We start from the raw sequence: 57,671 nt of genomic DNA on the forward strand, positions 1-57,671 counted from the left end.
CGCTCTTAGCTCAGCTGGATAGAGTACCTGGCTACGAACCAGGCGGTCGGAGGTTCGAATCCTCCAGAGCGCGCCACATTATTAGAAAAAGCCTCGTTTATACGAGGCTTTTTTTATGTCTGCTGTAAATTTGTTGCGACAATGTTAAATTTGTTTATTGTTTAACTTGTTGTATTTAAAGTAGTTCTTGATTGCTTCTTTGTTATTCCACCTTTCTCATATCAATTCCCAGAAAAGCCCCGTTTAAGTCACAGTTTAAATATCTAAAAATGACGTATTTGACAGATTTATGTGATCTGATAGGCGAATAATTAACCTTATGTGTGCGTTATCCGTAACAGAACCTTAAACAAAATTGACAAACTTTTACCAATCGAGATAATCCATGGGTCGGGATCACTATTCGCTGAAATCCTGTACGTATGTCAGGATGACGAAGAAAGGAAGCAACATGACTAATATTGGAAGCCTGCTAGGAGATGCGGCGACTCTAATGATAACGGGGATGTCCGTTGTCTTTATTTTCCTAACTATTCTAGTTTACCTCGTTCGGTTGATGTCAAAACTGGTACCAGAAGAAGTACCAGAGCCGATCGCAGCACCTAAAAAAATTCAAAAATCACAATCAAACCCTTCAGCTGTTAGTCCACAGGTAGTGGCAGCAATTTCGGCCGCGGTTCATCAATACCGTGCGTCTACTGCTAAGTAGCATTTAAAGGATTAAAAAGGAGTTTATGAGCATGTCTAAACCACTAGCTATCACAGATGTGGTACTTCGTGACGCGCACCAGTCACTATTTGCTACTCGTATGCGTATCGAAGATATGCTGCCAATTGCGGCAGAACTGGATAAAGTCGGTTACTGGTCACTTGAGACTTGGGGCGGCGCGACGTTTGATTCGTGTATCCGTTTTCTTGGCGAGGATCCATGGGAGCGTTTGCGTGAGCTGAAAAAAGCGATGCCAAACACACCAATGCAGATGCTACTGCGTGGTCAAAACCTATTGGGCTACCGTCACTACGCGGATGATGTAGTAGAAAAATTTGTTGAACGTGCCCATAAAAACGGCATGGACGTATTCCGTATTTTTGATGCGATGAATGACGTACGTAACTTTGAAAAAGCAGTGAAAGCAACGATCGACGTTGGTGGTCACGCTCAAGGTACGTTGTCTTACACAACCAGTCCGGTTCACAACTCAGATACTTGGGTTGATTTGGCTAAGCGCCTAGAGGACCTAGGTTGTCACTCACTATGTATCAAAGATATGTCAGGTTTATTAAAGCCGTATGAAGCAGAAGAGCTGATTACACGTATCAAAGCATCGTGTGACGTTCCTCTAGCACTGCATAGCCACGCGACAACTGGTCTATCGACTGCAACAGCGGTTAAAGCCGTTGAAGCGGGTATCGACATTCTAGATACCGCTATCTCTTCAATGAGCTGTACTTACGGTCATACGCCAACCGAAACGGTTGTTGCGATGTTAGAAGGTACAGAGCGCGACACGAATCTTAAACTAGACCAAATCGAACCAATCGCAGCTTACTTCCGTGATGTACGTAAAAAGTACGCGAAATGGGAAGGTCAGCTGAAAGGTGTCGATTCTCGTATCCTGATCGCTCAAGTTCCTGGCGGCATGTTAACTAACATGGAAGGCCAGCTTAAAGAGCAAGGCGCAGCCGATCGCATGGATGAAGTGCTAGAAGAGATCCCACGCGTACGTAAAGAGCTTGGTTACATTCCTTTAGTAACACCAACTTCTCAGATTGTCGGTACTCAAGCGGTTATTAACGTCTTAACGGGTGAACGCTATAAGAGCATCACGAAAGAGACTGCTGGCCTACTGAAAGGTGAATACGGTCAAGCACCTGCTGAAGTGGATGCTGAACTGCAAGCGAAAGTTCTGGACGGCGCAGAGCCGATTACTTGTCGTCCTGCTGATTTACTTAAGTCTGAAATGGATACGTTAACGACGGAGCTGTTAGAGAAAGCGAAATCAGAGGGTATCTCTCTAGCTGAAGATACGGTTGATGATGTACTGACTTACGCGCTCTTCCCACAAGTAGGTCTTAAGTTCCTTAAGAACCGTCGTAACCCTGAAGCATTTGAACCTGCACCAACGTTAGAAGTTGCGGCTCCAGTTGCAGCAGGTCCTGTACAAGCTTCTGGTGGTATTGAAAGCTACAGCGTGAAGGTTGATGGCCAGGTTTATGATGTTGAAGTTGGCCCACAAGGTGAACTGACATCGGTAGCGCCATCTGCAAAACCTGCTCAAGCGGCTCAGGCTGCGCCAGTAGCAGCTTCTGACGCTGAAGCGGTTCCAGCTCCATTGGCGGGTAACATCTTTAAAGTAAACGTTCAGGCGGGTGCTGAGGTTGCTGAAGGCGACGTTCTGCTAATCCTAGAAGCGATGAAGATGGAAACGGAAGTTCGTGCTGCTCGTGGTGGTATCGTTCAAGAATTGAATGTTAAAGAAGGCGATGCAGTTACTGTAGGCGCTCCACTACTAAGTTTAGCGTAAGGGAGTACCATGGAAGGATTGATGACCTTATGGTCTGAAACAGGGATTGCGAACTTTGAGTTCGGCCAGATCTGTATGATGCTGGTTGGCTGCTTACTGTTGTTTTTGGCAATTCGCAAAGGATTTGAACCGTTACTTCTACTACCTATTGGTTTTGGTGCTGTATTAGCAAACATTCCAAATGCTGGATTTACTGATCCAGGTGGTTTGCTCTACTACGTATACTACATTGGTATTGAGACAGGTATTTTCCCACTGCTGATCTTTATGGGTGTTGGTGCGATGACGGACTTCGGTGCGTTGATTGCGAACCCTAAAACGTTGTGGCTGGGGGCTGCGGCTCAGTTTGGTATCTTCGCGACGCTATTTGGCGCGATCTTGCTGAACTACGTTCCAGGAATGGAGTTCTCGATGGCTGATGCTTCGTCAATTGCGATCATTGGTGGTGCCGATGGCCCAACAGCGATCTTCTTGGCGAGTAAGCTATCTCCGGATCTTTTAGGTGCCATTGCTGTGGCGGCATACAGCTACATGGCTTTGGTTCCGATCATTCAGCCACCAATCATGAAAGCGTTAACGTCTCCTGAAGAGCGCAAAATTAAGATGGCTCAGCTTCGTCACGTTAGTAAAGCAGAGAAGATTCTTTTCCCGCTTGCTGTACTACTGATGACGATTTTGTTCCTACCTTCAGCAACACCTTTAGTTGGTATGTTCTGTTTGGGTAACTTAATGCGTGAAGCGGGCGTGGTTGATCGCCTTTCAAAAACAGCTCAAAACGAACTGATTAACGTTGTAACTATTTTCCTAGGTCTAGGTGTTGGTTCTAAGCTTCAAGCTGATACGTTCTTGAACTTAGAAACGCTAGGTATTCTAGGTTTGGGTGCGGTCGCGTTCAGTATCGGTACGGCAGGTGGTGTATTGATGGCTAAGGTGTTGAACCGCTTCTCGAAAGAGGACATCAACCCACTGATTGGCGCAGCTGGCGTATCGGCGGTTCCAATGGCGGCACGTGTTGTGAACAAGGTTGGTCTTGAGGCAAACCCTCAGAACTTCTTGTTGATGCATGCAATGGGCCCGAACGTAGCGGGTGTACTTGGTAGTGCGGTTGCGGCGGGTATTCTATTAGCTCTCGTGGGCTAGTGGTTTTGCTGGGTCATGTATCGTTACGTTAATTGGTCGTCAATTTACGAATGAGCGGTTAACTTCGCCTTATTAAATGGTTTATAGTCAAAGGGATGCTTTCGCATCCCTTTCTTTTTATTAATTAGGGTGCTTGCTCACTAGGGCTTTTATCAATCAAGGAAATGTGGAAATGGAAAATAAACAGATTGCGATTACTCAATTCGGCGGCGTCGAAAACCTAAGTATTCAAACCAGTGCGATCCCTGAGCCTAAGGCTGGAGAAGTGGTGGTTAAAGTTTCCTTTTCAGGCATTAATCCGATTGATGTCAAAACCCGAGCGGGCCTTGGTTGGGCGGCAGCACAAAACAAAGATAACCTACCTTGGGTACCTGGCTACGATATTTCAGGGCAAATTGTCTCGCTAGGCGAACAGGCTGAACGCTTTACTGTTGGTGATAACGTGGCTGGCTTTATTGGTTTTCCACTGCAAGGTGGCGGTTACAGCCAATATGTGTGTGTTCCAGAAACAGCATTAAGTATGGTGCCTGATTCTGTCACTCTAGAAGCGGCAGCTGCATTACCACTCGCGAGTCAAACAGCGGCACAAGCGCTCAACAAAGCCGAAGTGAAAGAAGGCGACCGCGTGCTTATTTTAGCGGGCGCGGGCGGCGTTGGTCACCTTGCGGTTCAAATTGCAGTGGCAGCAAAAGCTGAGGTTTACACCACCTGCAGCGAAGCCAACCTCGATTATCTTGCGACGCTAGGTGCTCACGCGATTAACTATAAGTTTGCGCCAGCATCAGAAAGAGTATCTGATGTCGATGTGTTGATTGATTTGGTCGGTGGCGATACCGCGCTTGATGCATTGAAGTGCCTAAAAGATGGCGCGCGAGTCGTGACTGTTCCGACCCTATCTGCAGAACTGATCTGCGAAAAAGCCACACTACTAGGTTTTACCGCATCAGGCATGCTGGTTGAGCCAAACCCAGAGCAAATGGACACCATGCTTTATATGGTGAGTGTTGGATTACTTAAAACAGAAATTCAAGGTATCTACCAGTTAGACGAGGCGCAGTCGGCTCATCTGCAGGTTGAAACCGGACACACCAGAGGCAAGGTGCTACTTAAAATGCAAGAAAGTTGATAGGCAGTGTTAGAATTTTTTAACTCCCTTTTTGAAAATATCGCGCTGTGGTTCTCGGACTCGGCGCTGTGGGTACTGTTCATTAGTGGCTTCTTGAGTGCCACGTTACTACCCGGTGGTTCAGAAGCTAGCCTTGTGGCTGCATTGAGCTTAGATCAGTTTTCAACCTCTTCGATCATTCTAGTGGCGACATTAGGCAATACCTTAGGCGGCCTGACTAACTATTGGATTGGTTTGTGGTTGCCTAATCGAACTCAATCTGAAAAGCATGGTCATAAGGCTATGGCTTGGCTGAGTCGTTATGGCTACTGGACACTGTTATTTAGTTGGTTACCGATCATTGGTGACCCTTTGTGTCTAGCAGCGGGTTGGCTAAGAATGAAATTCATCCCTAGCGTTATTTTGATCGCGATTGGCAAAGCCGCTCGCTATAGCTTACTTGCTGCTATCTACTTCGGTTTTTTCTAAGGAGAACCTATGAAAAAGGTTTTACTTGGTACATTTTCTCTTATCGCCATTGCTGGCTGTTCTTACAATGTACCTAGCTCAACGCCCTTCTTTTCCTCGTTACCTGAAGGTGTCACTCTGTTAGAAGAGGTTAAGCCTTCTAAAGATAAAGTGGTGATTCCTTACACCAAGTATCAGCTTGAAAACGGCCTGACAGTTATTCTTTCCCCTGATGATTCCGATCCGTTGGTGCATGTTGATGTCACTTATCACGTCGGCTCAGCACGTGAAGAGATTGGTAAGTCGGGCTTTGCTCACTTCTTTGAGCACATGATGTTCCAGGGTTCTGAGAACGTTGGTGACCAACAGCACTTTAAGATCATTACCGAAGCGGGTGGTTCGTTAAACGGCACGACCAATCGTGACCGCACCAACTACTTTGAAACTGTTCCTTCTAACCAACTTGAAAAAATGTTGTGGTTAGAATCAGACCGAATGGGCTTCTTGTTAGATGCAGTTTCTCAGAAGAAATTTGAGGTTCAAAGAGGCACGGTCAAGAACGAGCGAGCGCAGAGCTACGAAAATCGTCCTTACGGCTTAATGTGGGAACGAATGGGCGAAGCGCTTTACCCAGAAGGTCACCCTTACTCTTGGCAACCAATCGGCTATGTTGAAGATCTTGATCGTGTTGACGTGAATGATCTTAAAGCGTTCTTCCTGCGTTGGTATGGCCCAAACAATGCCGTGTTAACGATTGGTGGTGATATCGACGTTGATGACACGCTAGAGTGGGTTAATAAGTACTTTGGTCCAATCCCTCAAGGTCCCGAAGTGAAGGCGGCAGAGAAGCAACCTGCTGTTCTGACTGAAGATAAGTACATCACCTTAGAAGACAATATTCGTCAGCCGATGGTGCTTGTGGGTTGGCCAACAACGTATCGCGGTGAAGAGACGCAAGCTTCCCTGAATGCACTGTCTAACGTGTTAGGTTCAGGTACCAACAGTTACCTATATCAAAACCTCGTAAAAACGCAGAAGGCAGTCAGCGCTGGATCTTTCCATGATTGTGCTGAGCTTGCTTGTACCATGTACGTGTATGCAATGGGCAACTCAGGTGAAAAAGGCGATTTGACGGTTCTCAATAAAGAGCTGATGGATACCCTAGAGCAATTCTCGAAAGAGGGTGTTGAACAAGAGCGGTTAGACCAGATCACAGGCATGGCAGAAGCGAATGCCGTTTTTGCATTACAAAGCGTTAAAGGTAAGGTGTCGCAACTCGCGTCCAACCAAACCTTCTATGGTCAGCCTGATCGCATTGAATCACAACTCGACCAAATCCGTGCGGTGACGCCTGAGAGCGTAAGCAAGGCATACCAAGATTTCATCGAAGGTAAGCACAAGGTTACCTTGAGTGTGGTTCCTAAGAAAAAACTCGATTTAGCGGTTCGTGAAGCGACCTTTACCACGCCACCACGTACGTTGCCGGAATACAGCAAGGTGACGGAAGACCAACTGGATTTCAGAAAGGCACCGAACACATTTGATCGCAGCGTAATGCCGGAAGTGAACTTTGGTGTTGAGGCAACCATGCCTGAGTTGTACCGCATGCACTTTGCAAATGGCACGGACTTGATTGGTACTGTGACCAGCGAAACACCGACAGTACAGCTACAGATTCAACTTCCAGCTGGCGAGCGTTATGTTCGCAAAGGGCAAGAAGGCCTAGCGAACCTAACCGCTTCTATGATGGAAGAAGGCTCAACCAAACGGACCGTTGAAGAGTTACAAGCGACCTTAGATAAACTTGGCAGCAGCGTGAGCATTAGTGCGGGCAGCTACACCACAGATATTTCAGTCTCGACGCTAGAGAAAAACTTGCCTCAAACCTTGGCGATTGTGCAAGAGGTTCTATTCGAGCCTAAGTTCGATGAGCAAGATTTCGAGCGCGTTAAGAAGCAGATGCTAGAAGGCGTTGTCTATCAGCACCAGCAGCCAAGCTGGATGGCTTCTCAAGCAACCCGTGAAGTGCTGTTTGGTGACAGTATTTTTGCTCGCGCAAGTGATGGCACTAAGGAATCTCTATCGAAATTGACCTTAGACGATGTGAAAAAATTCTATGCGCAACATTACACACCAGAAGGTGCCAATATTGTTGTTGTGGGAGACATCTCGAAGAAAGAGGTAGGGAAACAGCTACAATTCTTTGAAGAGTGGCAAGGCGATGCGGCACCATTAACACGTCCGCAGATCGTCAAAGAACTTTCTGGTCAGCACCTGTACTTAGTTGATAAACCGGGTGCGCCGCAAAGCATTGTTCGCTTGGTGCGTAAAGGCCTGCCGTTTGATGCTACGGGTGAATTGTATTTGAGTCAGCTAGCTAACTTTAATTTAGCGGGTAACTTCAATAGCCGTATCAACCAGAACCTACGTGAAGACAAAGCTTACACTTACGGTGCAAGCGGTTACTTCGCAAGTACTCGAGAAACTGGCGCAGTAGTATTTAGCGCGCAGGTAAGGGCGAATGCGACGGTTCCATCGATTCAAGAGTTTATTAATGAGCTGAACGAGTTTAGCCAAAGTGGATTAACTGACGAAGAGGTGAAATTTATGCGCCTTGCCGTCGGTCAACAAGATGCACTTAAATACGAAACGCCAAGTCAAAAGGCTGGGTTGTTGAGTAATATTGTTGCATTGAGCCTTGATGAAGATTACCTACAACAGCGTAATCAGATAGTTGAAACGGTTTCAAAAGAGACCTTAAACGAGCTATCTAAGAAATGGTTTGACCCGAATGATTATCAAATAATCGTTGTTGGTGACGCGACTTCGCTTCGCCCGCAATTAGAAAAGTTAGATATTCCAATAGAAGAGCTTGAAATCATTCGTTAGAGTACACATTAAAGGGGGAGGGAAGAGACTCTACTTTTCTCCTCCAACCTAATTTATGATAGTTCTAATCAGAACAATATAAGATAAGTGAACTGAATTTTGACTGATTTTGCTGCGCGACTAAAGCAAGTTGCAACCAACCCTAAGACCTTCTCTCAATTTGGTCGTGGTGTTGAAAGGGAAACATTACGCTACACGGAAGATGGGCACCTTGCTACTGGGCCGCACCCTGAGGCTTTGGGATCTGCGTTGATGAACGAATGGGTAACGACCGATTTCTCTGAGTCGCTACTGGAATTTATCACGCCTGTTTCTAACGACGTTCCGACGCTTTTGAATCAGTTGTCTGATATCCATCACTTCACGCAAACCAAGTTAGACGGCGAAAAACTATGGCCGCTTTCTATGCCTTGTTATGTTGGCAGTGAAGATTACATTCAGCTAGCGCAATACGGCACCTCGAATAACGGTAAGCTGAAGACCCTATATCGTGAAGGCCTAAAACGTCGTTACGGTAGCCTGATGCAGATTATCTCTGGTGTTCACTTCAACTTCTCTTTCCCTGAAAGCTTTTGGGATAGCCTGTTTGGAGAGCAAACAGAAGAAGCGCGTTGTGAATCTAAGTCAGATGCTTACTTTGGTTTGATTCGTAACTACTACCGCTTTGGTTGGTTAATCCCATACTTCTTCGGTGCTTCACCTGCGCTATGTTCTTCTTTCATCAAAGGAAGAGAGACAAGTCTGCCTTTTGAAAAGATTGGCGAAACACTGTATCTACCAAAAGCAACGGCTCTGCGCCTGAGCGACCTTGGCTACACCAACAGTGCTCAAAGCGTGTTGAAGATTGGTTTCAACAGCCTAGACCAATACCTTGAAGGTTTGAATCAAGCGATTCGCACACCATCAGAAGAATTTGCCGAGATTGGCACTAAGGTTGATGGTGAATACCGTCAATTGAATAGCAACGTACTGCAAATTGAAAATGAGCTTTACGCTCCAATCCGCCCTAAGCGTGTAGCGAAGAGTGGTGAAAAACCATCTGAAGCATTGGCACGCGGTGGTGTTGAATACATTGAGGTTCGCTCTTTAGACGTAAACCCATTCAGCTCAATTGGTATCAATGAGCAGCAGGTTCGCTTCTTAGACTTATTCCTAACGTGGAGTGTGCTAACGGACTCTGCGGAGATGGATAACTGCGAACTTGAATGCTGGCGCGATAACTGGAACAAGGTGATCCTAGAAGGTCGTCAGGTTGGTCTAGAGCTGCAAATCGGTTGTCATGGCGAGCGATTGTCTCTGCAAAATTGGGCGAAGCGTGTCTTCAAAGACCTACGCTCTATTGCCGAGATGATGGACGCTGAACAAGGTGGTCGTGCATACCAAGAAACGTGCGATACGCTTGAAGCTTGGATTGATAACCCAGAGCTGACCATTTCTGGTCAGTTGCTAGAAGAGACTAAGAAGTTAGGTGGCTTAGGTAAAGTGGGTTGTGCGTTAGGTAAAACGTACGCTCAGCAACACAAAGCACACCAATACAAAGTATATTCAGCTGAGTTGATGGAAGCAGAAGTTCAACGCTCTGTGATTGCTCAGCAACAAAGTGAAGAAGCAAGCACTCAAGATTTTGATAGCTTCTTAGCGGATTATTTTTCGTATTTAAAAGCATAGCGAGACTTTGGTGGAAAGGAAGCAAGCCTTATTAGGTCAGCCTACTCGAGTGAGTAGTAAATGGTTACCTGTAGTGACTGTTGGTGTTGTCTCTAGCCTATTGGTTGGATGTGCAACACCACCGCCAAAGCAGCAAGATAATTTGTGTAGCATCTTTCGAGAGCACCCTTCATGGTATGAAGATGCCTTGGATATGCAAGAAGAGTGGGGCACGCCGATTAACGTCGCGATGGCTTTTGTGAAACAAGAGAGTAGCTATCGTCATGATGCGCGCCCACCTAAAGATTACATTCTTGGCTTTATACCGTGGGGGCGTGTAAGCAGTGCCTACGGTTATGCACAAGCTCAAGACCCTGCTTGGGAAGACTTCCAAAAGGCGACCAATAACGGTGGCTCAAGAACCAACTTTGATGATGCATTGATGTTCATCGGTTGGTATACCAGCGAGACGCGTCGTCAGTTGGGTATCTCACTATGGGACCCATATAACCAATATCTGGCTTATCATGAAGGCCGTGGTGGTTATAAGCGCAAGTCATACAACAGCAAGCCATCGTTGATTAAGGTGGCGCGCAAAGTCGAACAGCAAGCAAAAGATTATGGATGGCAGCTAAAACAGTGCCGCAAAGAACTAGAAGACAATCGAAGCTGGTTTTTCTAAAGCCAGCCGTCATGGAGAAGAGCAATGCCTTTATTAGATAGTTTCACTGTTGATCACACACGCATGAACGCACCAGCAGTTCGTGTTGCTAAAACAATGCAAACCCCAAAAGGGGATACCATCACTGTGTTTGACCTGCGTTTTACTGCGCCAAACAAAGACATCCTATCTGAGAAAGGTATCCATACTCTAGAGCACCTATACGCTGGTTTCATGCGTAATCAATTGAATAGCTCAGATGTAGAGATCATCGATATCTCACCGATGGGCTGTCGCACGGGTTTCTACATGAGCCTGATTGGTACGCCTACAGAACAACAAGTGGCTGACGGTTGGTTGGCAGCGATGCAAGACGTACTGAAAGTTGAGAACCAGAATAAGATCCCTGAGCTGAACGAATACCAATGTGGTACCGCGGCAATGCACTCTTTGGATGAAGCGAAAGAGATCGCGAATGCGATCATTGCAGCAGGTATCTCTGTAAACAAGAATGATGAATTGGCACTGCCAGAGTCTATGCTGCAAGAGCTTAAAATCGACTAGTCATTGATAGCCACCCTAGATAGGGCGAGTTAGATACTAAAAGACCCGGTTCAATGAACCGGGTCTTTTGTATGTAAGCTTCAGTGATAATTCAGTTAGCCGTTCACGATCTGTGGGAACACGCGAACGAGCTTGATACGGTTCTCTTCGAGTTCAACAATTTCCATTGGATGACTCGCAACCTGAACACTCAGGTGACTTTCTGGAATGTCTTCAAGATGTTCCAGTATCAAACCATTCAGGGTTCTTGGGCCATCAGTAGGCAGTGCCCACTGTAAGCCTTTGTTGATGTCTCGGATATTGGCGCTGCCTTCAATCAAGAAGCTGCCATCGCTTTGCGGAGTAATCTCTTCAGATAAGCTTGGGGCGATTGAGGTGGTAAACTCACCTACGATCTCTTCTAGAATATCTTCTAATGTAACCAAGCCGTTGATGTCACCATACTCATCAACAATCAAGCCGATGCGCTGCTTATTGCGTTGAAATTTAAGCAGTTGAATATTGAGTGGTGTCGCTTCAGGAATAAAGTAGATCTCATCCGCTGCACGCAACAGGGTCTCTTTATTGAATTCGTTCTTTTCAAGCATCAGGCGGTAAGCTTCACGTAGCCTAAGCATACCAACCACTTCATCTATCTGGTCACGGTACAACACCACGCGGCCATGAGGCGAGTGGGTAAGTTGACGAACGATCGATTTCCAGTCGTCATTGATGTCGATACCAGTAATCTCATTACGCGGCACCATGATGTCGTTCACGGTGACGTGCTCTAAATCCAGAATGGACACCAACATATCTTGGTGACGTTGAGGGATTAAGCTACCGGCTTCATTTACCACGGTTCTAAGCTCTTCTGAACTCAAGTGGTCGGTTGCATCATGGCTGGCTTTAACACCTAAGATACGAATGAAGCCGTTGGTAATGAAGTTCACTAAGATCACCAATGGTGACAGCACCTTCATCAGTATCATTAAAAGGATACTACTCGCGTAAGAGACACGTTCAGGAAATAGAGAAGCGATGGTTTTTGGTGTTACCTCGGCGAATACGAGGATCACGAGAGTCAGGGTACCAGTAGCGATAGCCACACCGATATCCCCGTAGATGCGCATACCAAGAATAGTAGCGATCGCAGATGCCAGAATGTTGACGAGATTGTTGCCGATGAGAATGAGGCCAATCAATCTGTCTGGGCGGTTCAGAAGTTTTTCTACGCGTTTGGCACCTTTATGACCCGTATTGGCCAAGTGCTTTAAACGGTAGCGGTTCAGGGACATCATGCCCGTTTCAGAACCAGAGAAATAACCAGAAATTACAATGAGACACGCGAGTAGCGCAAATAAGATACCCGTTGATATGTCGTCCAAAACTATTCTTTTCCTATTTGTGTATCTTGATTAATTTATGACCGAACATGGTCGAGATGTCAATTGAATGTATTGCACTCAATATTTTAAAGGCAAGGTATGTGAGACCTTGCCTTTATTTTACAGACTAGTTCAGGATGATTTCCTGGACGAAGCGGCTACCGAAGTAGGCTAATGTGAGCATGCTGGCGCCGGCCAGTGCGAACCAAGTGACTTTCTGTCCACGCCAGCCTTTCTGATAGTGACCCCACAGAAGAATGGAGTAGATAACCCAAGCGATAAAAGACAACACAGCCTTGTGTGCCTTTCCTTGAGCAAACATATCTTGCACGAAGATGAGACCCGTCAACAAAGTACCTGTTAATAAGCCATTACCAATCAAAATGATCTTGAAAAGCTGTCTTTCCACCATCATTAAAGGAGGTAGGTTAGGGTTTATCACTAAGGCTTTTTTCTTTTTAAGTTTGTGATCTAGCCACGCAAGTTGCAGGGCGTATAGCGCACCGATAGTTAACGTTGCGTATGAGAATAGAGCCAAAGAGATGTGCACGAGCAGTTTTGGGTCATTCTCTAGATGTTTGATGAAGGTGCTTGGAAGAAAAGTGGCAGCCATCAAGTTTAGCGCAGCGAAGCTATAAACGACGGGTAAGATGAACCACAGACGGGTTTTGAGCATCGCACCGCTCATTACCACGGATATGATTAAACTGATTAATGAAGCAACGTTCAAGATACTGAGGTTTTGGCCACTGGCATTAAAAATCAAATCGCCAAGCAACCAAGCATGGAAAGCTAGAGCAAGTAATGCGCTGATAAACACCGTTTTTACACGGATTCCTGTTTGGTGCACGAGACCTGGAATGATCGTGGAAATCGCCATTGTATAAAGAAAGGCTGCTGCGATCGCAATAAGACTGTCCATGGTATCCATTTAAATGATTACTAATTGGCGAATTATACCTCGCATCGCTCTTTGGGGCTATGGCGAACCTCATTCAATTCCAAGTGAATAATGTCTCACATCACAAGCACGGATGATTAACGCTCTACAACGGGTATGACTCTAATCCGCGCTAATGTATACTCACAGTAATAGTCGCAGTTTTGAGCGAAGAGAAAACTATGTTTGATAATTTAACGGATCGTCTATCCAAAACGCTGAAGAACATCAGCGGTAAAGGTCGTCTGACCGAAGACAATATTAAAGAGACGCTGCGTGAAGTGCGTATGGCGCTACTTGAAGCCGACGTTGCACTGCCCGTTGTCCGCGATTTTGTTAAGCGCGTAAAAGAAGGCGCTGTGGGTGTTGAGGTTTCTAAATCTCTAACGCCTGGTCAAGAATTCATTAAGATCGTTCAAGCTGAACTTGAAGCGGTGATGGGTGAGTCTAACGAGGCTCTTAACCTAGCAGCGCAGCCGCCAGCCGTTATCTTAATGGCGGGTCTACAAGGTGCGGGTAAAACCACATCGGTAGGTAAGCTATCTAAGCTTCTAACTGAGCGTGACAAGAAGAAAGTCTTGGTTGTATCTGCCGACGTTTACCGTCCAGCGGCGATCAAACAGCTTGAAACATTAGCAAGCGATGTTGGCGTAGACTTCTTCCCATCTTCAGCTGATCAAAAGCCTCTTGATATTGCAAACGCTGCAATCGACCACGCGAAGAAGAAATTCTACGACGTGCTACTTGTCGATACTGCAGGTCGTTTGGCTATCGATGAAGAGATGATGGGCGAGATCAAAGAGCTTCATACTGCAATTAAACCAGTAGAGACACTGTTCGTTGTTGATGCAATGACAGGTCAAGATGCTGCGAATACTGCAAAAGCCTTTGGCGATGCGCTACCACTAACCGGTGTTATCTTGACGAAAGTTGATGGTGATGCGCGTGGTGGTGCAGCTCTGTCTGTTCGTCATATCACAGGCAAACCGATTAAGTTCTTAGGTGTTGGTGAAAAGACTGACGCACTAGAACCGTTCCACCCAGATCGTGTTGCTTCTCGTATCCTAGGTATGGGCGACGTACTGTCTCTTATTGAAGACCTACAGAAAAACGTTGATACCGAGAAAGCAGAGAAACTGGCTAAGAAGTTCAAAGAGAAGAAAGGCTTTGACCTTGAAGACTTCCGTGAACAACTTGGTCAGATGCAAAACATGGGCGGCATGATGGGCATGATGGATAAGCTTCCAGGCATGTCTCAGCTACCAGATAACGTTAAAGATAAAGTTGATGACAAGATGTTCAAGCAAATGGAAGCGATCATCAACTCTATGACCATGAAAGAGCGTCAACGCCCTGACCTAATCAAAGGCTCGCGCAAAAAGCGTATTGCCGCTGGTTCAGGTACACAGGTACAAGATGTAAACCGTATGCTTAAGCAGTTCACCCAGATGCAGAAGATGATGAAGAAAATGCAAAAAGGTGGCATGAAAGGCATGATGCGCAACATGCAAGGCATGATGGGCGGCGGTGGAGGTATGGGCGGAATGGGTGGTGGCTTTAACCCGTTTGGTCGATAATCTACAAATGTAAGCTTTAGCTACGTTACTTTTCATAGTGTTAGCCGTGTCACAGAAAGTGTACGGCAGCTATGTTGGTGAAAAAATAGCTAAAGCCCTTGCATTGCCCCGGAATAAGAGTAAAATTCCGGGGCTTTAATTTGGCACGAGACCCCAAGCTATTTACTTATACTTGGGGTTAATTATTTTATTAAGAAAGCAAAGAGGACGACATGGTAACCATTCGTTTGGCACGTCACGGTGCAAAGAAGCGCCCATTTTATCAAATCGTAGTTGCGGATAGCCGTAACGCTGCAACTGGCCGTTTCATCGAGAAAGTAGGTTTCTTTAACCCTACTGCTCAAGGTCAAGAAGAAGGTCTACGTCTAGACCTAGATCGTGTTAACCACTGGGTTGGTCAAGGCGCATCTCTATCTGATCGTGTAGCTAAGCTAGTTAAAGACGCTCAAAAAGCGGCTTAATTCTTTTTTAAAGAGAAATAGCTTATGTCGATGAAGGGTAAAGAAACTATGAGCGAGCAAAACAATAGAATTGTCATGGGTAAACTTGGGTCTACCTATGGTATTCGTGGCTGGCTTAAAGTGTTCTCCTACACAGACAATGCTGAAAGCATATTTGATTACAGCCCTTGGTATTTAAACCAAAAGGGTAAGTGGGTTGAGTACAAAGTTGAGAGCTGGAAACGTCATGGCCAAGGTTATGTATGTAAGCTAGCGGGATTAGATGTTCGTGAAGACGCGCAACTGATGACTAACTTTGAAATTGCTATTGACCCTGCTTCGTTACCTGAATTGTCAGAAGATGAATTCTACTGGCGCGAATTGTTCGGTATGCAAGTTTTTACTACTAAAGGTTACGACCTTGGTAAGGTCACTGACCTATTAGAGACTGGCTCGAACGATGTTCTAGTAATCAAAGCAAATCTTAAAGATGCTTTTGGCCAAAAGGAACGGTTAGTACCGTACCTTGAAGAGCAAGTGATCAAGAAAGTTGATCGCGAAGCTCGCCGGATCGAAGTTGACTGGGATCCTGGATTCTAACTCCAAATTACAGAGCGAGAGAACACATGTGGGTTGGCATTATTAGCCTTTTTCCTGAAATGTTCCGTTCTGTTACTGATTTTGGAGTAACAGGTCAAGCGGTTAAAAAAGGTCTTTTATCTATTGAAACATGGAATCCTCGTGATTTCACTCATGATAAACATCGCACTGTTGATGACAGACCTTACGGTGGTGGTCCTGGCATGTTAATGATGGTTCAGCCTTTGCGCGACGCTATCACAACGGCCAAGCAAGCAGCACCGGGAAAGACGAAAGTTATCTATCTTTCACCTCAAGGTCGTAAACTCGACCAGAAAGGTGTTGAAGAGCTGGCAACAAACGAGAATTTACTTCTTATTTGTGGTCGCTACGAAGGGGTAGATGAGCGCATCATTCAATCTGAAGTTGACGAAGAATGGTCGATTGGAGATTTTGTGATGACGGGTGGCGAACTGCCAGCCATGACGCTGATTGATTCAGTATCTCGGTTTGTTCCGGGTGTACTTGGAGATTTCGCTTCAGCAGAAGAAGATTCTTTTGCAAATGGTTTGCTAGATTGTCCCCATTATACGCGCCCTGAGGTGCTAGACGATAAAGATGTGCCATCGGTACTCAAGTCTGGAAACCATAAGGACATTCGTCGCTGGCGATTAAAACAATCGTTGGGCCGAACTTGGCTAAGAAGACCAGAACTCCTGGAAAACCTAGCTCTGACTGACGAACAGGAACAATTACTGGCTGAATTCATTAAAGAGCAACGCTCTTAACGAAAAGCAAGCAGTAACCTATTAAATTTAGTATCAGTTTATTCTAGGAATTTATACAAATGAGCAACATCATCAAGGCTCTTGAAGAAGAGCAACTAAAATCAGACCTTCCTAAATTCGCACCAGGTGACACTGTTGTAGTTCAGGTTAAGGTAAAAGAAGGTGACCGTGAGCGTCTACAGGCTTTCGAAGGCGTTGTAATCGCTATTCGTAACCGTGGTCTACACTCTGCATTCACAGTTCGTAAGATCTCGAACGGTGAAGGCGTAGAGCGTGCGTTCCAAACTCACTCTCCAATGGTTGATAGCATCGAAGTTAAACGCCGTGGTGCAGTACGTCGTGCCAAGTTGTACTACCTACGTGAGCGTTCTGGTAAGTCAGCTCGTATTAAAGAGAAGCTTACTAAGAAGTAATTCTTTTTGCATTCTATCGATAAAAGCGGAGCCACTTGGCTCCGCTTTTTTGTGTCTGTTATTTGGAGCTTATCAGGTAAGAGATCTCCAATTCGCTCGTACCTCACTCTTGAGGATGACGAACCAGACCGAAACTCATATTTAACCGTCATTCCCTAGACTGACGAAGGAAGGAGTAGGGAATCTCTTTCAGTAAACACCAAACTATTGGCAATAAAAAAGGATTGACGTTAAACGCCAACCCTTCAAAATTTACTCGCTACTCGCTACTCGCTACTCGCTACTCGCTACTCGCTACTCGCTACTCGCTACTCGCTACTCGCTACTCGCTTAGTATGGATCTTCCGACCAACCATCGCTATCCGACATGTCTGGTGCGCCAGCGATGCTGTTCTCTTCGTCTGCCCATTCACCGAAATCAATCATCTGACATTGCTTACTGCAAAACGGGCGGTGTGGGCTTTGTTCGCCCCATTCAACGTCGGCATTACATTGAGGGCATTTAACGATGGTGATTTTTTTCGACATAGTGATTCTTAATTAGAGGGTATTGTAAGAAAGAGTTTAGGCTCGAGTGAGGACTCAAGCCAAACTAAAAAAGGAAAATTAATTAGGTGCAGATAGCCAATTCAAATTCGATGTCTTGAGTACAGGCTTGCCCAGTCTCAAAGCTCATGAACTTAACAGCAAAGCGGTTCTTGTGACCTGAGATCATCGGGTAGGCACCGTATTGCATCGGAATAGAAAGACGAAGGATATTCGCTTCATCGGCATCGCTCTGGAAGAAGCCAGCACGAGCGATTTGCTCTTTAAAGTGACCAGTCTCTCTGGTTAGCTTCAACCACAGTGTTAGCGCTTCATACAGAGGCTGTAAGCTATCCATCCAAGCTTTAGCATCTCTCATTCTCTTATCAAGAGGAAGGTGCAGCCAGTAATGCAGTGCTGGTAAATCAAAGCAGCATGAGCCACCTGGAAGATTAAAGCGCTGGCGAATCGCACTCAGGAAGCGATCTTCCTTAAGTGACTGGCCAAAACGCTCTGCCTGCATCAGATCACGATAGATATTACCAATGTCATTAAGCAGTGATGTCAGCATCTCTTGATCGACACCTTCAACATCTAACCAGCTTTTGTAGGTTACACGTTGCTTCTCAATATCTTTTGCCAGTTCGCTCTTGAGTTGGATCTGTTCGAAGATTTCAATCAGATCAAAGATGGAACGGAAAAAGAGTTGATACTGTTGAGCATCGGAAAATGTAGAAGACAAGTGTAGCTGCCTCAAGAGTGATTCGACTCTTAAGTAGATGCGTGTTTTCTCATTTAGAGGATGTTCAAATTTATGGGTGATCATCGAGCAAACCTTCATTCAACATTGTTCTATTCTGACCCATCTACAGCACTGATTGCCAGATACTTTTGATGTAAATCTGTGATTTGAGGCAAAAGTTCTTGGTTTTTAGTATGGTTTTTAATCACGTCATCTGCAACTGCTAAGCGTTGTTCTCTTGAAGCCTGTGATTTTAAAATTGATGCAACTTGTTCCCTAGAAACATTATCACGACTCATCGTTCGTTCTATTTGCACTTCTGCTGGCACATCAACAATTAATACGCGATCGGCCATGCCTTGCATTTGGTTTTCCACCAATAATGGTGCCACTAATAAACCATACGGGGATGTGATTTTAGACAGGTCACTGTCAATTTTGTCACGGATCATGGGATGAAGAAGATCATTGAGCCACTGCTTCTCTTTAGGATCTGAGAAGATCAGCTCACGCAGCCTACTTCGGTTGAGTGTTCCATCGTCAAGCAAGATAGACTCACCAAAGTGTTTTGTTATCTGTTTTAAGCCGTCACTGCCCAGCGCAACCACTTCACGTGCCACGATATCAGCATCAACAATATCAATATTAAAATGCTCATTGAACAGGTTAGCGACCGTGGTTTTGCCACTGGCGATACCACCGCTTAATCCGATAATGATTGCCATGGTTAAATTCCTAGTACAGAAGTGAAATACCAACCCATGATGTCGTTACCCCACATCAAGCTTACCCAACCCGCAATTGCAAGGTAAGGACCAAATGGAAAGGCTTTATCGATGCCTTGCTGTTTCAGGCGAAGCTGAATCAAACCAAACACAAGGCCAACCAGCGAAGATAAAAGGATGATCATCGGTAGGTGCTGCCAACCAAGCCATGCACCAAGTGCAGCCAGGAGTTTGAAGTCACCGTAACCCATGCCTTCTTTACCTGTGAGTAGTTTGAACAACCAATACACCGACCACAGAGCTAGGTAGCCAGCCATTGCGCCAACCACAGAATCTTGCAGCGATACTGGGTTGATATTAAACAGTGCTAAAGCGATACCAGACCAAACCAAAGGCAAGGTGATTTGATCAGGCAACAACATAGTATCGAGATCGATAAAGGTCGCGGTAATCAGTGCGAAGGTGAAAAAAATCAAAGCAATGGCGTAGTAGCTGAAACCAAAGTGGCTAGCAACCATTGTGCAAAGTATTGCGGTAAGCAACTCGACCAAAGGGTAGCGAGCACTGATTGGATTAGCACAGCTATAGCACTTACCCTTTAAGAACAACCAGCTTAACACTGGAATATTGTCGATGATTCTTAATTGGATTTTGCATTTCGGGCAGGTTGAGCGAGGAATGCTGAGATTAAACTTTCCCTCTGGCGCTGGAATTTTATATTGAGAGAAATACTCCGAGCACTCTTGTTGCCATTCGCGTTCCATCATAATCGGTAAACGGTGTATGACTACGTTGAGGAAGCTGCCGATAAGAAGGCTAAAAATGAAAGCTAATACGGGGAATAGCCAAGGATAGTAGTGAAATACTTCCATAGTGTCCTTTACCACTTAATCAAGGTGAGCAGAGATTGCTGCTCATGGGTGTTTAGTTGCTTTTAACTATCCTAACACACTCATAAGATTAAAGATCGGTAAGTACATTGCGACAACAAGCCCACCAACAACAGTACCTAAAAATACGATGATCAGTGGCTCTAGAATCTTGCCCAAATTGTCGACGGTGTTGTCGACTTCAAACTCGTAAATCGAGGCTACTTTATTGAGCATATCATCAAGGTTGCCAGACTCTTCACCGATCATCACCATCTGTAATACCATTTCAGGGAAGGCGTTGGTATTGCGCATTGCGATATACATTGGCATGCCAGCAGCCGTTTCTCGGTGAACTTCAATGATGGCCGACTCATAATGCAGATTGCCTGCGGTTTTAGCTGTGGTCTTGAGGCTCATTAAAATCGGAATACCAGAACTAAAACTAGTTGATAAGGTTCGGCTGAATTTGGCAATAGAGGCTTTGGCTAATACGCCACCAAGAACAGGAAAGCGTAATCCTAGCCGACTAACAGACAGTCTGATCGAGTGGGAGCGCTGACACAGTTGGTAAATAATCAGGACAACAAGCCCGATGCCTACAGCCGTATAAAAACTGTAAGCCTGCATCCAATGGGAAAGGTAGAGTACTTGTTGGGTGAACCAAGGCAGGTCGGCGCCAAAGCCAGAAAACATCGACTCAAACTCTGGAATCACCATGGTCAGCATTAAGTAGGAAACGGTAAGGGCGACCGCTACAACCATTGCTGGGTAGATGAGAGCCTTTATAACCTTGGATTTTAGTTGCTCACTCTTTTCACGATAGGTCGCCAAGCGTTCAAATACTTGTGCAAGGTTGCCGGAGAGTTCGCCTGTGGCGACCAAATCAGTATACAGTTCATCAAAGTGACGGCTTGCGGTTCGCATCGCTTTTGAGATTGGCGTACCGGCTTCTACACCTTTGCAGATATGCGATAGAATCGATTTCATTTCAGCTTTGCGGTGATTGTCCGACACCAACTTGATGGCTTGTACGATAGGCACACCAGTAGCCAGCATGGTAGCAAGTTGCCGAGTTAAAATAGTGATGTCTTTAGCTTTGACTCTATGGGTTAAACGAGTGACGGCTGAAATACTTTTCTTTTTGATTTTCTTAATCTGAATATGCTGTTCTTTGAGCTTTTCTCGTACTTCCAATTCAGTGAGCGCTAAGGTTTGCCCAGACACTTTCTTGCCTGAGCTGTTAATGCCTTTCCAGTGATAGCTTTTTAGTTGTGATTGTTTGGACTTGCTACTCATTGGTGCTCCATGGGTTTATATGTACAGAACACGTTGCAGCTCTTGATAGCTGGTGGTGCCTTCAAGCAATTTATCTAACCCTGACTCTTGCAGAGTTCTCATGCCTTCTCGACGAGCCAAGTTTTCAATGGCTAACGCGTTCGGTTTGTCGATCAGGCTGCTTTTCAGTTGATCGCTAAACGGCATCACTTCATAGATGCCCACTCGCCCCGAATAACCCTGGTTACACTCATTGCAACCTTGAGGACTCGCTTTGTAGATGGTTTGGCTGTTAGGAATCGAGTGACGCAGAAAGATGTCTGGTGAATCGTCAGTTTCTTTGCAGTGGTTGCACAATCGTCTTGCCAGTCGCTGGGCGATAATCAAACTCAATGATGAAGCGAGGTTAAAGGGCTCTATCCCCATATGAGCGAGTCGAGTGACGGTTTCCGCGGCAGAGTTAGTGTGCAGTGTTGAAAGGACCAAGTGACCCGTTTGCGATGCTTTGATCGCGATCTCTGCGGTTTCCAAGTCTCGGATCTCTCCCACCATCACCACATCAGGATCTTGTCGTAAAAATGATCGCAGCGCTTCCGCAAACCCAAAGCCGATCTTAGGTGTCACTTGTACCTGATTGATACCACACAGGTTAATTTCCACTGGGTCTTCAGCAGTTGAGATGTTGCGTTCCGTAGTGTTAAGCACTCTAAGGCCAGTATATAGGGAGACGGTTTTTCCGCTGCCGGTTGGCCCTGTCATTAAGATCATCCCTTGTGGGCGCTTCAAGGCATTGAGGTAGAGTGCTTTTTGATCTTCGCTGTAACCTAACTTATCGATATCTAGATTGGCCGCGCTGCTATCAAGCAATCGCAGTACTATCTTTTCACCCCATAAGGTCGGCAGAGTTGATACTCGCATATCAATCGAGAGTTCGTCGTTCAAACGTAACTTAATACGACCATCTTGAGGTAAGCGACGTTCAGCGATATCAAGCTTGGCGAGGATCTTTAAACGAGCAGATAGACGACGACTTAAATGGGAAGCGGGTTGTTGTATTTCAACAAGGATGCCATCACAACGCAGTCGTACTCGGTAGTGCTCTTCATAAGGTTCGAAGTGGATATCTGATGCGCCCTTACGCACCGCATCAACCAGTATCTGATTGATAAATCGGCTGACAGGGGAATCGTCTTGGCTGAGATCTTCAATCGACGCTATCTCGTCGTCAGACACTTCAACAAGATTGGCGAGTTCGTCTTGAGTGATCTCTTTGCGTTTAGAGTCTTGCCCTGAAATAGAGCGTCCATACAGCTTGCGTATCGCACCTTCTAATTCGGAGTAGTTGGCGACAACCAATTCGATCTGCAACCCTGTCGCGAATCGAAAGTCATCTTCCGCTTGTAAATCGGTCGGGTCGGCGGAGGCGAGTGTGAGAGTCGAGCTAGAGACTGAAATCGGTACAGCACGATACTTGGTAATCAGTTCTCGAAGTCCTAATTGGTCACATAAGGTCTCATAGTCCGTATTGGCAAGTTGTACCAACGGCAAACCGAAGATGGCCTGAATGTTATGTGCGAGACTCTCGCCTGTGAAGATGTCTAGAACGAGCAAAGCTTCAGGTGTAGATACACCTGAAGCATGTATATGTTCCGCAACGGTTTGTTCTTGAGTCAGGCTAAGTAGATTAGCTTGACGTAGAACGGTTGGGAGGTTGGTTAAGAGCAAATTAATTACAGCCCTCTAAATCTACTCCAATAAGTGTTGCGTTGGCACTGCGGACACAAGCCCAGCCAGTATTAGAGCGAGTAATTGTCATCACACCGCTACTAAGAGATCCACCAGTGAAAGTAAATGTCATCGCAGCACTTGATGCTGCTGTATTCGTTATTGCGAGGTTACCTAATGAATTAGCTCCGATTACTGTACCTAAAGCCGCTAGGTCAGTTAATCCACCATCTTCTTGAATTTGAAGTTCTGCTGGAGTTAAAACTGACTTTAAAGTAGCAAGTGCGGATGAGGCCTCGCTTTTTGATACATAGTCTTTATAAGCAGGTACAGCAATCGCCGATAACACCCCAATAATCGCCACCACGATCATCAATTCAATTAAGGTAAAGCCTTTCTGGTTCGTTCTTTTGTTCTTGTTATTCATTGTCTAATTCCATTCTTTAGTTTGTTTCAGTGCAGGCACTGGTTGATGGAAAGAATAGAAGTTGAGATGGGGTAGTGGAATGGTGTTCAGGTGTGGTCGCGAGTGGTTTGGTATTTATTGGTGTAGTGTTTCATATAGCGCGCAAATTTATGCGATCAGCTTAAATAACTGCTTAAAATACTGATAATTCAGGCAATAAAAAAGGCACTGTTATCAACAGTGCCTTTATAGAAATTATTTATTATTCAGTCAATTACGCTTTGAATCTCATTGATAGATCCATTGCTTTTAGGTGCTTAGTTAGTGCACCTACCGAGATGTAATCAACGCCTGTTTCAGCGAACTCAGCAATCGTATCTAGCGTTACGTTACCAGAGTTTTCTAGCGCAGCACGTCCAGCGTTGATTTTCACAGCTTCACGCATCATGTCTGTAGTGAAGTTGTCTAACATGATGATGTCTGCGCCAGCGCTGATCGCTTGCTCTAGCTCTTCTAGGCTTTCGGTTTCCACTTCAACTGGCTTACCTGGGTTCAGCTCTTTTGCTGTAGAGATAGCCTTCTCAATGCCACCACAAGCGATGATGTGGTTTTCTTTGATTAGGTAAGCATCGAACACACCAATACGGTGATTGAAACCGCCACCACAAGCCACCGCGTATTTCAGTGCGCTGCGTAGGCCAGGGATGGTTTTACGAGTATCCAACAGGCGGCATTCAGTGTGTTTGATTTTGTCTGCGTAGATAGCCGTTGTAGTCGCACAACCAGATAGCGTTTGAATAAAGTTCATTGCGTTACGCTCACCGGTTAATAGCGCGCGTGCTGGGCCCGTTAGCGTGCAAAGCGTTTGGTTTGGTTCAACCTTGTCGCCATCTTCTACGTTCCACTCGATAGTCACTTCACCGCCCAGTTGCTTAAACACTTCATCAGCCCAAGCTTTACCGCAGAATACGCCGTGCTCGCGAGTAATGATGGTTGCACTGTTGATTGCGTCTGCAGGGATTAGACTTGCCGTAATATCAGCCGCTGGTTCTAGCGTTCCACCTAGATCTTCTTTGATGGTCTCAGCGACTGCACGAGTGATCTCTAGAGGCAGTTGCTCTTTTAAGTAGTCAAGGCGTTGGTGGCTGTTATGTGTGTTTTTCATCGCAAATCTAATCTTGAAAGGGAGTGGGAATGGAATGATACTCTTGCTTAACTTCAAATTAAAGAGGCTAGCGCGACTGCTCTATGGGCAAGGTCACATCTTATTGTGCTAGCAGAAAAGAAAGTGAGACCAAGATGACGATCAGCTCCAACGGATGGTACGACAACGCTCGGCATGTTCCTTCTCCGTATTTTGATGCTCGACCGAGTGCCGACGATATCTCTCTGCTGGTGGTTCACAACATTAGCTTGCCTCCGGGTCAATTTGGTGGGCCTTACATCGAACAGTTTTTTACGGGCAAACTCGACCCGTCGGAACATCCATTTTTTAAGGTGATTCACCTAATGGGCGTATCGGCGCACTGTTTGATTCGTCGCGATGGGGAAGTGGTGCAGTTCGTTTCTTTCTTAGACCGAGCTTGGCATGCTGGCCAGTCGAGCTTTGCAGGACGTGAAAGGTGTAATGATTATTCGATTGGTATTGAACTGGAAGGCAGTGACTTTGTGGCTTACACCGAGCAGCAGTATCAAGCGCTTAACCAACTAACAGAAACGATCGTATCGACGTTCCCTAAAATCACCAGCGAACGTATCACTGGCCATCAATTTATAGCGCCTCTGCGTAAAACTGACCCCGGCTTGGTCTTCGATTGGCAGAAGTTTAAAAAAAATCTCAAACATTAAGCCTCCGTTTTTGACGATGGCCTTACCGCTGGTGGGCGTTGAATAGTCAACGCCTATCATAATGACTTGTGAATTTTTGTTGTTGCGATGTAAAGAAAGTGGTGAAGAGAAGCGCATCAATAAATTGAGAGTGTGACGAACTTATCAAACACTCATTTATTAAAACTTATGAACAGAATTTCCACCCTAAATGTGCGCTTGGTTCGATTTTTAAACAAGTGACGCTAATCTTTCTGAAACAATTCATTTTTATCCTGAAACTTTCTAGCACGAACACTCCCCAAAAGTATTACCCCTGTAAATGGTAAGACCAATTTGGTTGCTGTTTTAAATTTCATTTGTTAAATCATGGTTAATTCACGCTGTATTCTATGATGCAGGTCAATTTTAGGCTGGACAGTGGCGTTTTAATTATGTTAATTTCTGCCCAACTTAAAATTGGTATTACCAATTGTCAGCGAAGAAAAAGAAGAACAACAAACTATGGCTTATCAAAGGATTCGTCAGCCAAAACTCTCCGATGTTATCGAACAAGAGTTAGAAAGGTTGATAGTGGAAGGAACACTGGCTCCAGGGCAGCAGCTGCCGCCTGAGCGCGAACTGGCGAAACAGTTCGATGTGTCTCGTCCTTCAATCCGAGAAGCGATACAACGTTTAGAAGCAAAACGCTTGCTTACTCGCCGTCAAGGTGGAGGTACGTTTGTTAGCGAAAATATCTGGAAAAGCTTTTCAGATCCTTTGCTTAATTTGTTGTCGTCCCATTCTGAAACCCAGCTAGACTTGTTGGAATCGCGTCATGCGATGGAAGGGATTTCGGCTTACTTCGCGGCATTGCGTGGCACTGATGAAGACTTTGCTCGAATTCAAGCATGCCAAGAAAAAATTCGCGGTGCGCAAGATAAGGGTGATATTGAAGCCGAATCTGCAGCGGTGATGGCTTTTCTTATTGCTTTAACAGAGGCAGCGCACAATGTGGTGTTATTGCACATTGTTCGTAGCTTGGCTCCGTTACTCGAACAAAACGTCTTAGAAAATTTAAAGCTGTTGCATCGTCGTAAAGACGTTGTGGAGAAAGTGAGTATACATCGAGCTAACATTGTGGATGCGATCGTTTCAGGACAGCCAGAACAGGCACGTGAAATGTCACACTCTCATTTAGCTTACATCGAAGAAACATTGATGGATTTGACCAAAGAAGAGTCGCGCCGCGAACGTTCTTTACGTCGAATTCAACAGGGTAAATAGCCGTAATACTTCGGCTATTTACGTGTTTAGTAGAATCCAACTAACAAAAAGGATAGATCGCCATGTCTGACATGAAGCATGACGTTGATGCTCTGGAAACTCAAGATTGGTTAGAAGCTCTTGAGTCAGTAGTACGTGAAGAAGGTGTAGAACGTGCACAGTTTTTACTAGAACAAGTTCTAGATAAAGCGCGTTTAGATGGTGTTGATATGGCTACAGGCATCAACACAAACTACATCAACACAATTCCAGCAGCACAAGAGCCAGCTTACCCTGGTGACGTAACTCTTGAGCGTCGTATTCGTTCGATTATTCGCTGGAACGCAATCATGATCGTATTGCGTGCTTCTAAGAAAGACCTAGACCTTGGTGGTCACATGGCTTCTTACCAGTCAGCAGCAGCGTTCTACGAAGTATGTTTCAACCACTTCTTCCGTGCTCCAAACGAGACAGACGGTGGCGATCTAGTTTACTACCAAGGTCACATCTCTCCAGGTATCTACTCTCGTGCATTCGTTGAAGGTCGTCTAACTGAAGAACAGCTAGATAACTTCCGTCAAGAAGTTGATGGTAAAGGTATCCCTTCTTACCCGCACCCTAAACTGATGCCTGAGTTCTGGCAGTTCCCGACAGTATCTATGGGTCTTGGCCCTATCTCTGCTATCTACCAAGCGCGCTTCCTTAAGTACCTTGACGGCCGTGGCCTGAAAGAAACTTCAGCGCAACGCGTATACGCGTTCCTAGGTGACGGTGAGATGGATGAGCCAGAATCACGTGGTGCTATTTCTTTCGCTGCGCGTGAGAAGCTAGACAACCTATGTTTCCTAATCAACTGTAACCTACAGCGTCTAGACGGCCCTGTAATGGGTAACGGTAGCATCATCCAAGAACTTGAAGGCCTATTCAAAGGCGCAGGTTGGAACGTTGTTAAAGTTATCTGGGGTAGCAACTGGGATTCTCTACTAGCTAAAGACACTACTGGTAAGCTTCTTCAACTAATGAACGAAACTATCGATGGTGACTACCAAACATTCAAATCTAAAGATGGCGCATACGTACGTGAGCACTTCTTTGGTAAGTACCCAGAAACAGCTGCACTAGTTGCAGACATGACTGATGACGAAATCTTCGCTCTTAAGCGTGGTGGTCACGATTCTTCTAAACTGTTTGCTGCATTCAACAATGCAAAAGAGACAAACGGCAAGCCAACTGTAATCCTAGCTAAGACTGTTAAAGGTTACGGCATGGGTGATGCAGCTGAAGGTAAGAACATTGCACACGGTGTTAAGAAAATGGACATGACTCATGTTCAACACCTGCGTGATCGCCTAGGCCTAGAAGACATCCTTTCAGATGAGAAGATCGCTGAACTTCCTTACCTGAAACTGGAAGAAGGTACGCCTGAGTACGAATACATGCACGCTCGTCGTAACGCTCTACACGGTTACACACCTGCACGTCTTCCTAAGTTTACTCAAGAGTTCAAGGTTCCTGAGCTAGACGCATTCGCACCTCTACTAGGTGAACAGAAGCGTGATATCTCTACAACTATGGCTTATGTACGTACGCTAAACATCCTTCTTAAAGATAAGAACATTGGTAAGAACATCGTTCCTATCATCTGTGATGAAGCTCGTACATTCGGTATGGAAGGTTTATTCCGTCAGGTTGGTATCTACAACCCACACGGTCAAGAATACACACCTGAAGATAAAGGCATCGTTTCTTACTACAAAGAAGCAACGTCTGGTCAAGTTCTTCAAGAAGGTATCAACGAACTAGGTTCTATGGCTTCATGGGTTGCTGCTGCAACTTCATACAGCACAAACGATCTACCGATGATCCCGTTCTACATCTACTACTCAATGTTCGGTTTCCAACGTATTGGTGACATGGCGTGGTTAGCAGGCGACCAACAAGCTCGTGGATTCCTACTAGGTGCTACTGCAGGTCGTACAACACTGAACGGTGAAGGTCTACAGCACGAAGATGGTCACTCGCACATCCAAGCGAACACTATCCCGAACTGTATCTCTTACGACCCAACGTTTGCTTACGAGCTAGCGGTAATCATGCAAGACGGTATCCGTCGCATGTACGGTCCTGAGCAAGAGAACGTTTACTACTACCTAACAGTAATGAACGAGAACTACGCAATGCCAGCAATGCCAGAAGGCGCTGAAGAAGGCATCCGTAAAGGTATCTACAAGCTTGAATCTCACGCTGGTGCTAAGGGCAAAGTTCAACTAATGAGCTCTGGTACTATCATGAACGAAGCGCGTAAAGCAGCTGAAATTCTAAGCGAAGAGTACGGCGTAGCATCTGACGTATTCTCTGTAACGTCGTTCAACGAACTAACTCGTGACGGCCAAGCGGTAGAGCGTGACAACATGCTTCACCCAGAAGCTGAAGAGAAAGTACCGTACATCACGACTGTTCTTGGTAAAGAACCTGCAATCGCAGTGACTGACTACATGAAGAACTACGCTGAGCAAGTACGTGCGTACATGCCAACTGAGTCTTACAAAGTACTTGGTACAGATGGTTTCGGCCGTTCTGACAGCCGTGCAAACCTACGTCGTCACTTCGAAGTTAACGCTGGCTACATCGTAGTTGCAGCTCTAACTGAACTGGCTAAACGTGGTGACATCGAGAAATCTGTAGTTGTTGAAGCAATTGCTAAATTCGATATCGACACTGAAAAAACTAACCCGCAATACGCATAAGACTGGCATTAAGGTAGGTAAATACAATGACAATCGAAATTAATGTACCAGACATCGGTGCTGACGAGGTTGAAGTAACTGAGATTCTTGTAAACGTTGGCGACAAGGTTGAAGAAGAGCAGTCACTGATCACTGTTGAAGGCGACAAAGCTTCAATGGAAGTTCCTGCGTCTCAAGCGGGTATCGTTAAAGAAATCAAAGTAGCGGAAGGCGATTCTGTTTCTACTGGTTCTCTTATCATGATCTTCGAAGCGGAAGGTGCTGCAGCAGCACCGGCTGCTCCAGCAGTTGAAGCGCCGGCACCAGTTGCAGCTGCTCCTGCAGCGGCAGCTGAGCTTAAAGAAGTTCACGTTCCTGACATCGGCGGTGATGAAGTTGAAGTAACTGAAATCATGGTTGCTATCGGTGACGCAGTAGAAGAAGAGCAATCTCTTCTTACTGTTGAAGGTGACAAGGCTTCAATGGAAGTTCCTGCACCATTCGCTGGTATCGTTAAAGAAATCAAGATCGCTTCTGGTGATTCAGTATCGACTGGTTCTCTAGTAATGGTATTTGAAGTAGCGGGCTCTGGCGCTCCAGTTGCAGCAGCTCCTGCTCCAGCGGCGACACCAGTTGCAGCGGCTCCAGCAGCATCAGCTGAAAAAGAAGTAAACGTTCCTGATATCGGTGGTGACGAAGTAGAAGTTACTGAAATCATGGTAGCGGTTGGCGATACAGTAGAAGAAGAGCAATCTCTAATTACTGTTGAAGGCGACAAAGCTTCAATGGAAGTTCCAGCACCATTCGCTGGTACAGTAAAAGAGATCAAGATTGCAGCTGGCGACAAAGTGTCAACTGGCTCTCTAATCATGACGTTCGTAGTTGAAGGCGCAGCTCCTGCTCCTGTTGCAGCACCTGCACAAGCAGCAGCTCCAGCGGCGGCAGCTGCTCCTAAAGCAGAAGCACCTGCAGCGGCTCCAGCAGCAGCAGGCGACTTCCAAGAGAACGGTGACTACGCGCACGCTTCTCCAGTAGTTCGTCGTCTAGCTCGTGAATTTGGCGTTAACCTTTCTAAGGTTAAAGGTACTGGTCGTAAGAGCCGTATCCTTAAAGAAGACGTTCAGTCTTACGTTAAAGATGCACTTAAGCGTCTTGAGTCTGGTGCAGCGGCATCTGGCAAAGGCGGCGACGGTTCTGCTCTTGGTCTACTACCATGGCCAAAAGTTGACTTCAGCAAGTTCGGCGAAACTGAAGTTCAGAAGCTTTCTAAGATTAAGAAGATCTCTGGCGCTAACCTGCACCGTAACTGGGTAATGATCCCTCACGTTACACAGTGGGACAACGCAGACATCACTGAGCTAGAAGCATTCCGTAAAGAACAGAACGCAATCGAAGCGAAGAAAGACACTGGCATGAAGATCACTCCACTTGTGTTCATCATGAAAGCTGTTGCTAAAGCGCTAGAAGCATTCCCAGCGTTTAACTCTTCTCTTTCTGAAGATGGCGAAAGCATCATTCTTAAGAAGTACGTAAACGTGGGTATCGCTGTTGATACACCAAACGGTCTAGTTGTTCCTGTTTTCAAAGACGTGAACAAGAAAGGCATTTACGAGCTATCTGAAGAGCTAATGGCTGTTTCTAAGAAAGCACGTTCTGGTAAGCTAACAGCGGCAGACATGCAAGGCGGTTGTTTCACAATCTCTAGCCTTGGTGGTATTGGCGGTACTGCATTTACTCCAATCGTAAATGCTCCAGAAGTAGGTATCCTAGGTGTATCTAAGTCTGAAATTAAGCCAGTTTGGAATGGTAAAGAGTTCCAACCACGTCTACAGCTTCCACTGTCTCTATCATACGACCACCGTGTGATCGATGGTGCTGAAGGTGCACGCTTCATTACTTTCCTAAACAGCGCACTATCTGACATTCGTCGTCTAGTACTGTAATTGAGAAAGTAATTATTAAGGTGACTTTCGGGTCACCTTAATTCTTTATATAAAGACTATTTTTAGAGAACAGTTTCCTGCATTTCTCATAATCTGATAGGGAATTGTTGTCTAGCTCACAGGCTAACTTAAAGCTACTTTCACACTGTTAACATCTCTGTAAAATGTTTCCTGTTTGAAAGCCCAATAATTTTAAGAACATCTACTCAGCCTGTTAGGGATAATGACTACAAGAGGTCACAATGAGCAAAGAAATTAAAGCCCAAGTTGTTGTACTTGGTTCAGGTCCTGCTGGTTACTCAGCGGCATTCCGTTGTGCGGATTTAGGTCTAGAAACAGTACTAGTTGAACGTTACAGCACTCTTGGTGGTGTATGTCTAAACGTTGGTTGTATTCCATCAAAAGCACTTCTTCACGTTTCTAAAGTAATCGAAGAAGCTAAAGCGATGGCAGAGCACGGCGTTGTATTCGGCGAGCCACAAACGGACATCAACAAGATCCGTATTTGGAAAGAAAAAGTAGTTGATCAACTAACTGGCGGTCTTGGCGGTATGGCTAAGATGCGTAACGTTACTGTTGTTAACGGTTTCGGTAAGTTCACTGGTCCTAACAGCATTCTTGTTGAAGGCGAAGGCGAAGCAACAACTGTTAACTTCGATAACGCAATCATTGCTGCGGGTTCTCGCCCAATCAAACTTCCTTTCATCCCACATGAAGACCCACGTATTTGGGATTCTACGGATGCACTAGAACTAAACGAAGTACCTGAAAAACTGCTTATCATGGGCGGCGGTATCATCGGTCTTGAGATGGGTACGGTTTACCACTCTCTAGGTTCTAAAGTTGAAGTTGTAGAGATGTTCGATCAAGTTATCCCTGCTGCGGATAAAGACATCGTTAAAGTTTTCACTAAGCGCATTAAGAACAAGTTCAAGCTAATGCTTGAAACTAAAGTGACTGCTGTTGAAGCGAAAGAAGACGGTATCTACGTTTCAATGGAAGGCAAAAAAGCACCAGCTGAAGCTGAGCGCTACGATGCTGTTCTTGTTGCTATCGGTCGTGTTCCAAACGGTGCACTTATCGACGCTGAAAAAGCGGGTATCGAAGTTGATGAGCGTGGCTTCATCAATGTTGATAAGCAAATGCGTACTAACGTTCCTCACATCCACGCGATCGGTGACGTTGTTGGTCAACCAATGCTTGCTCACAAAGGTGTGCATGAAGGTCACGTAGCTGCTGAAGTTATCTCTGGTAAGAAGCACTACTTCGACCCTAAAGTAATCCCATCAATTGCGTACACTGAGCCAGAAGTTGCTTGGGTAGGTAAGACTGAGAAAGAAGCGAAAGCTGAAGGTATCAACTACGAAGTTGCTACTTTCCCTTGGGCTGCTTCTGGTCGTGCAATCGCTTCTGACTGTGCAGATGGCGTTACTAAGATGATCTTCGATAAAGATACTCATCGCGTAATCGGTGGTGCTGTTGTTGGTACTAACGGTGGTGAACTTCTTGGCGAAATCGGCCTAGCAATCGAAATGGGTTGTGATGCAGAAGATATCGCACTTACTATCCACGCTCACCCAACTCTACACGAGTCTGTTGGTCTAGCTGCGGAAGTATTCGAAGGTTCAATCACTGACCTTCCAAACAAGAAAGCAGTGAAAAAGAAGAAGTAATTCTTTCTTAGCCACTCGCTAATGTTTTTAAAAGCCGCTGATTCGTTAGCGGCTTTTTTATGTCTGAAGAAAAGAGCAGTAACGTTTCACTCCGAGATGCGAGTACGCTGCGCTTCGGGATGCGAAGAGACATTCCATTCTACAAAAAAAGGTTGACCCATCAGGCCAACCCTTAAATTATTTACTCGAATCTCGAATCTCGAATCTCGAATCTCGAATCTCGAATCTCGAATCTCGAATCTACTTATAAATGCACAGCATGTTCAAGTAGCTATCCGTTAAGCTTGAAAGCTCTTCTGGCGTTTCTACACGTTTCGCTTGGATGAATAGCGAGTAGCAAATGCCGTGGAATAGATTCGCTAGATGTTTAGGGTCGTGATCATCACAGACTTCGCCGCGTTCAATCGCTTTGCTAAACATGTTTTGTACTAACATTTGGTTAGTGCGGTTAGTTGTTACGAACAGCGGCCATACTTCATCACGAGTCGAAGCGCTCCATTCGAACCACACATTTAACCAATGGCTATCTTGAGCCACTAACGTCACCATTTCAGTCGCAATATTATGTAGGTTTTGTTTTGCGTGAATATCCAGATCGATATTGTCTGAAAGGAAGTTAGAGAATTGGCGTACAACGTGATTTAGTACTTCATCAACCAGATCTTCACGGGTTGGGAAGTAGTTAAATACAGTTGCGACAGACACCTGAGCGATGTCTGCAATATCAGCGTGTCCACCACGACCGATACCGCGGCGAGAGAATACCTCAAGAGCGATTTCCATCAATTGAAGTTTTCTTTTTAAAGGTGAAAGCCTAGTTCTAGGTCTCTTAGATATTGAGTCCATTTTATTTTCCTTGCCAACGAAATTTTTATATTAATGATTTTATTATTATTTAAGCCAAGATGAGTGTAATGGTGCATATGCGAATGGTCAATCCTTTCAGCTTGTTTTATAGACAGTTACATCAAACTTGATACATAAAGCGTGATCAGCATTGATGTGAAAGGAGACGAGTATTGGATAAGGCACCAGCGCACATTTCGTTGAGAATCTGACAGTAAATTCGAACCATAAGGTGGTGTGGGTATTTGAGCAGTGCTAGACTTACGCACAAAATTGAGCGACACAACTGACGAAACTGTCAACATTCGTCGCAATCACCAAATAGAATGAGAGCAGTATGAAGCATACAGTTGAAGTCATGATCTCTGAGCAAGAGGTTCAGGATCGAGTGAACGAACTAGGCAAACAGATCACGGAACACTACAACGGTAGTGAAGATCTAGTTTTAGTTGGCTTATTGCGTGGATCTTTTGTCTTTATGGCAGATCTTGCTCGTGCTATCGATTTAACTCACCAAGTTGATTTCATGACCGCGTCTAGCTACGGCAACGGCATGGAAAGCTCACGTGATGTTCGTATTTTGAAAGACCTTGATGATGATATCCAAGGTAAAGACGTTCTACTTGTAGAAGATATTATCGATACAGGTAACACGCTGACTAAAGTAAAAGAGATTCTGAGCCTACGTGGTCCTAAGTCTATCGAAATTTGTACGCTACTAGACAAGCCTTCTCGCCGTGAAGTGACTGTAGATACAAAATGGATTGGTTTTGAAATCCCAGACGAGTTTGTTGTTGGTGTTGGTATCGACTACGCACAAAAATATCGTCACCTACCGTACATCGGTAAGGTAGTACCTCAAGAGTAATCATTACGCTTGTGGTTTAGAAGTCATTAAAAAGCCCGCTTGATGCGGGCTTTTTGTATATATGACGGAATGGGTTAGCTTTGTTGACTAAGAAGAGGCGTCGTTAAGATCTTGTTTAATGCATCTAAGTGACTGTTCTCTAGGGTATCGTTACTTGAGCAACGTACGCCAAGATCCTGCAGCTTGCCATCGCCAATACCATAAACCACACCGTGGATTTCAACGTCTTGGCCACGCTCCCATGCATTTTGCATAATGGTTGAGTTGCCTAGGTTATAAACCTGTTCTGCGACGTTAATTTCGCACAACTTGTCACCCCATTGCTCACGAGGAAGCCCCTCGATTTGCTTACGGTATTTTAGGTAATTGTCACGGATGTGAAGTAACCAGTTGTTGATAAGACCAAGTTTAGGGTTATCAATCGCCGCATTAACACCGCCACAGCCGTAGTGGCCACAGACAATGATGTGTTTAACTTTGAGTACATCGACGGCGTACTGTACCACTGAGAGGCAGTTTAGGTCGGTATGAACCACTTGGTTTGCCACATTTCGGTGAACAAACAGTTCGCCAGAATACAAACCAGTGAGACGCTCGGCCGGAACACGGCTATCTGAGCAGCCAATCCATAGAAAACCAGGGCTTTGACCCTCTTCAAGCGTTGTAAAATACTCAGGTCGTTGAGATCGAATTTCTTCTGACCATTTAGAGTTGTTTTCAAAAAGCTGTTTAATCTCTGGCATTTTGCGTCTTACATCCCTTAATTAAGAATCTCAACTATACACAATGTTACAAATTCAATCTCGTAAAAACTGTGTCAAATAGTACTCATCTGACGTGTACTCGTCGTTAAAATCATTAACTTAGCGTAGAAGCTATGATCCGGTTATAAGACATTAATAATGTGATTGAATTAACACTTTCTGAACACTTGATACATTTGTTAAAGTGATAAGGTTTGTCATTTCATCATCAGGAAGGTGTGTTTTGTTTGGAAGTCGTTTTACGGATATCAATCTCAAAGGGGATATGTTTGGTGGTGTTACTACTGCCATCATCTCATTACCTTTAGCATTGGCATTTGGTGTTGCTTCTGGTGCGGGCGCGGAAGCTGGCCTCTGGGGCGCCATCATGGTTGGCCTATTTGCGGCATTGTTTGGTGGCTCGAGCAGCCTGATCTCTGAACCGACCGGCCCGATGACGGTGATCATGACAGCCGTAATGACCAGCATGGTCGCGAAGTATCCTGAAACCGGAATGGCAATGACCTTTACCGTGGTAATGATGGCAGGTGCTTTTCAGATATTACTCGGTACATTAAAGCTCGGAAAATACGTGACTTTGATGCCATATAGCGTGATCTCCGGATTTATGTCGGGTATTGGCGTTATTCTGATTATCTTGCAGTTATCACCATTGTTAGGACATGCTGCTCCATCTGGTGGGGTGATGGGGACGCTTTCTGCGCTGCCTGATACGCTCGCAAACCTAAAAGTGAGCGAACTGTTTTTAGGTGCTTTGACACTCGGTATTCTTTTTGGCTTCCCCGCTAAGTATCGTAAGTATGTACCTGCACAACTTGTCGCTTTGGTTGCTGTGACACTCTTGTCCGTCATTATTTTTGATACCGACTCTATTCGCCGTATTGGTGAAATTCCAGCTGGTTTACCTTCTCTCGTTATCCCTACGATCAGCGCTGAACAGTTCACGACTATGGTTATCGATGCCTTAGTGCTTGGTACATTAGGTTGTATTGATACGCTTTTGACCGCGGTTATCGGAGATTCACTGACTCGTAAAGAACATGACTCAGACAAAGAGCTTCGTGGCCAAGGCATTGCCAATATGATCTCTGGCCTGTTTGGTGCGCTACCTGGCGCGGGCGCCACTATGGGTACCGTAACGAATATTCAGGTGGGAGCGCGTTCTCCGCTTTCGGGAGTTATTCGAGCTTTAGTGCTTGCGTTAGTGGTATTGGTTGCGGGTGGCTTAACAGAACCGATTCCTATGGCAGTGCTGGCAGGTATCGCGATGTATGTTGGTTTCAATATCCTAGATTGGAGTTTTATCCAGCGCGCGCACAAGGTTAGCTATGCGGGCATGGGCGTGATGTACGGCGTGATGCTACTGACTGTGTTTGTCGACTTGATTATTGCTGTTGGACTGGGCGTGTTTATCTCGAACATTCTGATTATTGAAAGATTGAGCCGAGAGCAAGCCAGACAAGTTAAGGCGATCAGTGATGGTGATGATGAAGACGATATCCCATTGACTGATAGCGAGCGTCAGTTACTCGATAGTGCCAATGGTAAGGTGTTGTTCTTCTATCTTTCAGGGCCGATGATATTCAGTGTTTCAAAGGCGATCTCACGTCAACACTCAAGTATTTCTGACTATGAAGCGATGATTCTAGACCTCACAGATGTCCCTATGATTGATGTCACTGTTGGTCTTGCGCTAGAGAATGCGATTAAAGATGCATTGGATGCGCAGTGTGAGGTGTACCTGCTGTGTCCTAATGAGAATACTCGTCAGCAACTAGAGAAGTTCCACGTGATTGACCTAGTACCTGAATCCAACACTTATCGATTCAGATATGAAGCCCTGACGGCAGCAACAAGCTATGTCGACAGAGATGAGCATCAATTTGAGTCAGTTTAATTTTCAGTAACAAGCGAACATGAATGAGCTGATATGAATAATCTAATATGAATAAGCTATAGACGCTAACTTCAAGACTGATCATTAATGCCGTTAAGTGAATAACTTAGCGGCATTTTTATATTTATTGAACGTTGATTTAGTCTTCAGGTAGCCAAGACGCTTATTTGTTTTCGAAAGAAACTCTCACACGATATTTGTATTAATCGTCAATCAACGATAAACTTGTTTGCAAAATGGCCGAGTAAACAAGTTTGGGTTAGTTTTCTGCTAGCTCGTTTTAAGCATTACTCTCTTCCTCAAGCTCGGTCGTCTACATCTTATCTATAGCAAATGGCAGTCTATCTCTATGTATGCATTAGAAATTGAGCAATTAAGAAAAACTTATGCTGGGGGCTTCGAGGCTCTTAAGGGCGTTAGTTTACAAGTAGAAAAAGGCGACTTTTACGCACTACTTGGTCCAAATGGTGCGGGTAAATCAACCACCATTGGTGTTATCTCTTCACTGGTAAATAAAACGTCAGGCAAGGTTAAAGTGTTCGGCTACGACATTGATACCGATCTGGAGTTGGCGAAGCAGAACTTAGGCCTTGTACCTCAAGAGTTTAACTTTAACCCGTTTGAGACCGTTGAACAGATCGTGCTGCAACAAGCGGGTTATTACGGCGTGCCAAAAGCATTAGCGAAAGAGCGAGCGAAAAAGTACCTATCTCAACTCGATCTGTGGGAAAAGCGTGGCGAACGTGCGCGTAACTTGTCTGGTGGTATGAAGCGTCGTTTGATGATCGCACGTGCATTGATGCATGAACCTCATTTGTTGATCCTTGATGAACCGACAGCAGGCGTTGATATTGAACTGCGTCGTTCAATGTGGGAATTCCTAAAAGAGATCAATGAGAAGCAGGGCATTACCATTATCTTGACCACGCACTACCTAGAAGAAGCAGAAATGCTGTGTCGCAACATTGGTATCATCAATCGCGGTGAGCTGATTGAGAACACAACAATGAAAGCGCTGTTGGGTAAATTGAGTGCTGAGACCTTTATTCTGGATCTGGAAGAGGGCACGACTGAACCTAAGCTTGAAGGCGTGAATAGCCAAGTGATGGTCAATGGCTCGCTAGAAATCGAAATCGACAAGAACCTAGGTTTGAATACCATCTTTGCTCAATTGAGCGAGCAACAGGTTAAAGTCCTCTCTATGCGTAACAAAGCAAACCGTCTAGAAGAGCTATTTGTGAGTATCGTCCGTGAGGGGAGTAAATAATATGTACAGCCTATATTGGACAGCTTTTTGCAGTTTGTTGACCAAAGAGATCAATCGCTTTACTCGTATCTGGGTGCAAACTCTGGTGCCGCCAGCGATTACCATGACGCTTTACTTCATCATCTTCGGTAACCTGATTGGTGCGCGTATTGGTGAAATGAACGGCTTTAGCTACATGGAATACATTGTTCCCGGTCTGATCATGATGTCGGTGATCACCAACTCATACTCCAACGTTGCTTCATCGTTCTTTAGTGCTAAATTCCAAAAGAACATTGAAGAGTTACTTGTAGCCCCCGTTCCTAATTACGTGATTATCGCCGGTTTCGTAATGGGTGGTGTGGTTCGTGGCTTGTTAGTGGGCACCATAGTAACGTTCGTGTCGTTGTTCTTTGTCGACCTGCAAGTTGACCATTGGGGCGTGATCATTGCGACGGTATTTTTAACGTCGGTAGTATTCGCTTTGGGTGGCTTGATTAACGCGGTATTCGCACGCACGTTTGATGATATCTCTATTATCCCAACCTTTATCTTAACACCGCTGACGTACCTTGGTGGTGTGTTCTACTCGATCAGTTTATTGCCTGAGTTCTGGCAAGGTGTATCGAAGTTGAACCCTATCGTGTACATGGTTAACGCGTTCAGATATGGCTTCTTGGGTGTGTCTGATGTGGGTATCGTGACGTCGTTTGGCGTACTAGGTGTGTTTATCGTGCTGTTGTATGGCATTGCACACTACTTAGTGACAAAGGGTATCGGCTTACGTAGCTAACCTTTGGTTCATCTAAGTAACAGGTAAAGAAAAAGGTCGATATAACATCGACCTTTTTTATGTTTTGCGCTTGGTGTTTTTGTTTGCGTTAAGAGCAGAAGCCGACTATTCAGTCGCTTCTTCTTTCACTTCTTCTTTGGTTTCCGTTACTAAATCGAGAACTTGGTTATCGATAAGACGGGTCTTACCTAGGAAAGCCGACATTAGAATCACTGCTTGAGTTGATTCTGAAGTGATTGCTTGCAGTGTTTTCGCATCGCAGATGAAGATCTCATCAGGTTGAAGATCTGCAGCGCGTAGCTGGTCAGTAGCATCTTCAATCACTGATGCGTAATCATCGCGACCACCACGAATAGCGCTGCTGATCCAGCGCATAGTGCGCGCTAGAACGGGAGCTCGTTGGCGCTCGTCAATCGTTAGGTTGCTATTGCGAGAGCTCATTGCCAAACCATCCATTTCACGAACGGTCGCAACGCCGACAACTTCAATGTCTAACGCTAAGTCAGTGGTCATCTGGCGAATAACAGCAAGTTGCTGAAAGTCTTTCTCACCGAAGCATGCAAAGTCTGGCTGAACGATATTAAACAGTTTAGTGACAATGGTTGATACACCACGGAAGTGACCTGGACGAGAGGCACCTTCAAGCATGTGAGATATGCCAGGGACCTCAACAAACGTCTGCTTGTCTAATCCATCTGGGTACATCACCTCTGGCGTTGGTGTAAATACTAGCTCAACACCTTCACCTGTTAGTTTGCTTAAATCTGCTTCTAACGTGCGAGGGTAGTTGTTTAGGTCGTCGGCACGGTCAAACTGCATTGGGTTTACAAAGATGCTTACCACAACGATGTCGGCCAGTTCACGAGCTTTCTTTACCAGAGTCAGGTGGCCTTCATGCAGGTTTCCCATTGTCGGTACAAAAGCAACCGTACGTCCATCACGCTTAAACTGTTTAATCTGCTCACGAAGAGCCGCTATTTCAGCAAAAGTTTGCATACTTACTCCTAAGCGATTGTATGAGCTTCATCAGGGAAGCGCGCGCTCTCTACTTCTTCTTTGTATAGAGCTACAGCCTTACGCATATCACCTGTTTCTGCTAGGAAATTCTTAGAGAATTTCGGCATGTAGTTCGCAGAAATACCGAACATGTCATGCATAACCAAGATCTGACCATCGGTAACATTACCTGCACCGATACCGATAACCGGTACGTCACAAGCTTCTGTAATTCGTTTTGCCAATGAAGCTGGCACACATTCAAGTAGAACGATTTGAGCGCCTGCGTTTTGCAGTGCTAACGCGTCAGCAACCATTTTGTCGGCTTGCTCGTCGTCACGACCTTGAATCTTGTAACCACCAAAAATGTTCACAGATTGAGGCGTTAAGCCTAAGTGTGCACATACTGGTACTGCACGTTCTGTTAGCATCTTCACAGTATCAACCAACCAGCTTCCGCCTTCGATTTTTACCATGTTCGCACCAGCACGCATCAAAGTCGCAGAGCTCTCACAAGCTTGTTCTGGCGTTGCGTAGCTCATGAAAGGCAAGTCAGCCATAAGAAGACAATTTGGGCTACCAGCACGCACTGAGCGAGTATGGTAAGCAATGTCTTCAACGGTTACTGGTAATGTATCGTTATGGCCTTGTAAAACCATACCCAGTGAATCACCGACAAGCAGAACTGGCATTTCTTGGCTTTCGAATAATTGAGCAAAGCTCGCATCATAAGCTGTCGAAGTCGCGAATTTACGGCCTTCACGTTTGCATTTGATCAGGTCGTTAATGGTTACTTTTTTCATTGGTTTTCCTTAATGCGCTTGGCTATTGTTGCCAAACATTGAGCCCGTTCTTATCTACTATTTTCAGCAGTTCTGTCAGCTCAGTCCCATCAGGGAGTTGTAAACTTGGTGCGATTTCAGCAAGCGGGTAGAGTACAAACTCTCGTTCTTTCATTCCATAATGAGGAACGATTAAGCGCTCTGAATCGATCACCTCATTGCCGTATAGCACAATGTCGAGATCCAAGGTTCTTGGTCCCCAACGTTCGTCTTTACGGACGCGCCCTTGCTCTAGTTCGATCTTTTGAGTGCAATCAAGTAGTTCAATTGGCGTTAATTCGGTTTGGATAGCGACTACCGCGTTGATGTAGTCTGGTTGATTTTGCGGTCCCATTGGAGTGCTACTATATAGCTGAGAGGTCGCAATAAACGTTGATCGCGGTAGGCTTTTTAGCGTTTCGATAGCCAAATTTGCTTGGCTAACTGGGTCGGCAAGGTTGCTGCCGACCGCAATGTAAGCAGTTATCATTCTGATTGCTTACTCTTTTTGTTTCGGTAAGTCTTACGGCGACGATGGCCTGACTTTGATGGTGCTGCAACGTCGTTAGCCATTGCTTGGCGCATGTTGCGACCTGCAGTCTGATAACGCTCCCACCATTTTGCTAACTCTTTGGTTTCGCCACCTTCAATCTCACCACGCATTTCTAGGAAATCGTAGCCTGCACGGAACTTGTTGAGCTCCATTAGACGAACAGCGCGTTTACCGTTGCGGCGAGGCAGTCGAAGTTGCAGTTGCCAAACTTCGCGAATGGTTGCGGTGTGACGACGAGGAATCGCAATAGACTTTACTTGCTGATCTAGAATGATGTTACTCGCTTCCATGATCGCATCGTAGTGTGCCATACCCTGTTCAGCGACAAGTTTGTCTGCCAGCTTGTTCATCGGGTACCAAAGCATCGCTGCGAACATGAATGCTGGGTTTACTCGCTTACCATCTTCGATGCGAAGGTCGGTTGAATCGAGAACCAAATCAAGCATCTGCTCTGTGTGAGAGTCGTAATCTTCTGTGAAGTGCTCAGCTACTGCTGGGAACATCTGTTGGAACAGGTTGTACTCGCGCATCAGGTGGTAGGTTTCTAAACCGTGACCTGATTGCAGTAATTTTAGAGACTCTTCGTAAAGGCGCGCTGCTGGGATATCTCTTAGAAGGTGAGCTAACTCTTCAATCGGGTCAGCCGTGTCTTCTTCGATGTCGAAATCCAGTTTAGCGGCGAAGCGCATTGCACGTAGCATACGTACAGGGTCTTCGCGGTAACGCGTTTCTGGATCGCCAATCAGGCGGATCAGCTTATCTTCTAAATCTTCTACACCACCCGCGTAATCGTGGATGCTGTAGTCTGCAATGTTGTAGTACATCGCGTTGATTGTGAAATCACGACGCTCTGCATCTTCATCAACACTGCCGTACACGTTATCGCGCAGTAGCATGCCTTCTTTCGATTGTGCAGAAACGTTCTTCGATGGTTCTTGGTGGTGACCACGGAAAGTTGCCACTTCAATGATGTCGCGACCAAACATGATATGTGCCAAGCGGAAACGGCGACCGATAAGACGACAGTTTCTGAAGAGGTGTTTGATTTGCTCTGGCGTTGCGTTGGTCGCAATATCAAAATCTTTTGGCTGAGAGCCTAATAAGATATCGCGCACACCACCACCGACTAGAAATGCGTCAAAACCCGCACCATTCAGGCGATATAGCACTTTTAGTGCGTTGTCGCTGATCTGCTTGCGTGAAATATTGTGCTCTTGACGAGTATAAATATTCAGAGCTAATTCGTGGAATCCGCGTTGTTCGCTTGGGGTATTGTCGTTTGTATTCATTAGTTTAGAACAAAGTAGGTATCGCCAACTTTGTTTTTCTCTTAGTCCAAAGTGGTAGTGCAGAGTTTAATTGCGGCTAATAATAGCTTAGCGCGAGCCATTTGAGAACATCGTCTGCTTAACCACAGTGGTTGGTTATGGCATTTTTATGTGTCGTTTTTGCTATTTGCCGTGAGTTTCGAGCTAATTACAGTGCTCTTTTTGTAAACTATCAGGTAACTGACTGACGTTCCATTGTTGGCAGCCCCACAATAAAATCTCATCCATTGAAGCCTCACAAAGAGCCGTCGGGATATCAAAACCTAAGAATCGCATCGCGTTGAGTAACGTTGGTTTTGGGTTGTCGAGATCTATCGCGGTGGCATGGTTCTGTTTTGACAGTTTATTCCCCAAGCCATCGGTTGCCAATGGTAAGTGCAAGTAGCTCACTGTTTTTTGCTTGAGCGTCTTATACAAACTGATTTGTCGACCTGTTGGTTCTATCAGGTCTGCGCCTCTTACGACTTCTGTTACTCCTTGTTCGATGTCATCAAGGACAACGGCCAAGTTATAGGCAAACAATCCATCTCTGCGTTTAATAATAAAATCTTCTGCAGCTAATGCTTTAGGGATTTGAATGGTGCCGTGACGAACATCATCAAAGGACTCTACTGGAAAGTCCATGCACAAGCGCACCGCCTGTTCGCCTGAATCGATTAAGCCTGCATCTCGACAGTGACCATTGTAAAAGCCACCCAAAGCCTTTATCTGCTTGCGGGTGCATTGGCAGTAGTAGGCTTGATTGTCAGCGACCCATTGTTCGATTTGAGCTTGATACAAGCCATGACGCTGGCTTTGATAGACGACTTCACCATCCCAAAATAGATGGTAAGCCTCAAGCGTCTTAAGAATGAGGTCTGCAGCGCCAGCCATTTCTCTTGGAGGGTCGAGGTCTTCCATACGAACCAACCATTTTCCTTGGTTAGATTTCGCTTGAAAGTAGCTACCAAGAGCAGCAACAAGTGAGCCAAAATGAAGAGGACCTGACGGTGATGGTGCAAAGCGTCCGATATAATTCATGAGTGAACAACCTAATCTAAATGGTACCGCAGTAGCCGATTCTTAAGACGTTTAACAAGAGCTTTAATGCGTAGAACTAAGCTTCAATCTATAGAAAAAAGGTTTGATGTATAGAACTAAGGCTTAAAGCTGCTATTTACTATCAAGCGTGTGAAATACTTCGCTTGGATAACAAACAAAAAAGGGAGCCAAGGCTCCCTTTCTTTACATCTGCAAGAATTAACCTTGCATCTGTTTCTCTTTGATCTCTGCAAGTGTTTTACAGTCAATACAAAGATCAGCAGTTGGACGAGCTTCAAGGCGACGAATGCCAATCTCGATACCGCAAGAATCACAGAAGCCGAAATCGTCTTCATCGATCTTGTCTAATGTCTTCTCAATTTTTTTGATAAGACGACGCTCACGGTCACGGTTACGTAACTCTAGGCTGAATTCTTCTTCTTGAGAAGCACGGTCAACTGGGTCTGGGAAATTCGCTGCTTCGTCCTGCATGTGGTGCACAGTACGATCAACTTCTTCCCTGAGCTGGTTGCGCCAAGCTGCTAAAATTTTTGTAAAATGTTCCGTTTGCTCAGGTGACATGTACTCTTCACCTGGCTTCTCTTGGTACGGTTCAACACCTGCGATGGCTAGGATGCCTAGCGCTTTTTTCTTAGATTCTGGCATACAGCATCTCCTATTTACACCTAGTCAACTGCAAAGCAGCTAATTTTAAGGCGGGTATCTATAGCAGAAAGAACGAATGGTGGCAAATACTCTTATTCAAACTTGCAATCAATGTGATTAGTTCAGCATCTTTGCTTAGCTATTGATAAATTCAACAGCTTGTTTTAGTTGTATTTGAGTACTGCTGAGCTCTGCTTTATAGCAAAGCACTTCAACTCCAGCGTCTTGTGCTTGTTTTAGTAATAACGAATATTTGGCGTCTATATGGTGTGCCGCAGACACTTTTTCAATACCTGAATGTAAAACAGTGAATAAAAGTACGGCTCTATTTCCAGATTCGACCATTTCTGTGAGTTCACGCAGATGTTTTTGGCCTCTGGTTGTGACCGCATCAGGGAAAAAACCTTGCCCTTTAGTTGACGTTTCTAGCTCGTCGAGCAAAGTGACGCTTTTCACTTCGATATAGCAAGGCGGCTTTTCGTTATCTTCAAGCAGAATATCAATGCGACTATTCTCACTGCCATATTTCACTTCGGTTCGTAACGCGTTATAACCTAAGAGTTCAACTATAGTCCCATTTTCAATTGCTTCCACTGCTAGCTGGTTTGCCCGCGCAGTATTTACACAAATACGATGACCTTTGTCTGTTTCTGAGATCTCCCAGCTGTTTGGGTACTTTCTTTTTGCATTATCGGAGGTTGAGTACCACACCGTATTGCCAGGAGTCGCACATCCTGTCATCGCTCCAGTGTTAGCGCAGTGGATAGTACGCTCGCTACCGTCTGGAAGTTGGATGTCAGTGAGGAAACGTTTATAGCGTTTAACAAGAGTCGCTGGCTCTAATGGCGGATTGAAGTGCATATTACTTATTTAGACAGGTAGGTTTTTATGTACAATGTTGCCAACATTACACCACAAGGTTCTCCCATTGCCACAACTGCCCATAGAAGCTGTGATGCCAGATCTGCTCGCTGGCGTAGAAACACACACTCAACTTATTCTAAAGGCCGCTCCCGGTGCGGGTAAGTCAACATTCTTCCCTTTACAGTTAGTTAAGACCAACGCCGTTCAAGGCAAAATCATCATGCTTGAACCGAGGCGTTTGGCTGCAAGGAATATTGCCACTTACTTAGCGAGCCAATTGGGAGAAAAGGTGGGAGAGAGCATTGGCTTTAGAGTTCGTGGTGAATCTAAAACCAGCAATGCAACTCGCTTGGAAATCGTCACCGAAGGGATCATGACGAGAATGATCCAAACCGACCCTGAATTAACTGGGGTTGATATGGTGATCTTTGATGAGTTTCACGAGCGCAGTATTCACGCCGATACCGCATTGGCGTTTAGCTTAGAGATCCAAGAGGCATTGCGTGATGATCTAAAAGTGGTTGTGATGTCGGCAACCTTAGATCAACAAGCGCTGCAAACTTTGCTGCCGAATGCCAAATACGTTGAATCACAAGGTCGCACCTTTCCGGTCGATTTCCGTTATCAGCCTCTTAGCGCAAATGAATATCTAGCCCCTAAAATGGCTAATGTGATTCGATCTCTGGTGGAGAAAGAGTCAGGCTCACTTCTGGCCTTTTTGCCGGGCGTTTCTGCGATTAAGCAGGTGGAGTCTCAACTAGAACAACTCGCCAGTGATATCGATGTTTGCCCTCTGTATGGGCAACTCAGCTTTCCTCAACAGCAGAAAGCGATCGCGCCATCAGAGAAAGGGCGTCGAAAGGTGGTGTTAGCGACCAATATTGCTGAGACTTCTTTGACGATTGAAGGCATTCGATTGGTGGTTGATTCCGGGCTTGAACGTGTAGCGAAGTTCGATCTTAAAACCGGTATTACGAAGCTTGAGCAAGTGAAAATCTCGCAATCTTCTGCTGAACAACGAGCAGGCCGTGCGGGACGAATGGAAGAGGGCTTGTGCGTCCGTTTGTACAGCGAAACGCAACTTATTCAGCAACCGGCTGTACCAGAACCTGAAATTCTTCATTCTGATTTGTCTTCGTTGGTGTCTGAATTGACGCAATGGGGCGCTGCGAGTGCCGATGAACTGCAATGGTTAGACGTTCCGCCCAAAGCTTCTATTGGGCAAGCCAAGCAACTCTTACAGACTCTTGAATTATTAGACGAGAATGGTCAATTTACGGCATTAGGAAAACAGGCCCAACGTTTAGGTTTAGAGCCTCGTATTGCCAGCATGCTGGTTAAAGCGCAGCAAGGTAGTCCTGCTCTGTTGAATGTCGCGATTGTTGCCGCTGCTTTGCTGGAAGAGCCGGAACGCAATGTGACGGATATTCAACACTCTTTACATCGACTTAAGCAAAGAAAACATTCCAAAAATAGCGTTGTGATGCAGCGAGCGAAAAGTCTCGCGAGCAAACTCAATCATCACTTAGATTTGTCACAAGCTGACGAATCATTGCTACCATTAGTGCTTTGTTTTGCCTTCCCAGACCGGATTGCACAAGTGAGAAGCGCGACCAGCAGTGCTTTCCTTCTAGCGAATGGCCATGGCGCTGAGGTTCGTGACGATGACCCATTGGCGAACAATGACTATATCGTAGTGATTGATTTGATGCGCAGCACAGGGCGAGCCAGTCAAATTTTCTTAGCCACCGCGGTTGATATCGCGCAGCTAGAAGCTGAATTTCCAAAGCTGTTTGTGCGTTCCGATTACGCCGATTGGGATGAGAAACGTGGCCGTTTAGTTGCCGAGCAGCGTGTATCTCTGGGCAAATTGATTATCAGCACCAAAGCTTTACCTGATCCCGATGCGAATCAGGCGAGCCAAGCGCTGCTCAATTATGTCGCTCGATGTGGGTTGGATCGTTTAAATTGGACAGCTTCGGCTAAGCAGTTGGTTGAGCGTGTACGCTGTGCAGCACTTTGGATGCCTGAGCATGATTGGCCAGCGATGGACGATGCGAGTTTGATTGAACACCTTGATGAGTGGTTATCTCCGTATCTCAATGGCATTAAGTCGGCAAAAGGGCTGGCTAGTGTTTCGACTGAGCAAGCATTGTCGGCTTATCTTGGCTGGCCTTTGAATCAAGAAATCGACCAATGGCTGCCAACGCACTATCTGATGCCAACAGGCAGCAAGAAGGCCATTCGTTATCAATATCAATCTGAACCCGTGATCTCAGTGCGAATGCAGGAAGTCTTTGGCGAACAAGACTCGCCATTGATCGCGCAAGGGCGTAAAAAAGTAGTGCTTGAGCTACTTTCTCCAGCACAGCGACCACTGCAAATTACTCAAGATTTAGCCGGCTTTTGGGCTGGCGCGTACAAAGAAGTACAAAAAGAGATGAAAGGCCGTTACCCAAAACATCCTTGGCCGGATGACCCTGCTAACCATGTAGCAACCACTAAAACCAAACGACAGTTGAATCGATGATGACCAAAATGTTAACGCCAAAAAAGGCACCACCTAAAAAAGCGCCAGCAAAGAAGTCACCAGCGACCAAAGCCAAGCCTAGAAAACCAAGAGCGGCTGCGAAAAAGACCAAATCTAAGGCTAAGAAATCTGGCAAAAGAGGTTGGTTGAAGATCCTATGGGGCATTTCTTGGAAAGCAGGCTTAGCGCTCGCGGCATTGCTGTTGTTCGTCGGTATTTATCTCGATTCTGTAGTCAAACAGCGCTTTGAAGGTCAGCTGTTTGATTTGCCAACCGTGGTTTATGCGCGAGTGCTAAATCTGTCTCCGGGAACTCCTGTGAGTTTGGTGCAGGTTAAGAATGAGCTCGATGTACTTAATTATCGTAAGGTGAATGCGCCTCGTCATCCGGGCGAATACTCTTCTTCTTCCACCAAGATTGAAATGATTCGTCGTCCGTTCGAGTTTGTCGATGGACCGGAAGCGGATCGTCATGTGATGCTGCATTTCAATGGTAACGAGTTAACTCGTATTCAGTCGCTAGAGAAGAAAGGCGACATGGGTTATCTGCGTGTTGAACCGAAAATGCTTGGCATGCTTGAGAAAAGTAACGATGAGCAGCGTCTGTTCTTAAAACGTAATCAGTTCCCAGAAGTGATGGTTGATGCCTTATTGGCAACCGAAGACCGAAATTTCTATCAACACGATGGTGTGTCGCCACTGGCCATCGCTCGTGCAATGGTCGTTAACGTCAAAGCAGGGCGAACGGTACAAGGTGGTAGTACGCTGACGCAACAGTTGGCAAAAAACCTGTTCTTGTCCAGTGAACGTACATTGTGGCGTAAGGTTCGTGAAGCCTACATTGCGCTTATCTTGGACCATCGTTACAGCAAAGACCGAATCCTAGAGGCTTACTTAAACGAGGTTTACCTTGGGCAAAATGGTGGGCAAGCGATTCATGGCTTCGGTTTAGCGTCTCGCTTGTACTTCGGTCAGCCAATTCAAGAGCTCCGCATCGATCAGCTAGCACTGCTTGTTGGTATGGTGAAAGGACCGTCGTATTACAATCCGGTTCGTTATCCTGAGCGTGCCAAGACTCGACGCGATCTGGTTCTTCGCTTATTGATGCAGCAAGACATATTAACTCCGCGACAATACGAAGAAGCAGCGAGTCGTGAATTGGATATTCAAGACAACCCACGTATTGCTAGCCGTCAGCCCGCTTACTTCCAACAAGTAAACATTGAGCTTAAGAAGTATGTCGGCGACCGATTTGAGGCGAAAAAAGGGATTCGAGTCTTCACCTCTTTGGATCCAGTTTCCCAAGACAAGTTAGAGAAGTCGATTGCTCGTAAGGTGCCTGATTTATCGAAAACCGCAGGTAACAAACTGGAAGCTGCGGCTATTGCCGTGGATAGAAATACCGGTGAAATCCGAGCGATGGTCGGTGGTAAGCGTACTGGCTACGATGGCTTTAACCGTGCCTTGAACGCGAGTCGTCCTATTGGTTCTTTGGTTAAGCCTGCAATCTACTTAACCGCATTAGAGCAGCCTCAGAAGTACACGTTAGCGACAACATTGAAGGATACGCCACTGAGCTTGAAAGGCAGTAAAGGCAGTGTATGGAGCCCGAGAAACTTCGATCGTAAGTTCCGTGGCGATGTGCCTTTGTATGTGGCGCTTTCTAAGTCTTACAACGTACCTACTGTTCGTTTAGGCATGCAGTTAGGCATTGATAGTGTCTCGGATACGATTGGAAAGCTGGGGGTCGATAAAAATGAAATTCGCCCAGTACCGTCGATGTTTTTGGGTTCGTTCTCACTGACTCCATTCCAAGTCGCGCAGATGTATCAAACTATCACCAACTCTGGCCGTATCGCACCTTTGTCTGCGCTTCGTTCAGTTGTTGATAATGATGGCGAGGTTCTGTATCAGTCGATTCCTCGTGTATCACAAAGCGTTGACCAGCAAGCCGCTTGGTTAACAACCTATGCAATGAAACGTGGCGTATCGGAAGGTACGGGGCGTTTCCTACAAGGCCAGTTTGCATGGGCTGGATTAGCCGGCAAGACAGGTACCAGTAATGACAGCCGAGACAGTTGGTTCGTGGGCGTTGATGGCCGTGAAGTGACGACCATCTGGCTAGGGCGTGATGACAACAAGCCGACTAAGCTTACTGGTTCGAGTGGTGCGTTACGTGTTTATGCTGATTATCTCAAACAGAGAACGCCCGAGCAGCTATTGCTGCCTTGGCCGACAGGCATTGTCACCGCTAACTTTACTCGAACTTCTGAAGGGGCTTTAGAGTTTGATTGTGATGGCGCAGTCAAACTGCCAGTTTGGGATGAGGATGGAAACATTAAAAAGGGCTGTGAAAGTCAACCAAAACAGTGGCTAAAGAAGCTTTTTCAGTGGTAAAGTCGTAACAGGAAAGAATGACAAGGACAGTTAAAATAATGATTTCTCGTTGGTTAGTGAGTGGCTTAGGCATTGTCGGTACTGTGATCAGTTTTCAGCTGTTTGCATCCACCGCGACACAGGTTGATCAATCTCAGCAGGCTGAACAAGCTCATAAAAGACCAACAGTTGCTGTCGTTCTTGCTGGTGGTGGGGCAAAAGGTGCAGCTCACATTGGTGTGCTTAAAGCTCTAGAAGAGATGCAAATCCCGGTTGATTATATTACCGGTACCAGTATGGGCTCATACGTTGGTGGTCTTTATGCGACAGGGATGAGCGCAGACGAGATCGAGAGCTTTATTTATACGGTCGATTGGAATCGCGGTTATCGTGATCGCGTTAACCGTAGTGATCGCCGTGTACGTGATAAAGAATATGAAGACCGCTACCAACTGAACACCGATCTCGGCTTAGGTTGGGGCGAAATCAAAGCAAGGAAAGGGGTGGTGCAAGGCCAGAATATGTTGCGTATTCTGCGTGAGACCACAGGTAATCTATCCTCATTCGATTCTTTCGACCATCTTGCTATTCCATACCGTTCCGTCGCAACCGACATTATCGAACTTGAAGAGGTGGTCATCGACCATGGTCACCTTGTTGATGCCATGATGGCCAGTATGTCAGTTCCCGGCGCGCTTCCCCCTTATGAGCTAGATGGTCGAATGCTGGTTGATGGTGGTGTCACCAATAACATGCCCGTCGACGTTGCCAGAGCGATGGGTGCAGACATCGTCATTGCGGTGGATATCAGTACCAACTACAAAGGCAAAGATGATTTCACGAATTTTCTAGCTGCAGCTGACCAACTCTCTAATTATCTTGTTCAACGCAGCACCCAAGAGCAAGCTGAAACTCTAACAGACGATGATGTCTTCCTGCGCCCAGATGTTGGGGAAATGGAGACGACAGAATTTGATAAAATGCCATCGGCTTTCCTTGCGGGCTATGAAGCCGCTAAGCAACATACTGATGAACTTTCTAAGCTATCGCTCTCAAATGCCGATTATCAGCATTATATCGAGGACAAACAAAAAGCGCGCAGACAGCTGAAACACGGCGATCAGACCGTCGTTGACCGAGTTGTGATCAATAACAACACCCACTATTCCGATAAGCTGATCGAAAACCGTTTAAACCTTGATTCAGGTAAGGTTCTGAAGACCAGTGAAATTGAATCTAAAGTACAAGACCTCTATGCGCTAGATAGATTCGAGTTGGTGACGTATGAATTTGACACCGTGGATGGCGAGGAGCAATTGCGGGTCGATGTGAACGAAAAATCTTGGGGGCCAAACTACCTCAACTTTCGATTCTTTCTTGAAGATGACTTCTCGACTACCAGTCAGTACTCGATCGGTGTTTCAGCCAACTTTACCGATATTAACTCGCACGGTGCAGAGCTAAGAACCAATATCGAGATGGGAACGGATAAACGAATTGAGGCGGAACTCTATTCGCCATTCTTTTCGAGTCAAAAATTGTTCACTTCTGCATCGGTTGTTTATAGCAAGGAAAACAGGAACCTACCGGTAGATATTGACGATATTGAAGAACCGACACTGGACGTAACGAAAGACTACTTTCCAATGACCTATAGCGAGTATGTCGGTGAATTAGCATTAGGCTATCAACCGACTTTGTGGCAAGAGCTGAAATTTGGTGCTCGCTATACTGATGGGGATGTTGAGGTGGCTTCTTTACCTTCGTTAGGTAATGGTGGTTACACGCGTATTGGTGGGTTTATCAATTATCGATTGGATACTTTGGATAACTTCAGCTTGCCAACTGAAGGTTATTTTGTTGATTTAGAATACCTTGTTTCTCATGATGACTTTCAGAATGATACCTCTATTAATGAAACAGAGTTGACGTCTGAGAGCGATACTGTTTATGAGTTTTCGGCTAATTTAATGGCTGCAAAGAGTATCGAGAAGCATACTTTAGTCGCAAAGCTCGATTACGGTATTGTAGAAAGTAAAAACTCGATTTTTCCTATCGATCCCAAAGAGCTTGGTGGCTTCTTAAACCTGTCAGGTATTCCAAGGAATAGTATGATTGGTCAGAACTTGGCCTACACCAGCCTTATCTATCGTTATAAGTGGTTTGAAAATGACTTTGGCCTTTTTAAATCACCATTCTACGTGGGCGCATCCATTGAGCATGGTGGTGTTTGGTCGAACAATGATTTGAGTATTGATGAAGCGCCAATGTACACCGCGGGTTCTGTTTTCGCGGGTGTAGATTCACCAATCGGGCCGATCATTTTAGCTTATGGCCGAACCGAAGATAATTTCGATTCGGTGTATCTGATTGTAGGTACGTCCTACAAATAATCATGCGCAGAGTCGCCATTTAAGTGCGTAATTAGGCAAAAATAGTGGGACTTTCGTCTTAACTTGCTATGTTGGTCAAAATGATAAGATTTTAATTTAACGTTAAATTTGCTATTCTACCGCCCACAGTTTGGCCTCTATGACGCCGCTCATCAATACAAATTGAATGACAAAAATGGCAATGGAGAGCCAAGTTTCCAAGGATGTTCACTTCTTTATTTTACTAACAATTATGAAGGGAAGAAGTGAACCGCAATGAGAGGAAAAAAGTCGTGCTTGAAGCCTACCGTAAACACGTCGAAGAACGTGCTGCCGAAGGAGTTGTTCCAAAACCACTAGATGCTGAGCAGGTAGCTGGCCTAGTTGAACTTCTGAAGAATCCACCTCAAGGTGAAGAAGAAATCATTCTTGACCTACTAGAAAATCGCATTCCACCGGGTGTAGATGAAGCTGCTTACGTAAAAGCTGGCTTCCTTACGGCTATCACTAAAGGTGAAGTAGCTTCTCCACTAGTAAGCAAAGCAAAAGCTGCAGAACTGCTTGGTACTATGCAAGGCGGTTACAACATTGAATCTCTAGTATCTCTACTAGACGATGCTGAGCTTGCTCCAATCGCTGTTAAAGCGTTATCTCATACTCTACTGATGTTCGATGCGTTCTATGACGTAGAAGAGAAAGCGAAAGCTGGCAATGCATCTGCACAACAAGTACTTCAATCTTGGGCTGATGCTGAATGGTTTACAGCGAAAAACAAAGTAGCGGAAAAGATCACCGTTAAAGTATTTAAAGTTACCGGTGAAACGAACACTGATGACTTATCTCCAGCGCCTGATGCATGGTCACGTCCTGATATCCCAGTGCACGCGAAAGCGATGCTGAAGATGGAACGTGATGGCATTACTCCTGATGAACAGGGTAGTGTTGGTCCAATCAATCAAATTGAAGAAATGCAAAAAGATGGCATTCCACTGGCTTACGTTGGTGATGTTGTTGGTACAGGTTCTTCACGTAAATCGGCAACAAACTCAGTACTTTGGTTCATGGGTGAGGATATCCCATTCGTACCAAACAAGCGTACTGGCGGTGTTTGTCTTGGTGGTAAAATTGCACCAATCTTCTACAACACAATGGAAGATTCAGGCGCACTACCCATTGAACTGAACGTACAAGATATGAACATGGGCGATATCATTGATATCTACCCGTACGAAGGTGTTGTTCACAAGAACGGTTCTGTGATTTCAAACTTTGAGCTAAGCAAAGTACTTCTTGATGAAGTGCGTGCTGGTGGCCGTATTCCACTGATTATCGGTCGTGGTCTAACGGGTCGTGCTCGTGACGCTCTAGGTCTAGCTGAAACGGATCTGTTTGCTAAACCAATCGATCCATCTGCATCTGATAAAGGCTACACGCTAGCTCAGAAGATGGTTGGTAAAGCATGTGGTGTTGAAGGTGTGCGTGCTGGTCAGTACTGTGAACCTAAAATGACGACAGTCGGTTCTCAAGATACGACCGGTCCTATGACTCGTGATGAGCTTAAAGATCTGGCGTGTCTTGGTTTCTCTGCAGACCTTGTAATGCAGTCTTTCTGTCACACATCGGCATACCCTAAACCGGTAGATGTAAACACTCACCATACGCTACCTGATTTCATCATGAACCGTGCGGGTGTTTCACTTCGTCCAGGTGATGGCGTTATCCACTCATGGCTAAACCGTATGCTTCTTCCTGATACTGTAGGTACAGGTGGTGACTCGCATACTCGTTTCCCTCTAGGTATTTCATTCCCTGCGGGTTCTGGCTTGGTAGCATTTGCTGCAGCAACAGGCGTTATGCCTCTTGATATGCCTGAATCTATCTTGGTTCGCTTTAAAGGTGAAATGCAACCGGGTATCACGTTACGTGACCTAGTACATGCCATTCCTCTTTACGGTATCAAGCAAGGTCTACTAACGGTAGAGAAAGCCGGTAAGATCAACGAATTCTCTGGTCGTGTACTAGAAATTGAAGGCGTTGAGCACCTATCTGTTGAGCAAGCATTTGAGCTTTCTGATGCATCTGCTGAGCGTTCTGCTGCAGGTTGTACGGTTAAGCTATCTCAAGAGTCTATCGATGAGTACCTGAACTCGAATATCGTTATGCTTAAGTGGATGATTGCTGAAGGTTACGGTGATGTTCGTACGATTGAGCGTCGTATCACAGCAATGGAAGAGTGGTTAGCGAACCCTGAGTTGCTATCTGCTGATTCAGATGCGGAATACGCACATGTTATTGAGATTGATCTTGCTGACATCGATCAACCAATCCTATGTGCACCAAACGATCCAGATGATGCTCGTCTTCTTTCTGACGTTCAAGGCACTGAGATTCAAGAAGTGTTTATCGGTTCTTGTATGACCAACATCGGTCACTTCCGTGCTGCAGGTAAGATGCTAGAAGAGTTTAACGGCTCGCTAAATACTCGCCTATGGGTTGCTCCGCCAACGAAGATGGATAAAGACCAACTGACAGAAGAAGGCTACTACGGCATCTTCGGTCGTGCTGGGGTACGTATCGAAACTCCTGGCTGCTCACTATGTATGGGTAACCAAGCTCGTGTTGCTGATGCTTCGACGGTTATGTCGACGTCAACGCGTAACTTCCCGAACCGCTTAGGTAATGGCGCGAACGTTTATCTGGCTTCTGCTGAGCTTTCTGCTGTTGGTGCGATTCTAGGTCGCATCCCAACGAAAGAAGAGTACTTAGAGTACGCTGAGAAGATTAATGCAACGGCTGCTGATACATACCGTTACCTGAACTTCCATAAAATGGGTCAGTACACGGAAAAAGCAGACACTGTTATCTTCCAAGAACCAGCTTAGTTCCTCGTTATATTTGTAGCTGCAGCGTTGTTGACTGCGTACGTTCACCCTAATCACATAGAGCTTCTATGCTCATAGGGATGAACGTACTTGTCGCCTAACTGCAACTCCAACTATTTAGAGGAACCCAAATGATAGAACGTCTACTTCGGTAGGCGTTTTTTTATGTCTGAATACTGGACGACGAGCGACTCGATCTCTTGATGACTTCGCTATATACTCTCGCCTCATTTTTGCCACAACCCTTTTATTGAGTCTCTTTTTATTAGAGCTTTGGAGCCTTATGGAATTCGAATTTACTAGAAACACTCTAATGGGCGAATACTATGTCAAATGCAGTATGGGCCATGAGATTGTTGGCCGTTGGCTTCAAGAAGAGATCGGTAAAGATAAGCAGAAATTAGATCATGTGATGGCGTTGATTGAGCAATCTCGACAGGATTTGAGCAATGAAGTGACGTTGCTTGGCAAAGAGATTAGCCTTGCGATCAACGAAGATGAAGTAACGATTCAAGAAAACGTGTTAGCGCATGAGCAAGAGATGGAAGAGGGCAGTGAATTCGACTTCTATAATTGTGAAAGCCAAGCAAGCTGCGGAATCGACGATTTCGAACTGCTCATCGAACGCTGGATGGATTTTTTAGGTTACTAGTCCTAAGACCTATTTGTTAGTCACTCAGAGCTTTGAAGGCTCCGTTGCCCAAAACTGGAGCAATAAGAGCATCACGCATTAAGATAGTGAAAAGGCCGCACCATATTGGTGCGGCCTTTTTCGTTATTACGACCTTATTATCTTCATCTTATTTAAAATCAACCACTTAACTTTTTGGCACGCTACTTGGATTGTAATAAGAGAATTAACGGATTAAGTAAGAATTTAAGGAACGAATATGAAATTAATAAATGCCATTGTTAAGCCATTCAAATTAGACGATGTACGCGAAGCGCTCTCTGATGTGGGTATTGAAGGTATGACTGTTTCTGAAGTGAAAGGCTTTGGTCGTCAGAAGGGACACACTGAATTGTATCGTGGTGCAGAGTACCAAGTGGATTTCCTACCAAAGGTGAAGCTAGAGATTGCTACCCAAGCTGAGAATGTTGACCGAGTTGTTGAAGCGATTAGCCAAGCGGCACACACCGGAAAAATCGGCGACGGCAAAATTTTTGTGTATGACCTAAGCCAAGCCGTACGAATTCGTACTGGTGAAATGGATGCTGAAGCACTTTAAAGAATTACAAGGACTGGAGACTTTAATATGGAACTTACAACAACAGTAACGGAACTACGTTACGCACTAGACACTTTTTTCTTCCTCATTTCAGGTGCGTTGGTAATGTGGATGGCAGCAGGCTTCGCGATGTTAGAAGCTGGCCTAGTTCGTTCAAAGAACACCACAGAAATTTTAACTAAGAACATCTGTTTGTACGCAATTGCTTGTACAGCTTTCTTAGTGGTTGGTTACAACATCATGTATGTCGACAACGGTGAAGGCGGTTGGTTGCCATCATTTGGTACTCTAATTGGTACACAAGGTGAAGGCGCAGACCACTCTCTAGAATCAGACTTCTTCTTCCAGGTAGTATTCGTTGCAACAGCAATGTCTGTAGTATCTGGTGCGGTTGCTGAGCGTATGAAGCTTTGGTCATTCCTAATCTTCTCTGTAGTACTAACAGCGTTCATTTACCCAGTTGAAGGTTACTGGACTTGGGGCGGCGGTTTCCTATCAGAAGCAGGTTTCAGCGACTTCGCAGGTTCAGGTATCGTACACATGGCTGGTGCAGCAGCAGCGTTAGCTGGTGTTCTACTACTCGGTGCTCGTAAAGGTAAATACGGTAAGAACGGTGAAATCTACCCGATTCCTGGTTCAAACATGCCACTTGCAACGCTAGGTACATTTATCCTTTGGTTCGGTTGGTTCGGTTTCAACGGCGGTTCTCAACTAATGGTTTCAGACTTCGAGAATGCGACAGCAGTTGGTCAAATCTTCCTTAACACCAACGCAGCAGCAGCAGCGGGTGCAATCGCAGCACTACTAGTATGTAAAACAACTTGGGGTAAAGCA

49 protein-coding genes (1 of these 49 running past the window's edge) are annotated in these 57,671 nt (G+C 45.4%); 30 read left to right on the forward strand and 19 right to left on the reverse strand.

Going from position 1 to position 57,671, the window contains the following annotated elements; genetic code table 11:
• The first annotated feature begins 451 nt into the window (after positions 1 to 451).
• The 9 genes from MSG38_RS16280 (at position 452) to luxS (ending at position 10,999) form a co-directional block, all read left to right on the forward strand.
• Positions 452 to 709 carry an oxaloacetate decarboxylase subunit gamma gene (locus MSG38_RS16280; protein ID WP_004741884.1) on the forward strand — a complete coding sequence of 86 codons (258 nt, stop codon included), beginning with the start codon at positions 452 to 454 and terminating at the stop codon, positions 707 to 709.
• A 31-nt stretch (positions 710 to 740) separates the two neighbouring features.
• Positions 741 to 2,525, forward strand: coding sequence for a sodium-extruding oxaloacetate decarboxylase subunit alpha (gene oadA / locus MSG38_RS16285; protein WP_248402225.1), 1,785 nt, complete (start codon positions 741 to 743; stop codon positions 2,523 to 2,525).
• A 9-nt stretch (positions 2,526 to 2,534) separates the two neighbouring features.
• On the forward strand, positions 2,535 to 3,665 hold the full coding sequence (locus MSG38_RS16290; RefSeq protein ID WP_019825842.1) for a sodium ion-translocating decarboxylase subunit beta: 1,131 nt from the start codon (positions 2,535 to 2,537) through the stop codon (positions 3,663 to 3,665).
• A 172-nt stretch (positions 3,666 to 3,837) separates the two neighbouring features.
• A complete protein-coding gene (locus MSG38_RS16295; RefSeq protein WP_048615628.1) occupies positions 3,838 to 4,791 on the forward strand; it encodes an NADP-dependent oxidoreductase in 954 nt (317 codons plus the stop codon).
• 6 nt (positions 4,792 to 4,797) lie between these two features.
• A complete protein-coding gene (locus MSG38_RS16300; RefSeq protein ID WP_017059555.1) occupies positions 4,798 to 5,259 on the forward strand; it encodes a YqaA family protein in 462 nt (153 codons plus the stop codon).
• A 9-nt stretch (positions 5,260 to 5,268) separates the two neighbouring features.
• Entirely contained in the window at positions 5,269 to 8,127 is a 2,859-nt protein-coding gene (locus MSG38_RS16305; protein WP_050711693.1) for a pitrilysin family protein, read from the forward strand.
• 99 nt (positions 8,128 to 8,226) lie between these two features.
• The gene (gene gshA, locus MSG38_RS16310) at positions 8,227 to 9,795 is read left to right on the forward strand and encodes a glutamate--cysteine ligase (RefSeq protein WP_248402226.1); all 1,569 of its coding nucleotides are present in this window, start codon (positions 8,227 to 8,229) and stop codon (positions 9,793 to 9,795) included.
• Between the two features lie 10 nt (positions 9,796 to 9,805).
• Complete coding sequence (locus tag MSG38_RS16315; protein ID WP_017629422.1) at positions 9,806 to 10,456, forward strand: hypothetical protein; 651 nt, start codon at positions 9,806 to 9,808, stop codon at positions 10,454 to 10,456.
• Between the two features lie 24 nt (positions 10,457 to 10,480).
• Entirely contained in the window at positions 10,481 to 10,999 is a 519-nt protein-coding gene (gene luxS, locus MSG38_RS16320) for an S-ribosylhomocysteine lyase (RefSeq protein WP_248402227.1), read from the forward strand.
• Between the two features lie 95 nt (positions 11,000 to 11,094).
• On the opposite strand, the gene MSG38_RS16325 is transcribed toward luxS, so the two are convergent.
• Both MSG38_RS16325 and MSG38_RS16330 read right to left on the reverse strand, forming a co-directional pair.
• The gene (locus MSG38_RS16325) at positions 11,095 to 12,366 is read right to left on the reverse strand and encodes a CNNM domain-containing protein (RefSeq protein WP_019825852.1); all 1,272 of its coding nucleotides are present in this window, start codon (positions 12,364 to 12,366) and stop codon (positions 11,095 to 11,097) included.
• Between the two features lie 127 nt (positions 12,367 to 12,493).
• Positions 12,494 to 13,288, reverse strand: coding sequence for an inner membrane protein YpjD (locus MSG38_RS16330; protein WP_019825854.1), 795 nt, complete (start codon positions 13,286 to 13,288; stop codon positions 12,494 to 12,496).
• 200 nt (positions 13,289 to 13,488) lie between these two features.
• Here MSG38_RS16330 and ffh point away from each other — a divergent pair, with 200 nt between their 5' ends.
• From ffh to rplS, 5 genes are all read left to right on the forward strand, one after another.
• Positions 13,489 to 14,883, forward strand: a complete 1,395-nt coding sequence (ffh, locus tag MSG38_RS16335; RefSeq protein ID WP_010435884.1) for a signal recognition particle protein — start codon at positions 13,489 to 13,491, stop codon at positions 14,881 to 14,883.
• A gap of 212 nt (positions 14,884 to 15,095) precedes the next feature.
• Positions 15,096 to 15,344 (forward strand): 30S ribosomal protein S16, encoded by a 249-nt coding sequence (gene rpsP / locus MSG38_RS16340; protein WP_004410028.1) that lies wholly within the window; start codon positions 15,096 to 15,098, stop codon positions 15,342 to 15,344.
• A gap of 24 nt (positions 15,345 to 15,368) precedes the next feature.
• Complete coding sequence (gene rimM / locus MSG38_RS16345) at positions 15,369 to 15,923, forward strand: ribosome maturation factor RimM (RefSeq protein ID WP_048615624.1); 555 nt, start codon at positions 15,369 to 15,371, stop codon at positions 15,921 to 15,923.
• 26 nt (positions 15,924 to 15,949) lie between these two features.
• Positions 15,950 to 16,690 carry a tRNA (guanosine(37)-N1)-methyltransferase TrmD gene (gene trmD, locus MSG38_RS16350; RefSeq protein ID WP_017061056.1) on the forward strand — a complete coding sequence of 247 codons (741 nt, stop codon included), beginning with the start codon at positions 15,950 to 15,952 and terminating at the stop codon, positions 16,688 to 16,690.
• A gap of 59 nt (positions 16,691 to 16,749) precedes the next feature.
• A complete protein-coding gene (gene rplS / locus MSG38_RS16355; RefSeq protein WP_004735514.1) occupies positions 16,750 to 17,103 on the forward strand; it encodes a 50S ribosomal protein L19 in 354 nt (117 codons plus the stop codon).
• Positions 17,104 to 17,433: 330 nt separating this feature from the next.
• Here the strand turns inward: rplS and yacG are convergent, their stop codons facing one another.
• The 8 genes from yacG to nadC form a co-directional block, all read right to left on the reverse strand.
• A complete protein-coding gene (gene yacG / locus MSG38_RS16360; RefSeq protein WP_010435916.1) occupies positions 17,434 to 17,631 on the reverse strand; it encodes a DNA gyrase inhibitor YacG in 198 nt (65 codons plus the stop codon).
• An 82-nt stretch (positions 17,632 to 17,713) separates the two neighbouring features.
• Positions 17,714 to 18,454 carry a cell division protein ZapD gene (gene zapD, locus MSG38_RS16365; protein ID WP_017063237.1) on the reverse strand — a complete coding sequence of 247 codons (741 nt, stop codon included), beginning with the start codon at positions 18,452 to 18,454 and terminating at the stop codon, positions 17,714 to 17,716.
• A gap of 26 nt (positions 18,455 to 18,480) precedes the next feature.
• Positions 18,481 to 19,095, reverse strand: a complete 615-nt coding sequence (gene coaE, locus MSG38_RS16370; RefSeq protein WP_122082146.1) for a dephospho-CoA kinase — start codon at positions 19,093 to 19,095, stop codon at positions 18,481 to 18,483.
• Between the two features lie 2 nt (positions 19,096 to 19,097).
• Entirely contained in the window at positions 19,098 to 19,967 is an 870-nt protein-coding gene (locus MSG38_RS16375; protein WP_248402228.1) for an A24 family peptidase, read from the reverse strand.
• Positions 19,968 to 20,033: 66 nt separating this feature from the next.
• Positions 20,034 to 21,263, reverse strand: a complete 1,230-nt coding sequence (locus tag MSG38_RS16380; protein ID WP_122082148.1) for a type II secretion system F family protein — start codon at positions 21,261 to 21,263, stop codon at positions 20,034 to 20,036.
• A gap of 15 nt (positions 21,264 to 21,278) precedes the next feature.
• Positions 21,279 to 22,967, reverse strand: a complete 1,689-nt coding sequence (gene pilB / locus MSG38_RS16385; protein WP_248402229.1) for a type IV-A pilus assembly ATPase PilB — start codon at positions 22,965 to 22,967, stop codon at positions 21,279 to 21,281.
• 1 nt (position 22,968) lies between these two features.
• Positions 22,969 to 23,394, reverse strand: a complete 426-nt coding sequence (locus tag MSG38_RS16390) for a prepilin-type N-terminal cleavage/methylation domain-containing protein (protein WP_059022065.1) — start codon at positions 23,392 to 23,394, stop codon at positions 22,969 to 22,971.
• A 253-nt stretch (positions 23,395 to 23,647) separates the two neighbouring features.
• Complete coding sequence (nadC, locus tag MSG38_RS16395) at positions 23,648 to 24,538, reverse strand: carboxylating nicotinate-nucleotide diphosphorylase (protein ID WP_248402230.1); 891 nt, start codon at positions 24,536 to 24,538, stop codon at positions 23,648 to 23,650.
• Between the two features lie 83 nt (positions 24,539 to 24,621).
• Between nadC and ampD the strand changes: the two genes are divergently transcribed.
• From ampD to lpdA, 5 genes are all read left to right on the forward strand, one after another.
• Positions 24,622 to 25,221: a 1,6-anhydro-N-acetylmuramyl-L-alanine amidase AmpD gene (gene ampD / locus MSG38_RS16400; RefSeq protein WP_248402231.1), complete on the forward strand. Its 600-nt coding sequence runs from the start codon at positions 24,622 to 24,624 to the stop codon at positions 25,219 to 25,221.
• 483 nt (positions 25,222 to 25,704) lie between these two features.
• The gene (gene pdhR, locus MSG38_RS16405) at positions 25,705 to 26,466 is read left to right on the forward strand and encodes a pyruvate dehydrogenase complex transcriptional repressor PdhR (RefSeq protein WP_009847596.1); all 762 of its coding nucleotides are present in this window, start codon (positions 25,705 to 25,707) and stop codon (positions 26,464 to 26,466) included.
• A gap of 62 nt (positions 26,467 to 26,528) precedes the next feature.
• Entirely contained in the window at positions 26,529 to 29,192 is a 2,664-nt protein-coding gene (aceE, locus tag MSG38_RS16410) for a pyruvate dehydrogenase (acetyl-transferring), homodimeric type (RefSeq protein ID WP_017059442.1), read from the forward strand.
• A 26-nt stretch (positions 29,193 to 29,218) separates the two neighbouring features.
• A complete protein-coding gene (aceF, locus tag MSG38_RS16415; RefSeq protein ID WP_248402233.1) occupies positions 29,219 to 31,114 on the forward strand; it encodes a pyruvate dehydrogenase complex dihydrolipoyllysine-residue acetyltransferase in 1,896 nt (631 codons plus the stop codon).
• Positions 31,115 to 31,356: 242 nt separating this feature from the next.
• Positions 31,357 to 32,787, forward strand: a complete 1,431-nt coding sequence (gene lpdA, locus MSG38_RS16420) for a dihydrolipoyl dehydrogenase (protein WP_017059440.1) — start codon at positions 31,357 to 31,359, stop codon at positions 32,785 to 32,787.
• 240 nt (positions 32,788 to 33,027) lie between these two features.
• Here lpdA and MSG38_RS16425 read toward each other — a convergent pair whose 3' ends face one another.
• Positions 33,028 to 33,633, reverse strand: coding sequence for a LuxR/HapR/OpaR family quorum-sensing transcriptional regulator (locus tag MSG38_RS16425; protein ID WP_019824386.1), 606 nt, complete (start codon positions 33,631 to 33,633; stop codon positions 33,028 to 33,030).
• 337 nt (positions 33,634 to 33,970) lie between these two features.
• On the opposite strand from MSG38_RS16425, the gene hpt reads away from it, so the two are divergent.
• Positions 33,971 to 34,501: a hypoxanthine phosphoribosyltransferase gene (gene hpt / locus MSG38_RS16430; RefSeq protein WP_017059438.1), complete on the forward strand. Its 531-nt coding sequence runs from the start codon at positions 33,971 to 33,973 to the stop codon at positions 34,499 to 34,501.
• Between the two features lie 74 nt (positions 34,502 to 34,575).
• On the opposite strand, the gene can is transcribed toward hpt, so the two are convergent.
• A complete protein-coding gene (gene can, locus MSG38_RS16435) occupies positions 34,576 to 35,244 on the reverse strand; it encodes a carbonate dehydratase (protein ID WP_017059437.1) in 669 nt (222 codons plus the stop codon).
• A gap of 286 nt (positions 35,245 to 35,530) precedes the next feature.
• On the opposite strand from can, the gene MSG38_RS16440 reads away from it, so the two are divergent.
• The 3 genes from MSG38_RS16440 to MSG38_RS16450 all read left to right on the forward strand — a co-directional run bounded on the left by MSG38_RS16440 (position 35,531) and on the right by MSG38_RS16450 (position 39,201).
• Positions 35,531 to 37,162 carry a SulP family inorganic anion transporter gene (locus MSG38_RS16440; RefSeq protein WP_017063247.1) on the forward strand — a complete coding sequence of 544 codons (1,632 nt, stop codon included), beginning with the start codon at positions 35,531 to 35,533 and terminating at the stop codon, positions 37,160 to 37,162.
• A 349-nt stretch (positions 37,163 to 37,511) separates the two neighbouring features.
• Complete coding sequence (locus MSG38_RS16445; protein WP_017059435.1) at positions 37,512 to 38,429, forward strand: ABC transporter ATP-binding protein; 918 nt, start codon at positions 37,512 to 37,514, stop codon at positions 38,427 to 38,429.
• Between the two features lies 1 nt (position 38,430).
• Entirely contained in the window at positions 38,431 to 39,201 is a 771-nt protein-coding gene (locus tag MSG38_RS16450; protein ID WP_010435987.1) for an ABC transporter permease, read from the forward strand.
• 105 nt (positions 39,202 to 39,306) lie between these two features.
• Here the strand turns inward: MSG38_RS16450 and panC are convergent, their stop codons facing one another.
• From panC to sfsA, 7 genes are all read right to left on the reverse strand, one after another.
• Positions 39,307 to 40,197: a pantoate--beta-alanine ligase gene (gene panC / locus MSG38_RS16455; RefSeq protein WP_048605734.1), complete on the reverse strand. Its 891-nt coding sequence runs from the start codon at positions 40,195 to 40,197 to the stop codon at positions 39,307 to 39,309.
• Between the two features lie 8 nt (positions 40,198 to 40,205).
• A complete protein-coding gene (gene panB / locus MSG38_RS16460; RefSeq protein ID WP_048605732.1) occupies positions 40,206 to 41,000 on the reverse strand; it encodes a 3-methyl-2-oxobutanoate hydroxymethyltransferase in 795 nt (264 codons plus the stop codon).
• A 22-nt stretch (positions 41,001 to 41,022) separates the two neighbouring features.
• Positions 41,023 to 41,508 carry a 2-amino-4-hydroxy-6-hydroxymethyldihydropteridine diphosphokinase gene (gene folK, locus MSG38_RS16465; protein ID WP_004735459.1) on the reverse strand — a complete coding sequence of 162 codons (486 nt, stop codon included), beginning with the start codon at positions 41,506 to 41,508 and terminating at the stop codon, positions 41,023 to 41,025.
• Entirely contained in the window at positions 41,505 to 42,860 is a 1,356-nt protein-coding gene (gene pcnB / locus MSG38_RS16470; protein WP_017059432.1) for a polynucleotide adenylyltransferase PcnB, read from the reverse strand. The genes folK and pcnB overlap by 4 nt, the downstream gene beginning before the upstream one ends.
• A 183-nt stretch (positions 42,861 to 43,043) precedes the next feature.
• On the reverse strand, positions 43,044 to 43,919 hold the full coding sequence (gluQRS, locus tag MSG38_RS16475) for a tRNA glutamyl-Q(34) synthetase GluQRS (RefSeq protein ID WP_050633610.1): 876 nt from the start codon (positions 43,917 to 43,919) through the stop codon (positions 43,044 to 43,046).
• A 219-nt stretch (positions 43,920 to 44,138) separates the two neighbouring features.
• Complete coding sequence (gene dksA / locus MSG38_RS16480) at positions 44,139 to 44,585, reverse strand: RNA polymerase-binding protein DksA (RefSeq protein ID WP_248402235.1); 447 nt, start codon at positions 44,583 to 44,585, stop codon at positions 44,139 to 44,141.
• Positions 44,586 to 44,720: 135 nt separating this feature from the next.
• On the reverse strand, positions 44,721 to 45,446 hold the full coding sequence (sfsA, locus tag MSG38_RS16485; protein WP_050633609.1) for a DNA/RNA nuclease SfsA: 726 nt from the start codon (positions 45,444 to 45,446) through the stop codon (positions 44,721 to 44,723).
• A gap of 34 nt (positions 45,447 to 45,480) precedes the next feature.
• Here sfsA and hrpB point away from each other — a divergent pair, with 34 nt between their 5' ends.
• The 7 genes from hrpB to MSG38_RS16520 form a co-directional block, all read left to right on the forward strand.
• Positions 45,481 to 47,979 (forward strand): ATP-dependent helicase HrpB, encoded by a 2,499-nt coding sequence (gene hrpB, locus MSG38_RS16490; RefSeq protein ID WP_282450487.1) that lies wholly within the window; start codon positions 45,481 to 45,483, stop codon positions 47,977 to 47,979.
• On the forward strand, positions 47,976 to 50,375 hold the full coding sequence (mrcB, locus tag MSG38_RS16495; protein ID WP_248402236.1) for a penicillin-binding protein 1B: 2,400 nt from the start codon (positions 47,976 to 47,978) through the stop codon (positions 50,373 to 50,375). Before hrpB ends, mrcB begins: the two co-directional genes overlap by 4 nt.
• Before the next feature lie 38 nt (positions 50,376 to 50,413).
• Positions 50,414 to 52,747, forward strand: a complete 2,334-nt coding sequence (locus tag MSG38_RS16500; protein ID WP_248402237.1) for a patatin-like phospholipase family protein — start codon at positions 50,414 to 50,416, stop codon at positions 52,745 to 52,747.
• Positions 52,748 to 53,019: 272 nt separating this feature from the next.
• Positions 53,020 to 55,608: a bifunctional aconitate hydratase 2/2-methylisocitrate dehydratase gene (gene acnB / locus MSG38_RS16505; protein WP_048605714.1), complete on the forward strand. Its 2,589-nt coding sequence runs from the start codon at positions 53,020 to 53,022 to the stop codon at positions 55,606 to 55,608.
• A gap of 283 nt (positions 55,609 to 55,891) precedes the next feature.
• Complete coding sequence (locus tag MSG38_RS16510) at positions 55,892 to 56,260, forward strand: YacL family protein (RefSeq protein ID WP_019824378.1); 369 nt, start codon at positions 55,892 to 55,894, stop codon at positions 56,258 to 56,260.
• Positions 56,261 to 56,498: 238 nt separating this feature from the next.
• Entirely contained in the window at positions 56,499 to 56,837 is a 339-nt protein-coding gene (glnK, locus tag MSG38_RS16515; protein ID WP_004738200.1) for a P-II family nitrogen regulator, read from the forward strand.
• A 27-nt stretch (positions 56,838 to 56,864) separates the two neighbouring features.
• Positions 56,865 to 57,671 carry the 5' portion of an ammonium transporter gene (locus MSG38_RS16520; protein ID WP_048605711.1) on the forward strand. 423 nt of this gene lie beyond the right edge of the window, so only the first 807 of its 1,230 coding nucleotides appear in the window; it begins with the start codon at positions 56,865 to 56,867; its stop codon lies beyond the right edge, outside the window.

The organism is Vibrio sp. 1CM24A (assembly GCF_023161725.1).
Lineage (GTDB): Bacteria > Pseudomonadota > Gammaproteobacteria > Enterobacterales > Vibrionaceae > Vibrio > Vibrio coralliirubri.

Bases quoted from the DNA above. Each gene is read 5' to 3' on its own strand.
- oadA (WP_248402225.1), top strand. From the start codon at position 741: ATGTCTAAACCACTAGCTATCACAGATGTGGTACTTCGTGACGCGCAC.
- MSG38_RS16510 (WP_019824378.1), top strand. From the start codon at position 55,892: ATGGAATTCGAATTTACTAGAAACACTCTAATGGGCGAATACTATGTC.
- MSG38_RS16380 (WP_122082148.1), bottom strand. From the start codon at position 21,263: ATGAGTAGCAAGTCCAAACAATCACAACTAAAAAGCTATCACTGGAAA.
- sfsA (WP_050633609.1), bottom strand. From the start codon at position 45,446: ATGCACTTCAATCCGCCATTAGAGCCAGCGACTCTTGTTAAACGCTAT.
- panB (WP_048605732.1), bottom strand. From the start codon at position 41,000: ATGAAAAAAGTAACCATTAACGACCTGATCAAATGCAAACGTGAAGGC.
- trmD (WP_017061056.1), top strand. From the start codon at position 15,950: ATGTGGGTTGGCATTATTAGCCTTTTTCCTGAAATGTTCCGTTCTGTT.
- MSG38_RS16500 (WP_248402237.1), top strand. From the start codon at position 50,414: ATGATTTCTCGTTGGTTAGTGAGTGGCTTAGGCATTGTCGGTACTGTG.
- MSG38_RS16445 (WP_017059435.1), top strand. From the start codon at position 37,512: ATGTATGCATTAGAAATTGAGCAATTAAGAAAAACTTATGCTGGGGGC.
- MSG38_RS16425 (WP_019824386.1), bottom strand. From the start codon at position 33,633: ATGGACTCAATATCTAAGAGACCTAGAACTAGGCTTTCACCTTTAAAA.
- coaE (WP_122082146.1), bottom strand. From the start codon at position 19,095: ATGGCAATCATTATCGGATTAAGCGGTGGTATCGCCAGTGGCAAAACC.
- rimM (WP_048615624.1), top strand. From the start codon at position 15,369: ATGTCGATGAAGGGTAAAGAAACTATGAGCGAGCAAAACAATAGAATT.
- zapD (WP_017063237.1), bottom strand. From the start codon at position 18,454: ATGATCACCCATAAATTTGAACATCCTCTAAATGAGAAAACACGCATC.
- panC (WP_048605734.1), bottom strand. From the start codon at position 40,197: ATGCAAACTTTTGCTGAAATAGCGGCTCTTCGTGAGCAGATTAAACAG.
- folK (WP_004735459.1), bottom strand. From the start codon at position 41,508: ATGATAACTGCTTACATTGCGGTCGGCAGCAACCTTGCCGACCCAGTT.
- aceF (WP_248402233.1), top strand. From the start codon at position 29,219: ATGACAATCGAAATTAATGTACCAGACATCGGTGCTGACGAGGTTGAA.
- MSG38_RS16450 (WP_010435987.1), top strand. From the start codon at position 38,431: ATGTACAGCCTATATTGGACAGCTTTTTGCAGTTTGTTGACCAAAGAG.
- ffh (WP_010435884.1), top strand. From the start codon at position 13,489: ATGTTTGATAATTTAACGGATCGTCTATCCAAAACGCTGAAGAACATC.
- MSG38_RS16280 (WP_004741884.1), top strand. From the start codon at position 452: ATGACTAATATTGGAAGCCTGCTAGGAGATGCGGCGACTCTAATGATA.
- aceE (WP_017059442.1), top strand. From the start codon at position 26,529: ATGTCTGACATGAAGCATGACGTTGATGCTCTGGAAACTCAAGATTGG.
- MSG38_RS16390 (WP_059022065.1), bottom strand. From the start codon at position 23,394: ATGAATAACAAGAACAAAAGAACGAACCAGAAAGGCTTTACCTTAATT.
- pdhR (WP_009847596.1), top strand. From the start codon at position 25,705: ATGGCTTATCAAAGGATTCGTCAGCCAAAACTCTCCGATGTTATCGAA.
- MSG38_RS16375 (WP_248402228.1), bottom strand. From the start codon at position 19,967: ATGGAAGTATTTCACTACTATCCTTGGCTATTCCCCGTATTAGCTTTC.
- mrcB (WP_248402236.1), top strand. From the start codon at position 47,976: ATGATGACCAAAATGTTAACGCCAAAAAAGGCACCACCTAAAAAAGCG.
- can (WP_017059437.1), bottom strand. From the start codon at position 35,244: ATGCCAGAGATTAAACAGCTTTTTGAAAACAACTCTAAATGGTCAGAA.
- MSG38_RS16290 (WP_019825842.1), top strand. From the start codon at position 2,535: ATGGAAGGATTGATGACCTTATGGTCTGAAACAGGGATTGCGAACTTT.
- rpsP (WP_004410028.1), top strand. From the start codon at position 15,096: ATGGTAACCATTCGTTTGGCACGTCACGGTGCAAAGAAGCGCCCATTT.
- MSG38_RS16295 (WP_048615628.1), top strand. From the start codon at position 3,838: ATGGAAAATAAACAGATTGCGATTACTCAATTCGGCGGCGTCGAAAAC.
- glnK (WP_004738200.1), top strand. From the start codon at position 56,499: ATGAAATTAATAAATGCCATTGTTAAGCCATTCAAATTAGACGATGTA.
- hrpB (WP_282450487.1), top strand. From the start codon at position 45,481: ATGTTGCCAACATTACACCACAAGGTTCTCCCATTGCCACAACTGCCC.
- hpt (WP_017059438.1), top strand. From the start codon at position 33,971: ATGAAGCATACAGTTGAAGTCATGATCTCTGAGCAAGAGGTTCAGGAT.
- luxS (WP_248402227.1), top strand. From the start codon at position 10,481: ATGCCTTTATTAGATAGTTTCACTGTTGATCACACACGCATGAACGCA.
- MSG38_RS16330 (WP_019825854.1), bottom strand. From the start codon at position 13,288: ATGGACAGTCTTATTGCGATCGCAGCAGCCTTTCTTTATACAATGGCG.
- dksA (WP_248402235.1), bottom strand. From the start codon at position 44,585: ATGCCAGAATCTAAGAAAAAAGCGCTAGGCATCCTAGCCATCGCAGGT.
- MSG38_RS16305 (WP_050711693.1), top strand. From the start codon at position 5,269: ATGAAAAAGGTTTTACTTGGTACATTTTCTCTTATCGCCATTGCTGGC.
- ampD (WP_248402231.1), top strand. From the start codon at position 24,622: ATGGGCAAGGTCACATCTTATTGTGCTAGCAGAAAAGAAAGTGAGACC.
- MSG38_RS16440 (WP_017063247.1), top strand. From the start codon at position 35,531: ATGTTTGGTGGTGTTACTACTGCCATCATCTCATTACCTTTAGCATTG.
- pcnB (WP_017059432.1), bottom strand. From the start codon at position 42,860: ATGAATACAAACGACAATACCCCAAGCGAACAACGCGGATTCCACGAA.
- lpdA (WP_017059440.1), top strand. From the start codon at position 31,357: ATGAGCAAAGAAATTAAAGCCCAAGTTGTTGTACTTGGTTCAGGTCCT.
- nadC (WP_248402230.1), bottom strand. From the start codon at position 24,538: ATGAAAAACACACATAACAGCCACCAACGCCTTGACTACTTAAAAGAG.
- yacG (WP_010435916.1), bottom strand. From the start codon at position 17,631: ATGTCGAAAAAAATCACCATCGTTAAATGCCCTCAATGTAATGCCGAC.
- rplS (WP_004735514.1), top strand. From the start codon at position 16,750: ATGAGCAACATCATCAAGGCTCTTGAAGAAGAGCAACTAAAATCAGAC.
- gluQRS (WP_050633610.1), bottom strand. From the start codon at position 43,919: ATGAATTATATCGGACGCTTTGCACCATCACCGTCAGGTCCTCTTCAT.